The organism is Lachnoanaerobaculum sp. OBRC5-5, from assembly GCF_000296385.1.
In the GTDB taxonomy this organism is placed as follows: domain Bacteria; phylum Bacillota; class Clostridia; order Lachnospirales; family Lachnospiraceae; genus Lachnoanaerobaculum.
In genome coordinates this window covers 1470807-1527159 of record NZ_JH815185.1, presented here as the reverse complement: position 1 = coordinate 1527159, position 56353 = coordinate 1470807, and the positions used below count along the sequence as shown (strand labels likewise).

65 protein-coding genes, 2 pseudogenes and 1 riboswitch (2 of these 68 only partly in view) are annotated in these 56353 nt (G+C 38.6%); of the genes and pseudogenes, 59 read left to right on the top strand and 8 right to left on the bottom strand.

Annotated features, from left to right (window positions below; translation table 11 throughout):
- The 10 genes from sufC to leuS all read left to right on the top strand — a co-directional run.
- Window positions 1-32, top strand: partial view of a Fe-S cluster assembly ATPase SufC gene (gene sufC / locus HMPREF1135_RS07300; RefSeq protein ID WP_007593681.1) — the end only. Its footprint begins 727 nt before the window's first position; only the last 32 of its 759 coding nucleotides appear in the window; its start codon lies beyond the left edge, outside the window; its stop codon occupies window positions 30-32.
- Window positions 32-1438 (top strand): Fe-S cluster assembly protein SufB, encoded by a 1407-nt coding sequence (sufB, locus tag HMPREF1135_RS07295; RefSeq protein ID WP_007593679.1) that lies wholly within the window; start codon window positions 32-34, stop codon window positions 1436-1438. Before sufC ends, sufB begins: the two co-directional genes overlap by 1 nt.
- Complete coding sequence (locus HMPREF1135_RS07290; RefSeq protein WP_007593677.1) at window positions 1438-2493, top strand: SufB/SufD family protein; 1056 nt, start codon at window positions 1438-1440, stop codon at window positions 2491-2493. The genes sufB and HMPREF1135_RS07290 overlap by 1 nt, the downstream gene beginning before the upstream one ends.
- Window positions 2486-3703, top strand: a complete 1218-nt coding sequence (locus HMPREF1135_RS07285; protein ID WP_007593671.1) for an aminotransferase class V-fold PLP-dependent enzyme — start codon at window positions 2486-2488, stop codon at window positions 3701-3703. The genes HMPREF1135_RS07290 and HMPREF1135_RS07285 overlap by 8 nt, the downstream gene beginning before the upstream one ends.
- On the top strand, window positions 3696-4121 hold the full coding sequence (gene sufU / locus HMPREF1135_RS07280; protein WP_007593669.1) for a Fe-S cluster assembly sulfur transfer protein SufU: 426 nt from the start codon (window positions 3696-3698) through the stop codon (window positions 4119-4121). The genes HMPREF1135_RS07285 and sufU overlap by 8 nt, the downstream gene beginning before the upstream one ends.
- 178 nt (window positions 4122-4299) lie before the next feature.
- Window positions 4300-5292: a hypothetical protein gene (locus HMPREF1135_RS07275; protein WP_007593666.1), complete on the top strand. Its 993-nt coding sequence runs from the start codon at window positions 4300-4302 to the stop codon at window positions 5290-5292.
- 15 nt (window positions 5293-5307) lie between these two features.
- The gene (locus tag HMPREF1135_RS07270; protein WP_007593659.1) at window positions 5308-6339 is read left to right on the top strand and encodes a hypothetical protein; all 1032 of its coding nucleotides are present in this window, start codon (window positions 5308-5310) and stop codon (window positions 6337-6339) included.
- Between the two features lie 18 nt (window positions 6340-6357).
- A riboswitch (FMN riboswitch) is annotated at window positions 6358-6479 on the top strand.
- Window positions 6480-6709: 230 nt separating this feature from the next.
- Entirely contained in the window at window positions 6710-7270 is a 561-nt protein-coding gene (locus HMPREF1135_RS07265; protein WP_007593658.1) for a hypothetical protein, read from the top strand.
- A gap of 11 nt (window positions 7271-7281) precedes the next feature.
- Window positions 7282-8670, top strand: a complete 1389-nt coding sequence (locus HMPREF1135_RS07260; protein WP_007593657.1) for a glycine--tRNA ligase — start codon at window positions 7282-7284, stop codon at window positions 8668-8670.
- 96 nt (window positions 8671-8766) lie between these two features.
- Window positions 8767-11181 (top strand): leucine--tRNA ligase, encoded by a 2415-nt coding sequence (gene leuS / locus HMPREF1135_RS07255; RefSeq protein ID WP_007593656.1) that lies wholly within the window; start codon window positions 8767-8769, stop codon window positions 11179-11181.
- A 54-nt stretch (window positions 11182-11235) separates the two neighbouring features.
- Here the strand turns inward: leuS and HMPREF1135_RS07250 are convergent, their stop codons facing one another.
- The 4 genes from HMPREF1135_RS07250 to ychF are packed head-to-tail and all read right to left on the bottom strand — an operon-like array spanning window position 11236 to window position 13770.
- Complete coding sequence (locus HMPREF1135_RS07250; protein ID WP_007593650.1) at window positions 11236-11640, bottom strand: hypothetical protein; 405 nt, start codon at window positions 11638-11640, stop codon at window positions 11236-11238.
- Window positions 11641-11658: 18 nt separating this feature from the next.
- On the bottom strand, window positions 11659-12126 hold the full coding sequence (locus tag HMPREF1135_RS07245) for a hypothetical protein (RefSeq protein WP_007593646.1): 468 nt from the start codon (window positions 12124-12126) through the stop codon (window positions 11659-11661).
- Window positions 12127-12168: 42 nt separating this feature from the next.
- Window positions 12169-12651: a methyltransferase family protein gene (locus HMPREF1135_RS07240; RefSeq protein ID WP_007593644.1), complete on the bottom strand. Its 483-nt coding sequence runs from the start codon at window positions 12649-12651 to the stop codon at window positions 12169-12171.
- 21 nt (window positions 12652-12672) lie between these two features.
- Entirely contained in the window at window positions 12673-13770 is a 1098-nt protein-coding gene (gene ychF / locus HMPREF1135_RS07235) for a redox-regulated ATPase YchF (protein ID WP_007593642.1), read from the bottom strand.
- A gap of 151 nt (window positions 13771-13921) precedes the next feature.
- Here ychF and HMPREF1135_RS07230 point away from each other — a divergent pair, with 151 nt between their 5' ends.
- The 35 genes and pseudogenes from HMPREF1135_RS07230 to HMPREF1135_RS07070 all read left to right on the top strand — a co-directional run bounded on the left by HMPREF1135_RS07230 (window position 13922) and on the right by HMPREF1135_RS07070 (window position 42271).
- Complete coding sequence (locus tag HMPREF1135_RS07230) at window positions 13922-14122, top strand: hypothetical protein (RefSeq protein WP_007593640.1); 201 nt, start codon at window positions 13922-13924, stop codon at window positions 14120-14122.
- A gap of 21 nt (window positions 14123-14143) precedes the next feature.
- Window positions 14144-15577 (top strand): peptide-methionine (S)-S-oxide reductase MsrA, encoded by a 1434-nt coding sequence (gene msrA, locus HMPREF1135_RS07225; RefSeq protein ID WP_007593637.1) that lies wholly within the window; start codon window positions 14144-14146, stop codon window positions 15575-15577.
- 2 nt (window positions 15578-15579) lie between these two features.
- Window positions 15580-15933, top strand: a complete 354-nt coding sequence (locus HMPREF1135_RS07220) for a cupin domain-containing protein (protein WP_007593636.1) — start codon at window positions 15580-15582, stop codon at window positions 15931-15933.
- 369 nt (window positions 15934-16302) lie between these two features.
- Window positions 16303-16614: a single-stranded DNA-binding protein gene (locus HMPREF1135_RS07215; protein WP_007593624.1), complete on the top strand. Its 312-nt coding sequence runs from the start codon at window positions 16303-16305 to the stop codon at window positions 16612-16614.
- Window positions 16615-16616: 2 nt separating this feature from the next.
- On the top strand, window positions 16617-16757 hold the full coding sequence (locus HMPREF1135_RS13740; protein ID WP_007593623.1) for a Maff2 family mobile element protein: 141 nt from the start codon (window positions 16617-16619) through the stop codon (window positions 16755-16757).
- 262 nt (window positions 16758-17019) lie between these two features.
- Window positions 17020-17541, top strand: a complete 522-nt coding sequence (locus HMPREF1135_RS07205) for an AAA family ATPase (RefSeq protein ID WP_003505403.1) — start codon at window positions 17020-17022, stop codon at window positions 17539-17541.
- Between the two features lie 361 nt (window positions 17542-17902).
- The gene (tet(32), locus tag HMPREF1135_RS07200) at window positions 17903-19822 is read left to right on the top strand and encodes a tetracycline resistance ribosomal protection protein Tet(32) (RefSeq protein ID WP_003505402.1); all 1920 of its coding nucleotides are present in this window, start codon (window positions 17903-17905) and stop codon (window positions 19820-19822) included.
- Between the two features lie 81 nt (window positions 19823-19903).
- Window positions 19904-20359: an XRE family transcriptional regulator gene (locus HMPREF1135_RS07195; protein ID WP_003505401.1), complete on the top strand. Its 456-nt coding sequence runs from the start codon at window positions 19904-19906 to the stop codon at window positions 20357-20359.
- A gap of 213 nt (window positions 20360-20572) precedes the next feature.
- Entirely contained in the window at window positions 20573-21340 is a 768-nt protein-coding gene (locus HMPREF1135_RS07190; protein WP_003505400.1) for a class I SAM-dependent methyltransferase, read from the top strand.
- Between the two features lie 204 nt (window positions 21341-21544).
- Window positions 21545-21991 (top strand): RNA polymerase sigma factor, encoded by a 447-nt coding sequence (locus HMPREF1135_RS07185; protein ID WP_003505338.1) that lies wholly within the window; start codon window positions 21545-21547, stop codon window positions 21989-21991.
- A complete protein-coding gene (locus tag HMPREF1135_RS07180) occupies window positions 21981-22184 on the top strand; it encodes a helix-turn-helix domain-containing protein (RefSeq protein ID WP_003505336.1) in 204 nt (67 codons plus the stop codon). Before HMPREF1135_RS07185 ends, HMPREF1135_RS07180 begins: the two co-directional genes overlap by 11 nt.
- A 624-nt stretch (window positions 22185-22808) precedes the next feature.
- Window positions 22809-23207, top strand: coding sequence for a plasmid mobilization protein (locus HMPREF1135_RS07175; RefSeq protein WP_002569238.1), 399 nt, complete (start codon window positions 22809-22811; stop codon window positions 23205-23207).
- Window positions 23179-24801, top strand: coding sequence for a relaxase/mobilization nuclease domain-containing protein (locus HMPREF1135_RS07170; RefSeq protein WP_002569237.1), 1623 nt, complete (start codon window positions 23179-23181; stop codon window positions 24799-24801). The genes HMPREF1135_RS07175 and HMPREF1135_RS07170 overlap by 29 nt, the downstream gene beginning before the upstream one ends.
- Window positions 24802-24986: 185 nt before the next feature.
- On the top strand, window positions 24987-25199 hold the full coding sequence (locus tag HMPREF1135_RS13725; RefSeq protein WP_002569236.1) for a hypothetical protein: 213 nt from the start codon (window positions 24987-24989) through the stop codon (window positions 25197-25199).
- A complete protein-coding gene (locus HMPREF1135_RS07160; RefSeq protein WP_005921277.1) occupies window positions 25189-25938 on the top strand; it encodes a phage replisome organizer N-terminal domain-containing protein in 750 nt (249 codons plus the stop codon). The genes HMPREF1135_RS13725 and HMPREF1135_RS07160 overlap by 11 nt, the downstream gene beginning before the upstream one ends.
- The gene (locus HMPREF1135_RS07155) at window positions 25935-26789 is read left to right on the top strand and encodes an ATP-binding protein (RefSeq protein WP_002569234.1); all 855 of its coding nucleotides are present in this window, start codon (window positions 25935-25937) and stop codon (window positions 26787-26789) included. Before HMPREF1135_RS07160 ends, HMPREF1135_RS07155 begins: the two co-directional genes overlap by 4 nt.
- Window positions 26786-26974 (top strand): transposon-encoded TnpW family protein, encoded by a 189-nt coding sequence (locus HMPREF1135_RS07150; RefSeq protein ID WP_002569233.1) that lies wholly within the window; start codon window positions 26786-26788, stop codon window positions 26972-26974. Before HMPREF1135_RS07155 ends, HMPREF1135_RS07150 begins: the two co-directional genes overlap by 4 nt.
- A gap of 111 nt (window positions 26975-27085) precedes the next feature.
- A complete protein-coding gene (locus tag HMPREF1135_RS07145) occupies window positions 27086-28696 on the top strand; it encodes a recombinase family protein (protein WP_002569232.1) in 1611 nt (536 codons plus the stop codon).
- Between the two features lie 21 nt (window positions 28697-28717).
- On the top strand, window positions 28718-28879 hold the full coding sequence (locus HMPREF1135_RS14535) for a Maff2 family mobile element protein (RefSeq protein ID WP_082749901.1): 162 nt from the start codon (window positions 28718-28720) through the stop codon (window positions 28877-28879).
- Between the two features lie 11 nt (window positions 28880-28890).
- Window positions 28891-29754 carry a VirB6/TrbL-like conjugal transfer protein, CD1112 family gene (locus tag HMPREF1135_RS07140; protein WP_007593587.1) on the top strand — a complete coding sequence of 288 codons (864 nt, stop codon included), beginning with the start codon at window positions 28891-28893 and terminating at the stop codon, window positions 29752-29754.
- Window positions 29755-29772: 18 nt separating this feature from the next.
- Window positions 29773-30036 carry a hypothetical protein gene (locus HMPREF1135_RS07135; RefSeq protein ID WP_007593585.1) on the top strand — a complete coding sequence of 88 codons (264 nt, stop codon included), beginning with the start codon at window positions 29773-29775 and terminating at the stop codon, window positions 30034-30036.
- Between the two features lie 3 nt (window positions 30037-30039).
- Window positions 30040-30426 (top strand): PrgI family protein, encoded by a 387-nt coding sequence (locus HMPREF1135_RS07130; RefSeq protein ID WP_007593583.1) that lies wholly within the window; start codon window positions 30040-30042, stop codon window positions 30424-30426.
- A gap of 52 nt (window positions 30427-30478) precedes the next feature.
- Window positions 30479-30649 (top strand): annotated as a pseudogene (locus tag HMPREF1135_RS13915) (conjugal transfer protein TraE); the annotation flags it as partial.
- A gap of 39 nt (window positions 30650-30688) precedes the next feature.
- Window positions 30689-31195, top strand: coding sequence for a hypothetical protein (locus tag HMPREF1135_RS07125; protein WP_007593581.1), 507 nt, complete (start codon window positions 30689-30691; stop codon window positions 31193-31195).
- A 216-nt stretch (window positions 31196-31411) separates the two neighbouring features.
- Entirely contained in the window at window positions 31412-31612 is a 201-nt protein-coding gene (locus tag HMPREF1135_RS07120; RefSeq protein WP_007593577.1) for a type II toxin-antitoxin system RelB/DinJ family antitoxin, read from the top strand.
- 21 nt (window positions 31613-31633) lie between these two features.
- Window positions 31634-32176 carry a signal peptidase I gene (lepB, locus tag HMPREF1135_RS07115; RefSeq protein ID WP_007593575.1) on the top strand — a complete coding sequence of 181 codons (543 nt, stop codon included), beginning with the start codon at window positions 31634-31636 and terminating at the stop codon, window positions 32174-32176.
- Between the two features lie 229 nt (window positions 32177-32405).
- Window positions 32406-32555, top strand: a complete 150-nt coding sequence (locus HMPREF1135_RS14030; protein WP_007593572.1) for a hypothetical protein — start codon at window positions 32406-32408, stop codon at window positions 32553-32555.
- A gap of 71 nt (window positions 32556-32626) precedes the next feature.
- Entirely contained in the window at window positions 32627-33697 is a 1071-nt protein-coding gene (locus HMPREF1135_RS07110; protein WP_007593570.1) for a hypothetical protein, read from the top strand.
- Window positions 33698-34085: 388 nt separating this feature from the next.
- Window positions 34086-34943, top strand: a complete 858-nt coding sequence (gene lgt / locus HMPREF1135_RS07100; RefSeq protein ID WP_007593562.1) for a prolipoprotein diacylglyceryl transferase — start codon at window positions 34086-34088, stop codon at window positions 34941-34943.
- Complete coding sequence (locus HMPREF1135_RS07095) at window positions 34930-35658, top strand: pseudouridine synthase (RefSeq protein ID WP_007593561.1); 729 nt, start codon at window positions 34930-34932, stop codon at window positions 35656-35658. Before lgt ends, HMPREF1135_RS07095 begins: the two co-directional genes overlap by 14 nt.
- Complete coding sequence (gene ligA, locus HMPREF1135_RS07090) at window positions 35651-37603, top strand: NAD-dependent DNA ligase LigA (RefSeq protein WP_007593560.1); 1953 nt, start codon at window positions 35651-35653, stop codon at window positions 37601-37603. The genes HMPREF1135_RS07095 and ligA overlap by 8 nt, the downstream gene beginning before the upstream one ends.
- Window positions 37604-37651: 48 nt before the next feature.
- Window positions 37652-38587 carry a homoserine O-acetyltransferase MetA gene (gene metA, locus HMPREF1135_RS07085; protein WP_007593559.1) on the top strand — a complete coding sequence of 312 codons (936 nt, stop codon included), beginning with the start codon at window positions 37652-37654 and terminating at the stop codon, window positions 38585-38587.
- 114 nt (window positions 38588-38701) lie between these two features.
- Window positions 38702-39760: a lactonase family protein gene (locus HMPREF1135_RS07080; RefSeq protein WP_007593558.1), complete on the top strand. Its 1059-nt coding sequence runs from the start codon at window positions 38702-38704 to the stop codon at window positions 39758-39760.
- Window positions 39760-40866: a chorismate synthase gene (aroC, locus tag HMPREF1135_RS07075; protein WP_007593557.1), complete on the top strand. Its 1107-nt coding sequence runs from the start codon at window positions 39760-39762 to the stop codon at window positions 40864-40866. Before HMPREF1135_RS07080 ends, aroC begins: the two co-directional genes overlap by 1 nt.
- Before the next feature lie 76 nt (window positions 40867-40942).
- On the top strand, window positions 40943-42271 hold the full coding sequence (locus HMPREF1135_RS07070) for an alpha-amylase family glycosyl hydrolase (RefSeq protein WP_007593556.1): 1329 nt from the start codon (window positions 40943-40945) through the stop codon (window positions 42269-42271).
- 8 nt (window positions 42272-42279) lie between these two features.
- Here HMPREF1135_RS07070 and HMPREF1135_RS07065 read toward each other — a convergent pair whose 3' ends face one another.
- The 3 genes from HMPREF1135_RS07065 to HMPREF1135_RS07055 form a co-directional block, all read right to left on the bottom strand.
- Window positions 42280-42528 (bottom strand): hypothetical protein, encoded by a 249-nt coding sequence (locus HMPREF1135_RS07065; RefSeq protein WP_007593555.1) that lies wholly within the window; start codon window positions 42526-42528, stop codon window positions 42280-42282.
- A gap of 313 nt (window positions 42529-42841) precedes the next feature.
- Window positions 42842-43117, bottom strand: coding sequence for a type II toxin-antitoxin system YafQ family toxin (locus tag HMPREF1135_RS07060; protein ID WP_007593553.1), 276 nt, complete (start codon window positions 43115-43117; stop codon window positions 42842-42844).
- Window positions 43114-43383 (bottom strand): type II toxin-antitoxin system RelB/DinJ family antitoxin, encoded by a 270-nt coding sequence (locus HMPREF1135_RS07055; protein WP_007593551.1) that lies wholly within the window; start codon window positions 43381-43383, stop codon window positions 43114-43116. Before HMPREF1135_RS07055 ends, HMPREF1135_RS07060 begins: the two co-directional genes overlap by 4 nt.
- A gap of 209 nt (window positions 43384-43592) precedes the next feature.
- On the opposite strand from HMPREF1135_RS07055, the gene HMPREF1135_RS07050 reads away from it, so the two are divergent.
- The 6 genes from HMPREF1135_RS07050 to HMPREF1135_RS07025 all read left to right on the top strand — a co-directional run bounded on the left by HMPREF1135_RS07050 (window position 43593) and on the right by HMPREF1135_RS07025 (window position 49115).
- On the top strand, window positions 43593-44501 hold the full coding sequence (locus HMPREF1135_RS07050; RefSeq protein WP_007593549.1) for an alpha/beta hydrolase: 909 nt from the start codon (window positions 43593-43595) through the stop codon (window positions 44499-44501).
- 275 nt (window positions 44502-44776) lie between these two features.
- Window positions 44777-45310, top strand: coding sequence for a helix-turn-helix domain-containing protein (locus tag HMPREF1135_RS07045; RefSeq protein WP_007593546.1), 534 nt, complete (start codon window positions 44777-44779; stop codon window positions 45308-45310).
- Between the two features lie 14 nt (window positions 45311-45324).
- Window positions 45325-46401: an ABC transporter ATP-binding protein gene (locus HMPREF1135_RS07040; RefSeq protein ID WP_007593544.1), complete on the top strand. Its 1077-nt coding sequence runs from the start codon at window positions 45325-45327 to the stop codon at window positions 46399-46401.
- A complete protein-coding gene (locus HMPREF1135_RS07035; protein WP_007593541.1) occupies window positions 46394-47215 on the top strand; it encodes an ABC transporter permease in 822 nt (273 codons plus the stop codon). The genes HMPREF1135_RS07040 and HMPREF1135_RS07035 overlap by 8 nt, the downstream gene beginning before the upstream one ends.
- Complete coding sequence (locus HMPREF1135_RS07030) at window positions 47212-48000, top strand: ABC transporter permease (RefSeq protein ID WP_007593539.1); 789 nt, start codon at window positions 47212-47214, stop codon at window positions 47998-48000. The genes HMPREF1135_RS07035 and HMPREF1135_RS07030 overlap by 4 nt, the downstream gene beginning before the upstream one ends.
- Window positions 48001-48023: 23 nt before the next feature.
- Window positions 48024-49115, top strand: a complete 1092-nt coding sequence (locus HMPREF1135_RS07025; protein WP_007593537.1) for an ABC transporter substrate-binding protein — start codon at window positions 48024-48026, stop codon at window positions 49113-49115.
- A gap of 59 nt (window positions 49116-49174) precedes the next feature.
- Here the strand turns inward: HMPREF1135_RS07025 and HMPREF1135_RS07020 are convergent, their stop codons facing one another.
- On the bottom strand, window positions 49175-49744 hold the full coding sequence (locus tag HMPREF1135_RS07020; RefSeq protein WP_007593535.1) for a nitroreductase family protein: 570 nt from the start codon (window positions 49742-49744) through the stop codon (window positions 49175-49177).
- Window positions 49745-49932: 188 nt separating this feature from the next.
- Here HMPREF1135_RS07020 and HMPREF1135_RS07015 point away from each other — a divergent pair, with 188 nt between their 5' ends.
- From HMPREF1135_RS07015 to HMPREF1135_RS06980, 8 genes and pseudogenes are all read left to right on the top strand, one after another.
- Window positions 49933-50148 (top strand): hypothetical protein, encoded by a 216-nt coding sequence (locus HMPREF1135_RS07015; protein ID WP_007593533.1) that lies wholly within the window; start codon window positions 49933-49935, stop codon window positions 50146-50148.
- Window positions 50149-50170: 22 nt separating this feature from the next.
- Window positions 50171-50419 (top strand): annotated as a pseudogene (locus HMPREF1135_RS14450) (ORF6N domain-containing protein); the annotation flags it as partial.
- A gap of 133 nt (window positions 50420-50552) precedes the next feature.
- Window positions 50553-52331, top strand: a complete 1779-nt coding sequence (locus HMPREF1135_RS07005; protein ID WP_242824845.1) for an FtsX-like permease family protein — start codon at window positions 50553-50555, stop codon at window positions 52329-52331.
- A 9-nt stretch (window positions 52332-52340) separates the two neighbouring features.
- Entirely contained in the window at window positions 52341-53111 is a 771-nt protein-coding gene (locus HMPREF1135_RS07000; protein WP_007593521.1) for an ABC transporter ATP-binding protein, read from the top strand.
- A 508-nt stretch (window positions 53112-53619) separates the two neighbouring features.
- Window positions 53620-54630 (top strand): LacI family DNA-binding transcriptional regulator, encoded by a 1011-nt coding sequence (locus HMPREF1135_RS06995; protein WP_007593520.1) that lies wholly within the window; start codon window positions 53620-53622, stop codon window positions 54628-54630.
- Window positions 54630-55961: an MATE family efflux transporter gene (locus tag HMPREF1135_RS06990; RefSeq protein ID WP_007593519.1), complete on the top strand. Its 1332-nt coding sequence runs from the start codon at window positions 54630-54632 to the stop codon at window positions 55959-55961. The genes HMPREF1135_RS06995 and HMPREF1135_RS06990 overlap by 1 nt, the downstream gene beginning before the upstream one ends.
- A 123-nt stretch (window positions 55962-56084) precedes the next feature.
- Complete coding sequence (locus tag HMPREF1135_RS14135) at window positions 56085-56309, top strand: hypothetical protein (protein WP_242824844.1); 225 nt, start codon at window positions 56085-56087, stop codon at window positions 56307-56309.
- A protein-coding gene (locus HMPREF1135_RS06980) for a hypothetical protein (protein WP_007593518.1) crosses the window boundary here: on the top strand, window positions 56306-56353 show its beginning. Its footprint extends 567 nt past the window's final position; only the first 48 of its 615 coding nucleotides appear in the window; its start codon is at window positions 56306-56308; its stop codon lies off the right edge, out of view. Before HMPREF1135_RS14135 ends, HMPREF1135_RS06980 begins: the two co-directional genes overlap by 4 nt.

Sequence of the window (56353 nt, the reverse complement as noted above, 5' to 3'; positions counted from 1 at the left end):
GATTTGAAAAGTATATTCAGGAGAGCAAATAATGAAGGAAAAGACATATGTAGAAGACATTAACAGAAGTATGTATGACTTCAGAAATGAAGATAAGGACAACTTCAAAATAGCTGCAGGTCTTACACCTGAGTTAGTGTCTCAGATTTCAAAAGAAAAGAACGATCCTGCCTGGATGCAGAATTTCAGATTGCAGGCATTACAGATATATAATCAGATGGAAGTTCCGCCATGGGGTCCTTCTATAGACGGTCTTGATATTGACAATATTGTTACTTATGTAAGACCTAATACACATATGAAGACAAAGTGGTCAGAGGTTCCTGAGGATATCAAGGATACCTTTGAAAAACTCGGTATACCACAGGCTGAAAGAAAATCTTTGGCAGGTGTAGGTGCACAGTATGATTCGGAGCTTGTATACCACAATGTAAGAGATGAAGTTTCACAGATGGGCGTTGTATATACAGATCTTGAGAGTGCAATGCATGGTGAATATGCAGATATGATTCAAAAGCATTTCATGAAGCTTGTAAAGCCGAACGATCACAAGTTTGCGGCGTTACATGGTGCGGTATGGTCAGGCGGTTCATTTGTATATGTACCGAAGGGTGTTCATCTTGATATTCCATTGCAGTCATATTTTAGACTTAATGCAAAGGGTGCAGGACAGTTTGAGCATACACTTATTATCGTAGATGAGGGTGCGGATCTTCACTTTATTGAAGGATGTTCGGCACCAAAATATAATGTAGCCAATCTTCACGCAGGATGTGTGGAGCTTTATGTAGGAAAGAATGCAAGACTCAGATATTCGACTATAGAGAACTGGTCAAAGAATATGTACAATCTCAACACAAAGAGAGCTGTTGTGGAAGAGGGCGGAAGAATTGAATGGGTTTCAGGTTCATTCGGTTCACATGTATCATATCTTTATCCTATGAGTATATTAAAGGGTAGAGGTGCAAGAATGGAATTCACAGGAATTACATTCGCAGGTGCAGGACAAAACCTTGATACAGGTTCAAAGGTAGTACATGCGGCACCTGATACATCTTCATTTATTAATACAAAATCAATTTCAAAGGGTGGCGGTATATCTACATTCAGAAATGCTGTAGTGGTATCTGAAAAAGCAAAGAATGCAAAGGCTGCAGTATCATGTGAGTCCTTGATGCTTGATGATATATCACGCTCGGATACAGTGCCTGCTATGGATATCAGATGTGCGGATGCCGATGTAGGTCATGAGGCAAGAATCGGAAGAATCAGTGATGATGCCGTATTCTATCTGATGAACAGAGGTATCAGTGAAGAGGATGCAAAGGCAATGATCGTAAGCGGATTTGCCGACAATGTATCAAAAGAATTGCCGCTTGAGTATGCGGTAGAGATGAATAATCTCATTCAATTAGAGATGAAAGGAAGTATTGGTTAATGAGAGATATTACTTTAAACAGAATACCGGTTCTTACCTGGAGATGGCTAAAGATGAATGAGACTGCTGTTTTTATACCAAGTGAAACAGGCAGTGCAAATATAAAAGTTTTAAATGAAAATGCAAATAATGAACTTTCAAAAGACATTATCGAAGCTATGAAGGCCCTTCCTACAGGAATGGGAGCAAATATGACAGAGCTTTGTGACTCTGAAAGTGAAGATATTATTATAAATACTCTTGCAGGTGAAAAGTCAAACAGTCATATAAATATATACAGAGATAAGGAAAGTCTTGCAAAAGTAAGAGTTTATATATATGCGGCTGAAGGCAGCGAAGCCAATGTATGGATGGATTACTCTTCAAATGAGGAGAATGCCGGTGCTTTGGCGGTACAGACATTCGTTTTTGCAGAGAAAGATGCAAAAGTGAAATTGTACCAGGTAGGACTTCAGTCAGACAGTGATATTTCACTCAATGATATAGGCGCAAATGTTGAAAAAGATGCTTCATTTGAGCTTGTACAGCTCTTACTTGGTGGAGAGAAGATATTTGCAGGTGCAAGAGCAAGCCTTACAGGTAAAAGAAGTGAGTTTATATCAGATCTTGGCTACTATGGTAAGGCCGAGGAGCAGATAGATCTTAACTATGTGGCGGATCATATAGGAAAGTCAAGTAATTGCAAAATGATAGCCTCAGGAGTACTTAATGACAATTCAAAGAAACTTCTAAGAGGTACTATTGACTTTAAGAGAGGCGCAAAAGATGCAACCGGAGAAGAGTCCGAGGATGTACTTCTCTTAGGTCAGAATATCCATAATCAGAGTATACCTGTAATACTCTGTGCCGAGGAAGATGTAGTGGGAACACATGGCGCTTCCATAGGAAACCTTGATGAGGAAATGCTTTTCTATCTCACATCAAGAGGTATGGACAAGGAAAGTGTTACAAAGATGGTGGCAAGAGCCAGAATAGATGCTATCAGCAAGAAGCTTGAAAATGCCGGACTTGAAGAAAAGGTAAATCTTTATCTTGGAGGCAGTGAAGATGAGTAAGAGTATATACAGAAATGATTTTCCGCTTTTAGCATCCGATGATGTTATATATATGGACAATGCGGCTACATCACAAAGACCACAGGCGGTGTTGGATGCAATAAATGATTTTTATAAGCATCACAATGCAAACCCTTTAAGAGGAGTGTATAAACTCAGTGTGGAAGCTACGCAGGACTATGAGAATGCCAGAAGCAAAGTGGCGAAGTTTATAGGTGCGGCAGGAAGTGAAGAGATAATCTTTACCAGAAATGCATCAGAGAGTTTAAACCTTGTGGCATACAGCTACGGTCTAAACAATATAAAGGCCGGTGATGAGATAGTTGTAAGTATACTTGAGCATCATTCAAATATGCTTCCATGGCAGATGGTGGCAAGGGCTACAGGAGCTAAACTTGTATTCCTTGATTGTGAGGAAGACGGAGAGATTACAAAGGCTGAGATAGACTCTAAAATAAATGAAAATACAAAACTGGTAGCTTGTACACAGATATCAAATGTACTTGGAATACCTACACCTATAGAGTATATCATTGAAAAAGCTCATAGTGTGGGAGCTGTAGTTGTTGTTGACGGTGCACAGAGCATACCTCATAAGAAAATAGATGTAAGAGAACTGGATGCGGACTTCTTTGCATTCTCAGGTCATAAGCTTTGCGGACCAATGGGTATCGGTGTACTCTATGGTAAGAAGGCATTACTTGATGCCATGCCTCCGTTCCTTAGCGGTGGAGAGATGATAGAGTATGTTACCAAAGAAAAAGCCACATTTGCGCCACTACCTCATAAATTTGAGGCCGGTACAGTAAATGCGGAGGGTGCAGTTGGGCTTGCGGCAGCTATCGACTATATAGAGAGCATAGGATATGAGAAGATAGAGAGTATCGAAAGAGAGCTGAGTGAGTACGCTATGGAGGTTCTTTCAAAGAACAAGTATGTCAGAATACTTGGTTCAAAGGATCCTTCTAAGCACAGCGGTATAATAAACTTTATACTTGAGGGAGTGCATCCGCATGATGTATCAACGATACTTGATTCAAAGGGTATTGCGGTAAGAGCCGGACATCACTGTGCACAGCCGCTTTTACAACATTTAAAAATAAATTCAACCACAAGAGCAAGTCTTTCTTTCTATAACACAAAGGAAGAGATAGATGCACTCTCAGCTGCTCTTTTAGAGATAAGAAAGGAGATGGGATACGATGAGTGAGAACAGAGCCTTTTATAATGAAATTCTGACAGAGCATAATTTAAGACCTTATCATAAACATGATCTTGCAGATGCCAATCTTATACTGGACGGTGTCAATCCAAGCTGTGGTGATCATATCACTTTAAAGCTTAAAGTAAACGATGAAGGCATCATAGAAGACGGAGCTTTCGTAGGAGACGGATGTGCCATATCACAGGCTTCAGCAGATATAATGCTTGATATGGTAATAGGTCTTGAAAAGGATGAAGCTATCAGACTCTCAGATATGTTTTTCCGTATGATAAAGGGAGAAGCAACTGAGGAAGAGATAGAGGAACTTGATGAGGCTGGAGCCCTTAGAGATATCTCCCATATGCCTGCAAGAGTAAAATGTGCAGTACTTGGCTGGCATACAATGGAAGAGTTGTTGAAATAATAAATAATGAATGAAAACAGGGATGAAAAGTCCCTGTTTTTTTGTATGGGAAAAGACTGTTTAAGGCAAATTTTACAACTATAAAAATAAAATTACAATAATTATTTTTAGTTTACATTATCTATATATAAAGTATAATAAAGTTAGATGTGTTTGAGCTTGTTTTATCGGAGGAAGAATGAAAAGAGATATACAGATATCATTATTATTGATATTTTCGCTTTGTATAGTAATTTATATAACAAACTGGAATGATTCTAAAGAAAACAGAAAATATAGAGAGCTCCAAGAGAAGATAAGAGTATATGACCTTAAGAATGCAGAGGAACTACCGAATTATATAACTTGGGGTATAAAAAATAAATTTTGTGCAAGTGGGATAGGTAGAGATCAAAAGTCTTATTATACAATACAAGATACCAATAATAATAATAATGAAGAGTCAAAAGTGACATATATGCTCACAGTACCTACAAAATATGCAGTTGAAGTAAATCTTGAGATGGTATCTAAAAGAGAATCTGATTCGACTATCGGTAAGACGGGAAGCATAGTTATAGAAAGAGAAATGGTAGAATTTGCCGCATCGGTATTTGATTTGGAAACAGGAGAACTATTAAATACAATATATATAGACAGAATACTCAAATTGCATAATTTGAATGTTATGCCGTTTGATTGTACAGGTTTTGTAACATGCAACTATAATGGGAAGCCATGCTTGGCTTTTGACGCTGAAGCCATGGACGGTTATGATAATTCAAAAAGTACAATATATATAGATCTTGAATCATCTGAACTTTTTGAAGAAAAATATTATAATCTAAAAGAAAATATTGAAAGTAAAAATAAGAATAATTTAGACTTCTTGAAAAAAATTGACGGTTTTACAGAAAAAAATAAAAGATACTCGGATCTATATGACAGCGATGAAAGATATTCAGTAGAGAACTTCGGTTTTTGGGAAGGATATAGAAAAATACATCTGATGGATGTTTCTAATACTATAGAAAATAATGAAAAAATAAATTATATGTTTCCTGATTTGAAGGAGAACTATAAGAAAATAAGTAATGAATATAATAATAGTTTTTCATTAGATATAGTACTTAGTGGAAATCCAAGCGATGATGAAATTTTAAATATAATTGAGTCAGATATTTCAAAGTGAAAGAGGGTTACATAATTGGATAAAAGGAAAGTTTATTTTATCATTTTTTTGATTATTATAATAGTATGTCCTTGGTTTAACGGTAAATTGGTCGAATCATACAGTTCGTATTATGTTGATAGTAAAGACAGTGGATATGTATTCTGTGAGTCAAATAAAGAAGACAGTAGCAGTTATGTCATACAATCATATGACGACGAATATGATGACGGATATATAGTAAGTATTGATACTGATAATAACTACACATTTGATATTCATACGAAAGTAGGAGTAAAAATAATTAGAAAGCAAACAGGTAATGATGCGGCGGATACATATTATATTGAAAATAACGGATTTATAAAATTTACTATAGATGTATATAATATAAAAACAGGTAGAAAAATAAGAACAATAGATATGAAAAATAAATTTGAAAGATTGGGTTTAGATAATATTCAACCGGATTCAGACCAAGAATTTTTTATAACGAAGTTCAATGGTAAAAACTTTGTTTGCTTTATGGTAAAAAATTCTGAATTCAGTGGAGACAGATACGACGATCGTGGCAGAAAATTTTATTTATGCCTTGATGATATGAGTTTTTATGACGGAGAGCTTCCGAATGAAGTAGAATACTCAGATTCAAGTGAAAGTATAGAAGAATATATACCAATCAAAAAGCTATTACCTAAAAATCTAATTACTTTAAATATAGCTGTAAAAAACATGTTTAGAATAAATGATTCAATTTACGATAATAAAATTAGAATAATTACATCGGTGAGGAGTTTGCCATATAATAACGAAAAATTGTATACAATATTTCCTGAACTGAAAGATGAGGTAGCTTATCTTAAAAGAAAAAATATTTTTGCAAACATTATATTTGTATTTCCCAAAGATATTAAGGCTGAGGAAATACTGGAACTGATGAGCCCTGAAGGACATAAGCTTGTGTTTGACGGTATTATAGTAAAAGCGGAAGATTCTTATGACGGTTTGAGCCATCAAGTGCATAGTATGGAAGAGTTAAGGAAGTATATAAAACCGGATAAAGAGTAGATGATAAATGTATAAAAATAAAATATTATGTCAAATGAAGAAAAAATACACACTTTACCGGCGGTAAAGACTGCGATCCTATGGCATGATCCGGTGAGATTCCGGAGCCGACAGTACAGTCTGGATGAAAGAAGATTTTGATACGGTTAATTTTTTAGATAAAAATTAATTATAAAAAGCTCCGACTACGTTTAAATCGGAGCTTTTTATATCGAACAAAAATACAATAAAAAATCTCTCCTACCTTGAAAATAAGCCGTTTTTGTGGCATACTTGTTTCTAGTGTCTTAATAAAATTTGAATATTCTGACATAGTTTAATTGTTATACTGCTTTTTGGGCGGATAAATTTATATAGAAGAGGAGTGCTCATGAAAAAGGGATATTTGGCGGCTGCAGCATTGCTGTTATTTTTGACAGGCTGTGGTGGAAACAAGTCATATTCATACCATCCTGATCAAAGCTCTATATTTATATCCGGGGACGGCACACTAAAGTCCGCCTTGGTTGAAGAAATAGATACGGAAGCGAAGAGCGATGAGCTTGAAAGCTTTGCCAATGCAGAGATAGAAGACTTTAATAAGTTAAATGCGGATAATCAGGTAAAACTTGAAGATGCCGCAATAAAAAAGAATGTGGCAAAACTGGTATTTTCATACAGCTCATTTGAATGTATGAAAGAGTTTGCAAAGTTTACTCAAGACAACAGCTTTGATTTGAATTCTGTAGAGGTATACAAGCTTAGCGATATTGATGTGTCAAAGATGGATTCAATAGAGATACCTGACGGAATCAAAGGCAATTATATTGCGCTAATAGACGGTAAGGCCGATGTGTATACAGAGGGAAAAATCACCTATGTATCAAATGATATCGAGTTTGATGATAATACTGCCAAGGTAGATGGCTTTAATTATATTATATTTAAATAAAGGAGAAATTCATGGAATATAGCATGGAAAAAATCATAGCACTGGCTAAATCAAGAGGATTTGTATATCCGGGTTCAGAGATATACGGCGGTCTTGCAAATACCTGGGACTATGGTAACTTGGGTGTTGAATTAAAGAATAATGTTAAAGCTGCCTGGTGGCAGAAGTTTATAAAGGAGTCACCATACAATGTAGGTGTTGACTGTGCCATTTTGATGAATCCACAGACATGGATAGCATCAGGACATTTGGGAAGCTTTTCAGATCCTCTTATGGACTGTAAGGAATGCCATGAGAGATTTAGAGCGGATAAGATCATTGAGGACTATATGCAGGAAAATAATGTTACTATAGACGGTAGCGTGGATGCATGGTCAAATGATGAGATGAAAAAATATATTGACGAGCATGAGATAGCTTGTCCGACCTGTGGTAAGCATAATTTTACAGATATCCGTCAGTTTAACCTTATGTTTAAGACTTTCCAGGGTGTAACAGAGGATGCTAAAAATGTAGTTTATTTAAGACCGGAGACAGCACAGGGCATTTTTGTAAACTTTAAGAATGTACAAAGAACCTCAAGAAAGAAAGTACCTTTCGGTATAGGACAGATTGGTAAGTCATTTAGAAATGAGATTACTCCGGGTAACTTCACATTCAGAACAAGAGAGTTTGAGCAGATGGAGCTTGAGTTTTTCTGTAAGCCGGGTACAGACCTTGAGTGGTTTGAGTATTGGAGAGGCTTCTGTAGAGATTGGCTTATAGCTCTCGGTATCAAAGAGGATCAGATGAGACTTAGAGATCATGACAAAGAGGAACTTAGTTTCTATTCAAATGCTACAACAGATATTGAATTCCTCTTCCCGTTCGGCTGGGGCGAACTTTGGGGAATCGCAGACAGAACAGATTATGACCTTGGTCGTCATCAGGAAGTTTCAGGACAGGATCTTACATATTTTGATGATGAGACAAGTGAGAGATACACTCCATATGTAGTAGAGCCTTCACTTGGTGCAGACAGAGTTACTTTAGCATTCCTTTGTGCGGCATATGATGAGGAGACTCTTGAGGGTGGTGATACCAGAACGGTTCTTCACTTCCACCCTGCACTTGCTCCTGTTAAGATCGGTATTTTACCGCTTTCAAAGAAGCTTAATGAGGGTGCTCTTAAGATATCCGAAGAATTATCAAAGTATTACAATGTGGAGTTTGATGACAGAGGAAATATAGGTAAGAGATATCGTAGACAGGATGAAATAGGTACACCGTTCTGTATTACATATGACTTTGACTCTGAGAATGACAATGCTGTAACTGTAAGAGACAGAGACAGTATGGAGCAGGTAAGAATTCCGATAGCGGAGCTTAAGGCTTACTTTGAGGATAAATTCAGATTCTAATTTATAAAATTTAACTTATTTTGAGTAGAGCTTTAACTTCACTTTTGTGGAGGGAAGCTCTAATCAACTTTAAACCGGTAGCGAAAGGAAGAGATTATGGCACATTATAATCATAGTGCAATAGAGAAGAAATGGAAGAAAAACTGGGAAGCAAATCCTGTAAATATTGATGATGGAAAAAAGCCAAAGTACTATTGCTTGGATATGTTTCCATACCCTTCAGGTTCAGGACTTCATGTAGGACATTGGAGAGGATATGTAATATCTGATGTATGGAGCAGATATCAGGTGCTAAAGGGACATTATGTAATTCATCCTATGGGTTGGGATGCATTCGGTCTTCCTGCAGAGAACTACGCAATAAAGATGGGAGTTCATCCTGCAAAGTCTACAGCAGAAAATGTAGCTAATATCAAAAGACAGATAAATGAAATCGCGGCACTTTATGATTGGGACAGAGAAGTAAATACCACAGATCCTAACTTTTATAAGTGGACACAGTGGATATTTGTTCAGATGTTCAAAAAAGGTCTTGCATATGAGAAGGAATTCCCTATCAACTGGTGTCCTTCATGTAAGACAGGTCTTGCAAATGAAGAGGTTGTAGACGGAAAATGCGAGAGATGCGGAACACCTGTTACAAAGAAGAATCTTCGTCAGTGGATGTTAAAGATAACAGCATATGCAGACAGACTTCTTAATGACCTTGACAAGCTTGACTGGCCTGAGAAGGTTAAAAAGATGCAGTCGGACTGGATAGGAAAGAGCTATGGTGCCGAAGTAAACTTTAAGGTGGATGGACAGGACAAAAATATTGTGGTTTATACTACAAGACCTGATACTCTTTACGGTGCTACTTTTATGGTACTTTCACCTGAGCATGAGCTTGCAAAATCTCTGGCTACAGATGAGACAAGAGAGGCGGTAGAGAAGTATATCTTTGACAGTTCTATGAAGTCAAATGTAGACAGAATGCAGTCAAAGGAAAAGACAGGTGTATTTACAGGTTCTTATGCAATCAATCCTTTAAACGGCGCAAAGACACCTATTTGGCTTTCAGACTATGTTTTGGCTGACTATGGTACAGGTGCTATTATGTGTGTGCCTGCACATGATGACAGAGACTTTGAGTTTGCAAAGAAGTTTGATCTTCCTATAGTTCAGGTTATAGCAAAAGACGGTAAAGAGATTGAAAATATGACAGAAGCCTACACAGATGCTGTAGGTACTATGATAAACTCAGGTGACTGGAACGGTATGGAGAGTGCGAAGTTAAAGCTTGAAGCACCACAGATGATAGAAGAAAAGGGATATGGTAAGAAGACTACCAACTACAAGCTTCGTGACTGGGTATTCTCAAGACAGCGTTACTGGGGAGAGCCTATTCCGATAATACATTGCCCGCATTGTGGAAATGTACCTGTGCCTGAGAATCAGCTTCCTTTAAGACTTCCTGAGGTAGAGAGCTATCAGCCTACCGGAACAGGAGAATCACCGCTTGCGGCTATTGACGAGTGGGTAAATACGACATGCCCTGTATGTGGTGCAGCTGCAAAGCGTGAGACAAATACTATGCCGCAGTGGGCAGGATCAAGCTGGTATTTCCTTAGATATGTGGATCCGCACAATGATAAGGAGCTTGTAAGCAAAGAGATGGCAGATAAATACCTCCCTGTAGATATGTATATCGGTGGCGTTGAGCATGCCGTACTTCACCTTCTTTATTCAAGGTTTTATACCAAGTTCTTAAATGATATAGGTGTGGTTGATTTTGATGAGCCTTTCACAAAGCTTTTCAATCAGGGTATGATAAACGGTAGTGACGGACAGAAGATGAGCAAGAGTAAGGGAAATGTGGTTTCACCTGATGATCTGGTTCGTGATTATGGATGTGATGCTCTTAGAATGTATGAGCTTTTCGTAGGACCGCCTGAGCTTGATGCTGACTGGGATGACAGAGGTATCGAAGGTGTATCAAGATTTTTAAATAAGTTCTATAAGCTTGTAATGGACAATAAGGATAAGAATGTAGAGGCTGACAGAGAGCTCTTAAGAGTTCGTGCAAATCTTATCTCCGATATTGAGCAGAGATTTAATTCTTTCAGCTTAAATACAGTTATCGCAGGCTTTATGGAGTACAATAATAAGCTTAATGAGCTTAGCAAAAAGAACGGTGTGGATAAGGAAACACTTAAGGCATTTACTATATTACTTGCACCATTTGCACCTCATATAGGTGAGGAGCTTTGGGAGGAGCTTGGTGGAGAAGGCTCGGTATTCCATGCAGAGTGGCCTACATTTGATGAAAGCCATAAGGAAGTGGATACAATAGAGGTTCCTGTTCAGATAAACGGAAAGACAAAGCTTGTTATTGAGCTTGATGCCAATGTAAGCAAGGAAGATGCTATAGAGGCAGGTAAGAAAGCTTTATCTGAAGCCGGAAAGCTTGAAGGAACAATAAGAAAAGAAATTTATGTTCCAAAGAAGATTATAAATATAGTGGTTGGATAAATCAAAAAATCTTGGAATCGGCATTTGCCGGCTCCAAGATTTTTTATTAAATAATTACCAATTAAACATTTCAATTGCTTTTATAATATCAGCAGATGTAGAAGGGTTTTCTTTAATCTCATTTATCAGTGATAAGAAGTCATTATGGAAAGTGCAGCTTGCATCATTATAGCAACGATGAATCATCCATATATTATGAAATGTAGGATTTTTCTTTACCGATTCAATAAGTGCCTCTTCATAGCCCTTTTTATAAAATTTTTCTACAAAGTGGACCAATTCTCCGGGAGATCCGAAGTCGACACTCGGGTTTTGTGATATTATCTCCAAGATAGGTTTTACAAATTGGAACGGATCGGGATACTCAAGCATTGCATCTATTATTTCACTATCAATATAATACTCTTCATCAGGTATTGCCGCTTCCTTTAGTGCAGTGATTATATCTTCTTTATTCATAATTCTTACATTTACAAATTATTGTAATCCCTTTTTAAAGAAATTTTTGAACTCGGACACTTCTGCAGATGATTGAGTGATTGAAACTGAGTGTCTTGCACCTGCGGTTATACCGGGTTCGTATGTCATAGGAACAAATTGTAAAGAAACTTCAGGATTTCCTACAAAACAAAAACCTAGAGATGTTTTTGTGAAGCTCTCATTTGCTTTATTAAATACCATTGCATCCCCATACTCTGTAAGTTCTGCATTTACAGGAATAACTACAACTTCGCCTTCCTTGTATCCTACAATAAAGTTACTATGTCTTGTAACCTGAACTATAACAGCATTGGTACAGTTTTCCATATGGCAATAAATAAGCTTGTAATCATCACCGTTTGCAACACTGCTGTTAAATATTTCTCTCATTCTGGCTTTATTTTTTCGATTTTCCTCGTCAGTTGCCCCCATAAAAGCCTTTTTAAATAAATCCATTAGCGCCATAATAATCTCCATTCCGTCATCACAGGTGATGGCATAAATATATTAATGTCTAAACCAGGGTATGACCCTGTTGACATGTTTACAATACTCTATATATTCCGATCCGAATTTATCAAGCAACCACTTTTCTTCAGTCTGCTTCATCAGTACAGTTAAGAATATATATAAAACTACCGGAATTATAAGTAAGTACACATTATGTGCAGTTACCAGAATGCCTGTACACACACATAAAAATGCGAGGTATATAGGGTTTCTGACAATGGAATATATTCCGATTGTTACCAAATGTCCGCTGCTTATCTCTTTACTGATTCTTTGAATGAGTACAGCATATATCCACAATGCAACTCCGATAAAAATGAGCATAAAGCCTATACGCATTGCTTCAGATTTTAAACCGGGAAGATCTCCACCATTTAGAAATCCTTTCTTTTTTAAGAAAAGTCCAAAGGCGGTTAGAAGTAAACAACTGACGGCATAAATAGGACCGACACCAAAAACAGGTAATGTATTTTTTTTCATATAAGCCCCCTTTATATAAATTTATACATTAAATCTAAAGAGTATTACATCTCCATCCTGTACTACATATTCTTTACCTTCTATACGAACAAGCCCCTTTTCCTTGGCGGCAGATGTAGAGCCACAGTCAAGAAGATCCTGATAGTTGATAACCTCAGCTTTGATAAATCCACGCTCAAAGTCTGAGTGGATCTTTCCGGCCGCTCCCGGAGCTTTTGTGCCTTTCTTTATAGTCCAGGCTCTACACTCATCCTCACCGGCTGTAAGATAGCTTAAAAGTCCAAGTAGATCATAGCTGGCTGCAATAAGCTTATCAAGACCTGACACTGAGATACCGAGCGCATCAAGATATTCTGCCTTTTCCTCATCATCCAGCTGTGAAATTTCTTCTTCAATGGCTGCACATACAACAAATACCTTCGCATTTGACTTTGCGGCATATTCTTTTACCTTAGCTACATACTCATTTGAAGCACCGTCATCAGCAAGGTCATCCTCAGCCACATTTGCAGCAAAGATAACAGGCATATATGTGATAAGTCCAAGTGATTTTACAAATGCGACATCCTCTTCATCAGAAGATGTGTAGCTGCTTGCCATATTGTCGCTTTCAAGTATGTCCTTGAGCTCCAAAAGGATATCAAGCTCATGCTTTAGAGCTTTGTCATTCATTGCAGCTTTCTTAGTCTTTGCAATTCTTCGCTCCAAAATCTCAATATCGGAGAATATAAGCTCTAAGTTGATAGTTTCGATATCTCTTATCGGATCAACACTTCCCTCTACATGGATGATATTTGAATCATCAAAGCATCTTACAACATGGATGATGGCATCACATTCACGGATATTTGATAAAAACTGGTTTCCAAGACCTTCACCCTTGCTGGCACCCTTTACAAGACCTGCGATATCTACAAAGTCTATAAGTGCCGGTGTTACCTTTTTTGTATTATATAATTTGCCAAGTTCTTTTAATCTGTCATCCGGCACCGCTACAACACCTACATTAGGGTCAATAGTAGCAAAAGGATAGTTTGCGGCAGTAGCGCCTGCCTTTGTCAATGAGTTAAATAATGTACTCTTACCTACATTCGGTAGGCCAACGATTCCTAGTTTCATATAAAAAACCTTCTTTAAAATATTTTTGTATTGAATAATTATATTCGCAATAAAACCTGAATAAATATCAGGGTTAACCTGTTATATTTTAACATATAGGTATATAATTTAAAAGAGTAAAGCAAGGAGCTTTTGCAGAAAGGATGACCGGATGAAATTGCCGTATGGAGCAAATGAAGATGATTTTGAAAAATATAAAAAAATAGTTTCAGAATTTACAAATAATGACAAGAATTTAGATGAATCTACATTAGAAATAATGAATATAGCATATTCTACCGGGGGTGATTATTCGGATGAAATACTACTTGAGTATGTAAAAGCTTATTTTAATATGAACAGTACAAATTAGAATTTACCGAGGTAACATAGAATGAAAAAGATGAGAGCAATAGTGGAAAAAGGGCGCTCAGGTGTTCCAAGACTGTTGTTTTTGATTTTGATGACCATTTTTCTTCTGACTGGTTGTTTGGTAAATACTGCCGGTTCAGTGCAAGAGGTCGAGAGCTATCATCAGATCGATCAAGATATGGCAAAGCAGATGATGACCCGGGATGACGGGCATGTGATTGTAGATGCCCGCAGGCAAGATGAATACGATGCAGGCCATATTCCTGGCGCAATTCTAATTCCGAATGAGAGCATTGAAGCGGAGCGGCCGGAAGAACTCCCGGATCTGGATCAGATCATCCTGATTTACTGCCGAAGCGGGAACAGATCCAAGCAAGCAGCGCAAAAGCTTGCGAACATGGGATATACCAACATCTACGAATTCGGCGGGATCAACACCTGGTCCGGAGAGATCGTGACAGGAGAAACTACTATGGAGATACCGGAGGATATAAAAACAATCTATCTTGCAGGCGGCTGCTTCTGGGGAACGCAGAAGTTCTTTGATCAGTTTGTCGGCGTAATCCGAACAGAAGCAGGTTATGCAAACGGACCTGACGAAGCTCCGACCTATCAGGACGTCTGTAACAGCAGCGGGCATGCCGAGACAGTGCGGGTCGACTATGACCCTGCTGTAATTTCTCTGACTGATTTGCTGAATTACTATTTCATGGTGATCGATCCGCTCTCTGTAAACAAACAGGGCAATGATCGAGGCATCCAGTACCGGACGGGGATCTATTATACGGAAGAAGACCAGCTTCCGGAGATCGAAGCGGTTTATCGGGCGGAGGAAGAGAAAGCCGGAGCCAGGCTTGCTGTTGAACTGCTTCCGTTGGAAAACTTCTTCCCCACAGAAGAGTATCACCAGAAGTATCTGGACAAGAATCCCGGCGGCTACTGCCATATCCCGCGCAGTTACTTTGATCTTCAGCAAAACAGCGCAGAAGAATCTGCAGAAGAACTTCGGGTGCGGATCGGCGATTTGGCCTTTGAGGTCACACAGCACGCCGCCACGGAGTACGCCTTCACCGGCGAGTATGACGACTTCTTTGAAAAGGGCCTTTATGTCGACATTGTCAGCGGCGAACCGCTCTTTACATCCATGGACAAGTATAGTATAATTCCGGGTGTGGCTGGCCGGCGTTCACCAGGCCGATCGCGGAAGATGCTGTCACTGAGGCCGTGGACACTTCACATGGTATGGTCCGGACGGAAGTGCGCAGCAGCGGCGCGGATTCCCATCTGGGTCACGTGTTCAACGATGGTCCCCGCGAGTCCGGCGGGCTGCGTTATTGCATCAACTCGGCAGCTCTTAGATTCATTCCCTACGATGAACTGGAAGAACAAGGGTATGGGGAGTATCGGAAGCTCTTTGAGTAAGAATAATCAAAAATCAATACAAGGGGGCATATAGCAATGGAAGAAAAAAGAATCTATGAAATGGACATGGTAAAACAAGAAGACAAAAAAGCTGCAAAGAAAACACCTTTTTACCAAACAGAATCTACAGGAGGGTCGGTGTGGGTGATTAAACCGGGACAAACCCTGCAGAAGCACCGTCACCACAATTCTGATGATATCTGGATCATTTTACAGGGAGAAGGAATATTCTATCCCGAACCGGATAAAGAGATTCCCTTAAAAAAAGGACAGGTTATCGTTTCTCCTAAAGGTGCATGTCACGGCGCAATGAACACAGGAACAGAGGATATAGTTTTTGTGAGTATCGTTGCACCGGTTCCGGCAGATTATGATCCTATAGGCGAATGAAATACATTTTTTTGAATGTGTTTTGATAAATTCAAGTTTGTTGAACTGAAAAATTGAATACTAAATGCGTAAGACGATAGAAAAGAAAAAAATCTATCGTCTTTTTTCATGCCTATTTTCAATTTATATTGCGATCAATAAATAGGGGAAACTCACTAATTAGCGAACTAGTATTTCAAGTACCTTTCACTAATATATACACGACAAAATGCTAATTCCCTTAAATATGTTAAAGACAATAAAGGAGATAAGATGATAAGGATCAGAAGTCCCACTAAGAAAAAACTAAATAGTAAGAGTATCAGCGATTGGAAAAGTAATACTTCTGGTCGCTTTTTTTATTGAAATGAAAAGGAGAAATTTAAAAAGATGAAACAAGAAATGATTAACATCAACGCCAACTTATTGGCGGAACCTACTTTCTCAAACTTTGAAAAAGACGGAGAAACGGTAGAAGTTGCAAATTTTACGCTTGTAAAAAAGTACGGTAAGGGTAAGGAGTATATCAACTGTGCAGCTTATGGAGAAAAGACAGAAATAGCAAAAGCCTTTGAGAAAGGCGATTTGATTCATATCTTCGGCTACTTTAAGAAGCGTGAAAAAGAGGGAAAGACTTACAAAAACTTTGTAGTGAAGTCATATAACAAGATTGAAAAGAAGGAAGAAAACGAGGAGGAATAAATATGGATTTTTTTGTTCAGGCAGTCAATGTATTACAGATTTTGGTTATGGCAGTAGGAGCCGGACTTGGAGCCTGGGGAGTCATTAACCTTATGGAGGGATATGGAAATGATAATCCAGGAGCAAATGCTCATGTACGGTAAGGAAGCAAGCAACCGAAAACAAGAGATAGACCGCCAGCACTACACTATTCCGAACCAAAGACCAAAAGATAAGCATTGTGGGAAAATCTAAACTTTTGGATTTTCCTACAATGCCGACTACGGCGGAATCCCTCCCACTCCTTATATCTTTCTTTCCGTATACATTGAATTTGTATTTAGTAAATGCTATAATGTCCCTATTCAAATTATAAATGTGTTGAATTAGTTACATGTACATATTTTTTGTGCCGGAGGAAGTGAAATGAAACAAAAAATTTATCTCATTACAGGCTTAATGGCTTCTGGAAAATCTACAGTTTCCGATTTACTGGCAAAATCAATAGAAAAATGCGTCCATCTTCGTGGTGATGTGTTCCGAAAAATGATTATTTCAGGCAGAGAAAATATGTCAGCTACCCCATCAGCGGAAGCAGTCCGCCAGCTGTACCTTCGATACAAATTGACTGCTGATGCGGCAAGGTCATACTTTGACAACGGCTTTTCTGTAGTGATCCAAGATAACTACTACGGTGATGAATTAAACCGAATGATAAATTATCTGCATAAATACCCTGTTGAGGTTGTCGTTCTTTGTCCAGATGTGGAAACAATAAAAGAAAGGGAACGATACAGGGAGAAAACAGGCTATTCCGGCTTTACGGTTGAAACCTTATACGATACATTTATGCAGACAACACCACGGATCGGCTTTTGGCTGGACAATTCCAATCAAACACCACAGCAGACAGCAGAAACCATTCTGAACACCAGGAAGCCGGTATGATTGTTACATATAAGGGGAAGAAAAATTTCTTTTAAGTACTTTCTTTCCTAAAACTGATGTGATATAATAGCTTCATTCCAGAAAAGGAGTAAAAAATATGCGGCAAGGTATTCTTAAATAAAACTATAATCAAATAGTGGGAACAAAGAATTATGATAGCTCCTTTTGTGGGGGCTTGGTTTTTTGTACCCAATTTAAGAATACTTTTGCCTTATCAATTTTGACATATTCAAAAAACAGCAATCACAAATAGGTGTATGCTGTATATGTGTATGTCCGCAAATTAGAATCCCCAGTGGTAAAAGTATTTTACTGCTGGGGATTTTTATGCCCTTTGGGGCTGTAAAGGGAGGACAATCACATGAAAATAATCAATATCGGCATTCTGGCCCATGTAGACGCAGGAAAAACTACATTGACAGAAAGTCTGCTATACACCAGTGGAGCGATTGCGGAACAGGGAAACGTGGATAAAGGGACCACAAGAACAGACACTATGATTTTGGAACGGCAACGGGGAATTACCATTCAGACAGCGGTTACTTCTTTTTATTGGAATGATTATAAAATCAATATCGTGGACACTCCCGGTCATATGGATTTTTTAACCGAAGCATACCGCTCTTTATCTGTCCTTGACGGAGCTGTTTTAGTCATTTCAGCAAAAGACGGCGTACAGGCACAAACCCGTATATTATTCCATGCGCTTCAGAAAATGGACATTCCGACAATTATCTTTATAAATAAGATAGACCAAAATGGGATCGACCTGCAGTGTGTTTACCAAAGCATTAAAGATAAACTTACCAGTGATATGATTGTCATGCAGGAGGTTTCCCTGTCGCCAAAGATAACCATGACCGATATTTCTGATTTAGACAAATGGGATATGATTATTTCCGGAAGCGATGAACTATTAGAACGATATGTTGCAGAGGATTCTTTGGATATACAGGAATTACAATATGAAAAGTGCAAAAGAACCAGATGCTGCTCTTTGTTTCCTGTTTATCATGGGAGTGCAAAAGACAATTTAGGAACAGAAAAACTGATTGAAGCGATTATAGAAACTTTCATTACAGAAACGGACGATATTCAGTCTGAATTATGTGGATATGTTTTTAAGGTTGAGTATACAGAGCGGAAAAAACGGCTTTCTTATTTACGCCTGTATCATGGGACGCTCCATTTACGGGATACCCTGCTGCTGTCAAAAAAGGAAAAAATAAAGATTACAGAAATGTGTATTCCGTCAAATGGTGAAATCGTCCCGGCTGACCATGCCTGTCCGGGAGAAATTGTTATTTTAGCTGATGATACTTTGAAACTGAACGATATCCTGGGAAATGAAAAACTCCTGCCTCACAAAACACGGATTGATAATCCCATGCCATTACTTCGGACAACGGTAGAGCCGCAAAAGCCGGAGCAAAGGGAAGCCCTGTTAAATGCCCTCGCAGAGATTGCTGATACAGACCCTCTTTTGCATTTTGACATTGATACTGTTACCCATGAGATTATGTTATCTTTTTTGGGAAAAGTACAGTTAGAAGTTATTTGTTCGCTATTAGAAGAAAAATATCATGTGGGCGTGGCTATGAAAGAGCCTTCGGTTATTTATCTGGAAAGACCGCAAAAAAAAGCGAGCTGCACGATTCATATTGAAGTGCCGCCGAATCCGTTTTGGGCATCTATTGGTTTGACTGTAACACCGCTTCCTGTTGGAAGCGGAACACAATATAAAAGCGAGGTATCTCTCGGCTATTTAAACCAAAGTTTTCAAAATGCCGTCATGGAGGGTGTGCGTTATGGAATGGAGCAGGGCTTATATGGCTGGGGAGTGACAGACTGCCAAATTTGTTTTGATTATGGAGTTTATTACAGCCCGGTCAGCACCCCCGCTGATTTTCGTTTTCTTGCGCCTGTCGTGTTGGAGCAGGCATTGAAAAAAGCAGGGACACAACTGTTGGAACCATACCTTTCCTTTACCCTTTTTGCACCGCAGGAATATCTTTCACGGGCTTATAATGATGCACCAAAGTATTGCGCAATCATTGAATCAACCAGACTTGAAAAAGATGAAGTTATTTTTAAGGGTGAAATCCCTGCCCGTTGTATCGGTGAATATAGGAATGATCTGAATTTTTATACAAATGGAAGAAGTGTCTGCATTACAGAATTAAAAGGGTATCAGGAAACTTCCGGCGAGCCTGTATTTCAGCCACGCCGCCCGAACAGCCGTTTAGACAAGATCCGGCATATGTTTCAGAAGATAATGTAACGTCTTGCGCAATGCAAGCGTTCATTGCTGGCTATTCCGAAATATCATTGATAAAATCAGCATCAGAGAGGAGGAACCATTTTGAACCAGAAACAGACGGATATTACAACAGGAAAGCAAATACGTCATCTGCGAACACAATCGGGAATGACACAGGAAGAACTGGCTGGGGAATTGAATGTTACCCGGCAGGCGCTATCGAATTGGGAGAGAGATGTTAATGAACCCGATTTAAATACGTTGAAAAAAATTTGTTTTCTTTTTGGAGTCCACATGGACGATTTTGCGAAGGAGGTAATAACAAAAATGGAAACATGTGAAAAAAAAGAGAAACGACAATTTAATAAGTATGATATGGCAATTGGACTTTTTTATGGTGTCGGGATATTTCTTGGCATTGGTATTTTCTTTGTTGGCGGTTTTATGACAATGTCGGGTGCAGGGTGGGGAGCATCACTATTTGGCGGTGGCTGTTTTTCTCTTGTATTTGGCTTGATATGCCATGCAGTTATTACATTGAGAAGAAATGACAAATGATGACATATCCTGCTTTCTAGACTTTTCGGTCATATCGCGTAAAAAAGCCGCTGCTTTTGGCTTTCCAATAGCGGCGGCAAAGGGAAATATCCTTTGAATACCTTACAGAAGAAAAGTTTTGCAGCATTATAAAAATAAAAGCCTATACCATTTTGGAAAGAAAAGATACATAATAGTCAAGACGGCAACAATCAGAAGTTATGGAGGGTAACAATGGAATATAGTAAGGAAGATTTAATGGAAGCAAAAAGGCAAATTTTGGGAGTGGGAGAGAACATGGGAACAGAGGAAAGTAAAAAAATCTGGGAGAAAAACGCACAATTTTGGGATAATGCAATGGGTGACAAATCTAATGAATTTCACAGAGAGGTAGTGCGTCCCAAAGTAACGGAACTTCTATCTCCTAATCCTGCGGATTACATTTTGGATATTGCGTGTGGCAATGGAAATTATTCTTCGTATCTTGCACAAAGAGGCGCTTCGATTGTCGCTTTTGATTACAGCAAAAAAATGATAGAATTGGCTAAAAGACGGCAATCACAATATGCAAAACAAATTGAATTTTGTGTAGCGGATGCGACCAATAGAGAAAGTATATTAGAATTAAAAAGAAATCGAGCCTTTACGAAAGCAGTTTCTAATATGGCAATTATGGATATTACGGATATTGAACCACTTCTTATGGCTGTTTATGAACTGTTGGAGGAAAGCGGAATTTTTGTCTTTGCAACGCAACACCCTTGTTTTATCACGTTGACTGAAAAATATATGACACCGCACAGTTACTATGGTATAGCGATTGAAGGGCAACCGGAGGAGCAGATTTATTATCATCGTTCCATACAAGATATTTTTAACCTTTGTTTTAGAGCTGGATTTGTCATTGATGGATTTTATGAAGAATGTTTCAAAAACAACAAAGAAATTCCTATGGTAATGATAGTAAGGCTTAAAAAGGTAAAACGTGATAGCTTAAAATAAATTCAAGTTTGCCGGATAAATAGCAAACCTGGCCGAGCCAGTCAACGGTCAAGATGAACGGGCTTCGCCCGCCGTTGACAGCCCCGCCCGGTTTTGCAGTTAGGCAGTCAAGGAGCGACAGCCTAAAGTGCTGCCGCCCCTTACTATCATAAAAAGCAACTACTAACCAGCCACAGCCCTTTTGGGAGGAAAGGGGGATTTTCCATGACCTGTACAGAAGAATATCGGGAACATATCGAGTACACTTTCCATGCCTTTTGCAAAGTCGTTATCCGAAATGCAACGATCAACGCAGCGAGGACACGGAGCAGGAAGCACAAAAGAGAAATATCCCTTGAATACCTCACAGACGAAAAGCACTACCCTTTAGGCACGACAGATGAATATTTCCAAGCCCCGGAGCCGGACGAGGAATACATACTTACCCTTTGCGGCGATACGGTCATTTTCAGCAGCGGCTTACTTGCGGAAGCCCTGTCACGGCTGGACGAACGGGAGCGGGAAATGATTTACCTGTCCTTTTTCAAGCGTATTCCACAGCACGAAATTGGCAGACAGTACGGGCGCAGCCGCAGCACAGCGGGCTACCATATCCGAAAAGTCCTACGGCAGCTCCAAGCGGAAATGGAGGGAATGGCATATGAGAAATAATAGGCTTCTCCCCTATGAAACAATCGTCCAAGCCACCAGCGGGGAGCCGGAAGCGGTGGGAACTGTATTGCAGTATTACCGCCGCCGCATACAATGTGCCGCCCGTGTGAATGGACGGGTAGACCAAGATACAGAGGACTACATCACCCAGACGCTTCTCACAGCTATTTTCAAGTTCCGCTTTGGGAGATAGCCCTACCGCCTACAACTGAATAACCGCCGCTTCGCCGGCAACCAGAAAGCAGTAAATCTATTCAACAGATTTGCTGCTTTTTTTCGTTCCTGTTTGGCATTTTTGAAAATCCCCAGTATGAAAAAACAAAAGGGAAAATTGCCGCCGCAGTTGGCAAAATCCCTTACTTATCCGTGGAGGGTATCAAAGAAAAAAATACTGCCATTGTCCGCCTTTTTCGGCTTGCGTGGTGTTGTAGGGAATAAGGGGAAATTCTAAAAATCTCCGTCCATTTTGCTTTGCGTGGTGTTGTAGGTAGTGAAAGGAAAATTTTCAAGATATGCCGGAATAGCGGGTAGCAAAGCCCTTTTGAAACGTCTTGTTAGCGGAAAGTACGGAAGCCGGGGAACGCCGGAGTTTTTCAGAGCAAGATTCTACCGCAGTACCAAAATTCGCTTATCGCTCATTTTGCCCCTGCGGGAATCTTGTTGGGGAGTGCCTTCCCCAAACCCTGCTTATGCGGCTTACGCCGCTGGAAAATCCCTCAAAATAATTTTTCGGATTTTTCAAAAACAGTTCCGCTTTACACCCTGTTTTTCTCCTATTAGTGAGAGGACACCACGCACAGCCGAAGGAGGTTTTACCATGCGAAAACGATATAACACGCCGCACCGCAGCCGGGTAGTCAAGACACGCATGACCGAGGAAGAATACGCCGAGTTTGCGGAAAGGCTTTCTGCTTACAACATGAGCCAAGCCGAGTTTATCCGGCAAGCCATAACCGGGGCAGCCATACGCCCCATCATAACCGTTTCCCCCGTCAATGACGAGTTGCTTGCCGCTGTCGGGAAGCTGACCGCCGAATACGGCAGGATCGGCGGCAACTTAAACCAGATAGCCCGGACGCTGAACGAGTGGCACAGCCCCTACCCGCAGCTTGCCGGGGAGGTACGGGCGGCGGTTTCCGACCTTGCTGCCCTAAAGTTTGAAGTCTTGCAGAAAGTGGGTGACGCTGTTGGCAACATTCAAACATATCAGCTCTAAAAATGCGGACTATGGCGCAGCGGAAGCCTATCTCACATTTGAGCATGACGAGTTTACCATGAAGCCCACCCTTGATGAAAACGGGCGGCTGATACCGAGGGAGGATTACCGCATTTCTTCCCTCAACTGTGGGGGCGAGGATTTCGCTGTTGCCTGTATGCGGGCTAATCTCCGCTATGAGAAAAACCAAAAACGGGAAGATGTGAAAAGCCACCACTATATCATCAGCTTTGACCCACGGGACGGGACAGACAACGGCTTGACCGTAGACCGGGCGCAGGAGCTGGGCGAGCAGTTCTGTAAAGAGCATTTCCCCGGACACCAAGCCTTAGTCTGCACCCACCCGGACGGGCATAACCACAGCGGCAATATCCATGTGCATATCGTCATCAACTCCCTGCGGATTTATGAAGTCCCGCTTCTGCCCTACATGGACAGACCAGCCGACACACGGGAGGGCTGCAAGCACCGCTGCACCAACGCCGCTATGGAATATTTCAAGAGTGAAGTCATGGAGATGTGCCACCGGGAGGGGCTTTACCAAATCGACCTCCTAAGCGGCAGCAAGGAACGGATAACCGAACGGGAATACTGGGCGGCAAAGAAAGGACAGCTTGCCCTTGATAAAGAGAACGCTGTCAGAGAAGCCGCAGGACAGCCGACCAAGCCCACCAAGTTTGAAACGGACAAGGCGAAGCTGCGCCGGACGATACGGCAGGCACTTTCCCAAGCTGGCAGCTTTGACGAATTTTCTTCCCTTTTGCTGCGGGAGGGTGTGACCGTCAAGGAGAGCCGGGGGCGGCTTTCCTACCTCACGCCGGACAGGACAAAGCCTATCACAGCCCGGAAGCTGGGGGACGATTTTGACAAGGCTGCTGTCCTTGTCCTGCTTACGCAGAACGCCCACAGAGCCGCCGAACAGAGCAAAGCCATACTCGAATACCCTGCCGCGGTTAAAAAGCTGTCACAAGGGGAAAAAACCACAAAAACCACCCCGGCAGACAACACCTTGCAGCGCATGGTTGACCGGGAAGCCAAGCGAGCCGAGGGCAAGGGCGTGGGCTATGACCGCTGGGCGGCAAAGCACAACCTAAAGCAAATGGCAGCTACCGTTACCGCCTATCAGCAGTACGGCTTTTCTTCCCCGGAGGAACTGGACGAAGCCTGTTCTGCCGCCTATACCGCCATGCGGGAAAGCCTTACAGAGCTGAAGCAGATGGAAAAGACGCTGAACGGGAAAAAGGAGCTGCAACGGCAGGTGCTTGCCTATTCCAAGACCCGCCCTGTCCGGGACGGGCTGAAACAGCAGAAAAACGCCAAAGCAAAAGCAGCCTACCGTCAGAAGTACGAAAGCGACTTTATCATAGCAGACGCAGCCGCCCGCTATTTCAGGGAAAACGGCATTTCCAAGCTGCCGAGCTATAAAGCCCTGCAAGCAGAGATTGAAACCCTTATCCAAGAGAAAAACAGCGGCTACAACGATTACCGGGCAAAACGGGAGGAATACCGCCGCTTACAGACTGTCAAGGGCAATATCGACCAGATTTTACACCGGGAGCGCAAGCCTGTGAAAAGGCAGGAACAGGAACGATAAAAACCGCCCCAAAATGTACCCGAACCTATACAGAACAAGGGGGCTGCCCCGTACCCTATCCGCAAATACCAAAGGATTTTTTAACGGGCTTATAGGGCAGAAAAAACCCGAAAATGATACCGAGATGATACAGAATTACCGCCGATACCGCCACACCAGCGGAAACGGCAGAAAGGAGCGCACCCATGCCAAGAATGAGCAAGAAACGGCGGCTGGAATGGTCTTTTTTCCTGCGGCAAGTGAAAGTCGGGAATTCCACCTGCGATCGTATCACATACAATGACCTCTGCCGGGGCTGTACCCATAGCTGCAAGCAGAGCTTCCGGGCGGTTATCATACTCTGCCCCCACTACTACTCCAAACGCCGGAAAAAGGAGGACAGGGACAATGGCAGATAACCGCAAGTATTACTACCTCAAGCTGAAAGAGAACTTTTTTGACAGCGACTCCATTGTGCTGCTGGAAGATATGAAAGACGGGATTTTATACTCCAATATCCTCTTGAAGCTGTACTTAAAATCGCTGAAAAACGGCGGGAAATTGCAGCTTGACGAGCATATCCCCTACACAGCGCAGATGATAGCGACACTGACCCGCCACCAGATAGGGACGGTTGAGAGGGCTTTAGAGATTTTCCGGCAGTTGGGGCTTGTGGAGCAGCTTGACAGCGGGGCTTTCTATATGACCGACATTGAGCTGATGATAGGACAGTCCTCTACCGAAGCCGAGCGGAAACGGGCTGCAAGACTGGAAAACAAGGCACTTTTACCGCCCCGGACAAAAGGCGGACATTTGTCCGACATTCGTCCACCAGAGATAGAGATAGAGTTAGAGAAAGAGATAGAGATAGAAAAAGAGAGAGAGGGAGAAACGGGACACCCCACCCCCGCCGCTTATGGCAGATACAACAATGTGATACTGACCGATACAGAGCTTTCCGGGCTAAAAACAGAGTTGCCCGACAAGTGGGAGTATTATATTGACCGGCTTTCCTGCCATATCGCTTCCACCGGGAAACAGTACCACAGCCATGCAGCCACCATTTACAAGTGGGCGCAGGAGGACGCTGCCAAAGGCAAGGCTGCCCCGAAACAGGGCATACCCGATTATTCATGCAAGGAGGGCGAGAGCTTATGAAAAACGGAATTGAAGCTATGATTACGGACATTACAGCCACTACCGCCGAAGCGGAGGACTACACAGGCGAGGACGGGCTTTTATACTGCGGTAAGTGCCATACGCCCAAAGAAGCCTATTTTGCAGAGGGAAAGACTTGTTTCGGGCGTGACCGCCACCCGGCAGAGTGCGACTGCCAGCGGGCAGCCCGTGAAAAGCAGCAAGCCGCCGAAAGCCGACAGAAGCACCTTGAAAAAGTGGAGGACTTGAAACGCCGGGGCTTTACCGACCCTGCTATGCGGAACTGGACATTTGAGCATGACAACGGCAGAAACCCGCAGACCGAAACCGCCCGCTTTTATGTGGAGAGCTGGGAAACCATGCAGGCTGAAAATATCGGCTACCTGTTTTGGGGCGGCGTGGGGACGGGAAAAAGCTACCTTGCCGCCTGTATCGCCAACGCCCTTATGGAAAAAGAGGTTGCCGTCTGCATGACAAACTTTGCAACGATACTGGGTGACCTTGCCGCCAGCTTTGAGGGCAGGAACGAATATATTTCCCGCCTTTGCAGCTACCCTCTGCTGATACTTGATGATTTCGGTATGGAGCGAGGAACAGAATACGGGCTGGAACAGGTTTACAGCGTGATTGACAGCCGTTACCGAAGCGGCAAGCCGCTGATCGCCACGACCAACCTCACGCTGGAGGAATTGCAGCACCCGCAGGACACGCCCCACGCCCGTATCTATGACAGGCTGACTTCCATGTGCGCCCCCGTCCGCTTCACGGGCAGCAACTTCCGAAAGGAAACCGCACAGGAAAAGCTGGAACGCTTAAAGCAACTGATGAAGCAGCGAAAGGAGAGCCTATGACAGAAACGAAACAGACAAGCACCACCAAAACAGACCGCCGCCCGGACTGTGTGACGGAAATCCGCATGGGCAACTCCGTCCTTACCGTTTCCGGCTTCTTCAAGCAGGGCGCAACCGACACCGCAGCCGACAAGATGATGAAAGTGCTGGAAGCGGAAGCTGCTACACAAAAAACGGCGATTTGACCGACCATAAAGAAGCAGATTTGACGCTTTTGCCGCTATACAGACAGCCGCCCCATGTGGTACAATCAAGGTACGGAATAGTGGGGCTGGCTGTCGGAAACGGAGGATTTTATGTTAAGACAGACCAACCAACAACCAATTACCGCCCTTTACCCAAGACTATCCCATGAGGACGAGCTGCAAGGCGAAAGCAATTCCATTTCCAATCAGAAGCGTATCCTTGAAACCTATGCAAAGCAGAACGGCTTTTCCAATCTGCGCTGGTACACGGACGACGGTTATTCTGGTGCGAACTTTCAAAGACCCGGTTTTCAAGCCATGCTTGCGGACATTGAAGCCGGAAAAGTCGGGACAGTTATCGTAAAGGATATGTCGAGGTTAGGGCGAAACTACCTGCAAGTGGGAATGTACACGGAAATGATTTTCCCACAGAAAGGTGTCCGCTTCATCGCTATCAATGACGGAGTGGACAGCGCACAGGGCGACAATGACTTTGCCCCGCTGCGGAATATCTTTAACGAATGGCTGGTGAGAGATACGAGCAAGAAAATCAAAGCAGTAAAACGCTCAAAAGGCATGAATGGCAAGCCCATCACAAGCAAGCCTGTGTATGGCTACCTCATGGACGAGGATGAAAATTTCATTATTGACGAGGAAGCTGCACCCGTAGTCAAGCAGATATACAACCTCTGTCTTGCCGGGAATGGTCCGACCAAGATAGCCCGTATGCTCACAGAGCAGCAAATCCCCACGCCGGGAACGCTTGAATACCGCAGGACGGGCAGCACCCGCCGCTACCACCCCGGCTATGAGTGCAAGTGGGCGACCAATACCGTAGTGCATATCCTTGAAAACCGGGAATACACAGGCTGTCTGGTAAATTTCAAGACAGAAAAACTTTCTTACAAAGTCAAGCACAGTGTAGAAAATCCCCCGGAAAAGCAAGTGATTTTCGAGAACCACCACGAGCCTATCATAGACACCCAAACATGGGAACGGGTGCAGGAGCTTCGCAAACAGCGCAAACGCCCAAACCGCTATGATGAAGTGGGTTTGTTCTCCGGCATACTGTTCTGTGCGGACTGCGGCAGCGTGATGTATCAGCAGCGATACCAGACGGACAAGCGCAAGCAGGACTGTTATATCTGCGGCAACTACAAGAAACGCACCCATGACTGTACGGCGCACTTTATCCGCACCGACCTCTTGACCGCTGGTGTACTCTCCAATCTGCGGAAAGTGACCAGCTATGCGGCAAAGCATGAAGCCCGGTTTATGAAACTCTTGATTGAGCAGAACGAGGACGGGGGCAAACGCAGGAACGCCGCCAAGAAAAAGGAACTGGAAGCCTCCGAGAAACGCATAGCCGAGTTATCCGCTATCTTCAAGCGGCTGTATGAGGACAGCGTGACCGGGCGCATATCAGACGAGCGTTTCACAGAGCTGTCGGCAGACTATGAAGCAGAGCAACGGGAGCTGAAAGAAAGAGCCGCTGCTATTCAAGCGGAGCTTTCCAAAGCACAGGAAGCCACCGTGAACGCAGAAAAGTTTATGAATGTTGTCCGGCGGCATACCAGCTTTGAAGAACTTACCCCTACTCTGCTGCGGGAGTTTGTAGAGAAAATCGTTGTGCATGAGTGCAGCTATGACGAGAACAAGACCCGCAGACAGGACATTGAGATTTATTATTCTTTTGTTGGCAAGGTGGACTTGCCCGAATAACCGCCCGACCTATCCGACACAATGCGCAAGTGCCGGATAGGAACGGCAAAATTTTTTACACTTCTATTACTTCTTTATCGCACATCAGTAAAATCCCAAGGCATTAAGCAGCTTATGGCAGGGGGAGGCATTGCCCTTATCGGATTAAAACTAATTCCGCTTCTTGCCAATGTGATTAAGTAAAAGGAGAGAGTATGTTTGAGATATTAGACAAGATAGAAGAGTTTTTCAGAGAGCTTCTACTGGGCAGTATCCAAGCAAACTTAGAGTCTATGTTCCTTGATCTAAACGATAAAGTTGGGTCAGTGGCAACAGATGTAGGACAAACGCCAATGGGCTGGAATAGTGATGTGTTTCAATTCATCAAAAGCATTAACGATACCGTCATTATTCCGATAGCCGGGCTAATCATAACAGCAATCCTATGTATTGAACTTATCAACATGATTATGCAGAAAAATAATATGCAGGATACCGATACTTTTGAGTTTTTCAAATACATTATCAAGATGTGGATTGCTGTTTGGTTAGTGTCTCATTCCTTTGAGTTTTCCATGGCAGTCTTTGATGTGGCTCAAAACATGGTCAATAAGGCGGCAGGAGTCATCAATACAACTGCTGTTGTATCAGGAGATGAAATTATCGCTATGGTGGATTCCATAAAAGGAAAAACCTTAGGAGAGCTTATAACAATTCTTTTTGAAATCTCCTTAATCAAAGTTGCCATGCAAGCAATCTCTATATTAGTCATGGTGATTGTTTACGGAAGAATGTTTGAAATCTATGTTTATGCTTCTGTCTCGGCAATTCCCTTTGCCACTATGGGAAATAAGGAATGGGGACAGATTGGAACGAACTACATTAAAGGCTTGTTTGCCTTAGGACTACAAGGACTTTTTATCATGGTTTGCCTTGGAATATACGCAGTACTGGTAAAAACAATAGAAATCACGGATATGCACAAAAGCACGATGATGATTCTTTGCTATGCAGTTTTACTTGGACTCATGATGCTAAAGAGTGGATCACTAGCAAAGAGTGTACTAAATGCACATTAGGGAAAGAGAGGGAAGAAGATGAACAAAAGAAAAACTGGAATTTTAGTAGGAACAATGGTTTTGGCAAGTTTGGCAGTTATCAAATGGCTTAGCCTAAATCAAAGACTGGAAGATTTAGAGGAGGTGAATGAGAGTCTAATTGCTTCTCAAAATAATCTCCAGCTAACGCAGGAAAGACAGAATAGAAGGACGGAAGGAGATATTGCAAGAATTCAGGAAGAAATTGGAACAGTATATGAGCATATGGAAGAATTATCCAAGGAAAGAGAAGAGAGGATCTAAGCCATGGCGTATGTACCGATTCCAAAGGATTTAAAGAGAGTGAAAACAAAAGTTGCCTTTAATCTTACGAAAAGACAGCTTATCGGCTTTTCCATTGCAGGATTGTTGGGCTTTTCAGCTTATATCTTTGTACGGAAACTGGTGCCAAATGATATTGCCGTCCTGTTTTTGATTACCGCTACCCTTCCAGTATTTTTTATTACGCTTTTTGAAAAAGATGGCTTGGTTTTCGAACAGTATTTTAAGCTCATATATCTTCATAAGTTTTATCAACCGGGGAAAAGAGTGAGAAAGGAGGTTTACCTTGCAGAACAAAAGAAGATTGCAAACAATCATTTTAAAGAAAAACAAAAGGGCATTAAAAAGAAGGCTACAGGAGAAAGACCATAGTAAGCTGACAGTTTCTAAAGCAAGCAAAGGAGTTTTAACGTCGGTTCTTGGAAAAGAGCTAAAGCGTTACACCGTAGAAGATACATTGCCCTATATCAGACTTCTAAAAAATGGCATTTGCCAGCTTGATGAAAGGCATTTTAGTAAGACTGTTTCCTTTCAGGATATTAACTACCAGCTTGCCTTAGATGAGGACAGAGACTTGATTTTTAATCAGTTTAGCAAGATATGGTTAAATTAGAACTTTACAAGGAGGAATTTTATGGATGTAATACAAGCGTTTCTTGACGGTGTTGCTATAGCGGCTATTTTTAACGGGGCGGTAGCTACCTTGGTACTCATTAATCCAAGATTCTTTTTTAATTCTTATCCAAAGGCCATACAAAAGGCCGCACCCGAACAAATGACAAAACAGGAGAAGAAGATAAACAGGATATTAACCGTTTTCATTGTTGGAATTTGTTTTGCCTATTCGACAGCAAGCGTTTTACACAAAGGGATTACCGGTTTTTGGAATGTGTTTTGGACGGGATATATTCAGTGGAGCATATTAAACTTAGGTGATTTTTTCTTGTTAGACTTTCTGTTGTTTCAGGGAAAGTATAAAAACAAAATTGTCATCCCAGGAACAGAAGGGCACAAGGATTATGAATTTAATAACTGGATGAAACATTTGGCAGTTGTTGAACATTTTCTAGTGATTCCTTTCTTATTTATTCCGGTTGTATCGGCAATTCAGGCTTTGTTTATTGGTTTTTTAGGAAGATAAGCAAGGAGCTTTTGTGGAAAGGATGACCGGATGAAATTGCCGTATGGAGCAAATGAAGATGATTTTGTAACTTTTTTAAGAGCACAAAAATATTTTATGTTAAAATGGTTTTGCTATATTGCAGTATAATGCATCACATTGAAGGATATATGATTTACAATGTGTGACATATATAAAAATTCATGATACTATACCATATATAAAGAGGTAATGAATATGGCTACAACAAATATTAATATAAGAGTAGATTCAGAATTGAAGCAATCAGCTGAAGAGTTGTTTAATGATTTAGGTTTAAATATGTCATCAGCTATTACGATATTTTTAAAAAGTGTTGTCAGTTATGACGGAATACCGTTTGAGTTAAAGAGAAATGCTCTAAATACAAAAACCAAAATTGAACTTAGCGAATATTAGAAACTTATATTGGAGGAGAATATGATAAATAAAAAATTAAAATTTGGTGTCGTAAAAGAAATTTTCAGTTGGGCATCTGTACTTGTTGTTGCTGCTGTAATAGCAACTGTCTTAAATCTTGTTATTATAGCAAATTCAAGAGTGCCGACTCCTTCTATGGAGAATACTATAATGACAGGTGACAGAATTATCGGATCCAGACTCACTTATCTTTTTAATGAGCCAAAGCGTGGAGATATTATAATATTTAAGTTTCCAGATAATGAGAAGAAGTACTATGTAAAAAGAATTATCGGCGAGCCGGGAGATATTGTGGATATTAAGAACGGAGAAGTGTATTTGAACAATTCCGAAACTCCTCTTGAAGAAAATTATATAAAAGAGCCTATGATTCCGGAAGCGGATATGCATTTTGAAGTTCCTGAAGGAGCTTATTTTTGTTTAGGTGATAACCGGAACGCCTCCGAAGACTCCAGAAGATGGGTTCATTCATATGTATACAAGGAAAAAATAATTGCAAAAGTAATATTCAGATATTTTCCGGGATTTAAAATGTTAAAATAATTACCCTGAAGTTTTTAGATATACTGAACCGTTAAAGGTGCTTCATATATAAAAGGAATTGTCAAAAAGAACAGGGATAAGTCAAGCTGATATAAGCAGACTGGAAAACGGATTGTAAAAAGCTAAGGGCAATATCGTACAAGTATATGAAGCTTAATATCAAAGATGAGTGTCATATTGATGATATGTTATATATACCATATAATTAAATAAAAAGGATAAGTGGAAAATGAGAACATTTGATGATATGTTGAATAAGCAGCTTAAAGATATAAATTTCAAAAAAGAATACGAAAACATACAACCAGAAATAGATGTTATAAGGGCTATTGTTGACACCGGAACATCGCAAGATCTTACACAAAAAGAACAGGAATAAATTAAGCTGATATAAGTAAATTGGAAAACGGTACAAGAAATCCAACGGTAAATTTGAAGGAGAACCTATCCATGAACAGCATACCAACAGAAAAATTATATAATCCCATATACGATTCTCTTTCCATATCTGAGAAACAAGAATTATTAAATAATCTTGCTGGTACCTATGATTTGGAAATGCTTTGTTTTAAAGAATTTGCAGCTTTTAATAAATCTACATATACAGCAGAGTTTCGCTCAAAAGATGGTATAGAATTTATATTTGTTCCCGGTGAGAGTGTTAAGCTGGGAATTGACTTTAAAGATAGAAAGCCTTCTGAGATTTTTAATGAAGAAAATTTATATTATCTCGCATACTCATTTATAGATGAGGATGAAGATGAAACAGACAGCCAAGATTATATTACTAGGATAAAAGAAAAGCTTTACGACAATGAATTTGTATCAACGATAGAAGACTATCTGAATAACAATTTCAGTAAGGAGGAGACTGTTTTAATACATCCTATGTTAGTCCAAAAGGACTATAGTGAAACTTGCTGGAAAAATATTTTGGATGAGGAACTTAAAGAAAACAAAGAATGGCAAACAATGATTGAAAATGCCGAAAAGAAGGGCATATCTGAAATAACAGTTCATAAGAGTATGTGTTTGTATAAAGAAAATGAAAGTTGGCATGGTAAAGTTTATAGAGAAACTACATTTAAGGAACTTTTACAGGATATAACAGATAATGATTATTTTCTTCCGACAAAAAGAGAGTGGGAGTATTTGGCAGGTAAGGGCTGTAGAAGCATATTTCCTTGGGGCAACAATATGGATTTTTCTATGAAGCTTAGACATATAGAGTTTATGGATGATGACGAAGAGTATGCCTTGGAGAAAGAAAATTTCTTTGGACTTTATATAGCAGATGATCCGTATTGCAGAGAGATTGTATATGATGATGGAGTGTTTTCATATAAAGGTGGAGATGGAGGCCGAAATATATGTGGAGGAATGGGGCCTGTATGGGGATATTTCCCGATTTCACCATACTTTGAAAATAAAGATGAAGAGATGGGGGAGTATATAAATGGGGGCTATGACTTTTTTAGAAGAGTTATAAGGATTGTGAAAGGTAGGAATATCAATTTATGAAGACAATTATAAAAGAGTTATTGTACTTATTTTTGATATTAATTGTACAAATGTTGGTTTTTATGTATTTTATAAAACGAGGGTGGACTCTAAAAGAACTGGTATCCAATGATGCCTTTATAATATTTTGGAGAGCTTATGTGGTATGCAGGATATTTGTTCATATAATAAAAATAAAATATGGTAAAAATAAGAAGGATAAGAAAGTATAATAGCTATTAAAATCACATCATATAAAAGCAAACACTCTATGTAAAAACATAGGGTGCTTTTTGTAAAGCCTTAAATCGAAACTATTTCATTAACAAATTTTATACTAATTTTCGCAGTGCTATATCTTCTCCGATATGCTATACTATGAAGATATAAAAATACTTAGGAGGTTATGATGGACGTTGCTTTTCCACATTTAGGGATTTATATAAAACATTTGGTAAATCATATTGATGTATTCGGATTTAGGATTGCATTTTATGGAATAATAATAGGACTTGGAATGCTTGCAGGAATAAATATTGCCTGTGCGGATGCAAAGAGAAGAGGACAAAATCCTGATCTTTATCTGGACTTTGCCATGTATGCAATAGTGCTTTCGATAATAGGTGCGAGAATCTACTATGTAGTATTTGAATGGGATATGTATAAAGACGACCTGCTTCAAATATTCAATCTTCGTGGTGGCGGACTTGCAATATACGGCGGTGTAATAGCTGCTGTGATTACATTGACAGTTTATTGCAAAGTAAAAAAACAGTCGTTTTTTTCAATGGCTGATACCGGAGTATTGGGACTTATACTGGGACAGGCAATAGGAAGATGGGGAAATTTTTTTAATGCCGAGGCATTTGGAGGATATACGGATTCACTTTTTGCACTGAGATATAAACTGGATATAGTAGGTGCCGGAATGTTAAATGAAGATGTATTAAGCCATGCTATGGAGATTGACGGAGTAAAGTATATTCAGGTTCATCCTACATTCCTTTATGAGAGCTGTTGGAATTTGATTGTACTTGCTTTCATGTTGTGGTACAGAAAGAGAAAGAAATTTGACGGAGAGGTCTTTTTTATCTATCTTGGCGGATACGGTCTTGGAAGAATGATAATAGAAAGTCTTAGAACAGACAGCTTGCTTTTGCCAAATACCAATATCGCCGTATCACAATTATTGGCAGGACTTTGTTTTGTGGTTTCTATAGGGTGTATAACAGTTGGAAGAAAGAGAGTAAAGAATGCGACTAAATAAGTTTCTGGCAAGTATAGGTGTCTGCTCCAGAAGAGAAGCGGACAAAGCTATAGAAGCCGGCAGAGTTATGATAAACGGACAGGTGATAGAGCTTGGAGCCACAGTGGGTGATGATGACCTTGTAAGCTTTGACGGCAGATATATAGGTATGGGCAAGGATGTAGAGAAGATAAAGCCTATAATAATAGCTTTTAATAAGCCTGAAGGCTTGGTATGTACCACCTCCGATAATGACGGTGCAATGAATGTGGTGGACTATATCGGAATGAAGGAGAGAATATATCCTGTCGGAAGACTTGATAAGGATTCCAGCGGATTATTGCTTTTGACAAACCAGGGCAGTCTTACAAACTCTCTTCTTAGAGCCGCAAATTATCACGAAAAAGAATATATAGTAAAGGTAAATAAGGATATAGATGATGCCTTTATCAATAAAATGGCAAACGGTATATATCTGTATGAGTTAAAAACCAAGACAAGAAAATGCAAGGTAAAAAAGTTGAATAAAAACACTTTCAGTATCGTTTTGACTCAAGGGTTAAACAGACAGATAAGACGAATGTGCCTTGCCTGCGGTGTGAAGGTTCAAAAGCTGAACAGAGTAAGAATAGTAAATATAAAGCTTGACGGACTTGCCCTAGGTGATTACAGAAACCTAAGTGATGAGGAAGTAAAGAAATTATATAAGGAACTTGGGATAAGGGAAAATGGATAAGAAAAAGAGAATTAAGGAACTGGTTGAAATACTTAATAAGGCCGCAAAAAGCTACTACGTGGATGCGGTTGAGATAATGCCTAATATAGAATATGATAAACTCTATGATGAGCTTTTAGAATTAGAAAAAGAAACAAATGTGGTTTTATCTAATTCGCCCACTCAGAATGTAGGATATGAAATAGCAGGTGAACTTCCAAAGAAAGCCCATGAAAGCCCTATGCTTTCACTGGATAAGACTAAAAGTGTGGAAGATCTTAGAGAATGGCTTGGTGATAACAAGGCATTACTCTCATGGAAGATGGACGGACTTACTATAGTATTGACCTACAGAGACGGTGAACTGGTGGAAGCCGTCACAAGAGGTAACGGAACTATAGGAGAGGTTATTACAAATAATGCCAAAAATTTCCAAAATATACCTCTAAAGATAGAATTTAAGGGTGAATTGATACTTAGAGGTGAGGCAATTATAAAATATTCCGACTTTAAGAGAATTAATGATGCTATAGAGGATGCAACTGCCAAGTATAAGAATCCGAGAAATCTTTGCTCAGGTTCTGTAAGACAGCTTAATCCTGCCATTACAAAGTCAAGGATGGTATATTGCAATATTTTCAATGTGGTAAAAGCCGACGGCATAGATTTTGAAAACTCAAAGGCAAAGCAGTTTGAATGGGCAAAAAATGAAGGCTTTGATGTAGTGGAATATAAATTTACAGACAGCAAAAGCATTGCAGATGATATAGCCGAGTTTGAGTCAAAGATAGAGAGCAATGATATTCCTTCAGACGGATTGGTACTTTTACTTGATGATATCGCACTTGGAGAAAGACTTGGAAGTACTTCAAAATTCCCAAGAAATGCTATAGCATTTAAATGGAGTGATGAAAGACAGGTAACAAAACTTAAATATATAGAGTGGAGTCCGTCAAGAACAGGACTTATAAATCCGGTGGCTGTATTTGAACCTGTAGAACTTGAGGGAACTACAGTTTCAAGAGCCAGCCTTCACAATGTAAGTATATTTGAAGATTTGATGCTTGGAGTCGGTGATGAAATATCTGTATATAAGGCCAATATGATAATTCCGCAGGTATATGAGAATCTAACAAAATCAAATACTGAAAAAGTTCCGGATACCTGTCCGGCATGTGGAAGCCATGCAAGTATAAAACAGGACAATGAGTCCAAGGTACTTTTATGTACAAACCCTGACTGTCAGATAAAGCATATAAAACAGTATGCTCTTATGGCATCCAGAGATGCATTAAATATCGACGGACTTTCAGAGTCCACATTGGAGAAATTCCTCTCAAAGGGCTTTATAAAAAATGACAGTGATATATTTAAGCTGGATAGATATAAAGATGAGATTGTAAATATGGAGGGCTTTGGAAAGAGAAGCTATGAGAAGCTTATGGCGGCACTTGAAGAAGCAAAACATACAAATGTGGCAAGATTTTTATATTCACTTGGAATAAACGGAATAGGAAGTGCCAATGCCAAGATGATTGCAAAGTATTTTGACAATGATATTGACAAAATTATTACCGCCGGGAAAGATGAACTGCTTGAAATAGAGGGAATCGGTGAAGTACTGGCAAATTCGATAGTTGATTTTTTTAAGGATTCCAAGAATATAGAAAATGTAAAGAGCCTTAGAGAAGTCCTTATATTTGAAGCGGAAGAGTCTGCGGGAAGTGATTCGTTTGCCGGAAAAGTATTTGTTATCACAGGCTCGCTGGAACATTTTACAAACAGAAATGAGTTGAAAGAACTTATAGAAAAGAATGGAGGAAAGGTATCAGGAAGTGTATCAAGTAAGACAAACTTCTTGATAAATAATGATACCGCATCAAATTCTTCTAAAAATAAAAAAGCTAAAGAACTTGGAGTTGAGATAATCTCGGAGGAGGATTTTTTAAAACTTTTAGAAGAATAAATAATATGTTTATTTGTAGACAGCTTTGTCTACAGGAAAAGAGGTATTATGCCAATAAAAATACAAAAAGGACTGCCGGCAAAAGAGATACTTGAATCTGAGAATATATTTGTAATGGATGAGGATAGGGCTATTTCTCAGGATATCAGACCATTGCAGATTTTGATATTAAACTTGATGCCTATAAAAGAAGATACAGAGACTCAGATTCTTAGGGCATTATCAAATAGCCCATTGCAGGTAGACTGTTCATTTTTGATGATGAAAAGTCATCAGTCAAAGAATACAAGCCAAAGTCATATAAATAAATTTTATACCTTTTTTGAAGATATAAAAAATGATAAATATGATGGTATGATAATAACAGGTGCCCCTGTAGAACTTATGGATTTTGAAGAGGTAAATTATTGGAGTGAGCTTTGTGAAATAATGGAATGGTCAAAGACTCATGTAACATCTACTCTGCATATTTGTTGGGCGGCACAGGCAGGGCTTTACTATCATTTTGGAATACCCAAATATGAGAGAAAAGAAAAGCTGGCAGGAGTGTTCGTACACGAGATTTTAAAGAAAAAAGTGCCATTAGTCAGAAGTATGGATGATTTTGTAAACTGCCCACATTCAAGGAATACGGAAGTTAAATTGGAAGATGTATTAAAACATCCTGAGCTTCAGGTTTTGGCCAAGTCTGACGAAGCGGGAGTACTCCTTGTGCTTAATGAGTATGGCAGCGGATCTCAAGTTTTTATACAGGGACATCCCGAGTATGACAGAATGACTCTCAGTAATGAGTACCACAGAGATGTTGCAAAGGGTTTGAATCCTGCATTGCCGAAGAACTATTTCAGTGACAATGATCCTTTTTCAAGACCTGTGTTGAGCTGGAGAAATTTTTCCAATACATTATACGGAAACTGGCTGAATTTCTATGTATATCAGAACACACCGTATGAGCTTTCCAACAATTTTGATTGGGTAATTTAAAACTCAAAAGGTGTCAAAATATTTTTTGATTAGAACATTATTTTGAGTAAATAAGTTCAAAAAATATGGATTTTATGATAGAATTGAGCTATATAAGTTTAAAGGAGTATGTTTATGAGCGGAAAGTATGTTGCCTATGTGGGATCTTATTCATATACAGGAAAAGCAAAGGGAATTACAATATATGATGTGGATACAAAGAAGGGCTGTTTTGTCAAAAAAGATGAAGTGGATGTAGACAACTCTTCCTATGTCATCAAATCAAGAGACCAGAAGACATTGTATTCAATTGCCGATGAAGGAATCGTTTCATTCAGAATTTTGCCTGACGGAGGGCTTGAAAGATTAAACTCTGTAAAGATAAACGGAATGAGAGGTTGTCATCTTTCAACAGATATAAAAGATAAATTTATATTCGTATCCGGATATCATGACGGGAAAATTACGGTTTTGAAGCTTCACAAGGACGGAAGTGTGGGAGAGATAGTGGATGAGGTTTATCACAAAGGACTTGGCTCCATAGCTGAAAGAAATTTCAGACCTCATGTAAGCTGTACAAGAACAACTCCTGACGGACATTTTGTTATGGCTGCCGACCTTGGAATAGATCAGGTGAAAATATATCATTTTGACAATAAAGATGAGAGACTCTCCCTTGTCGATATGATTCCGTGCGATATAAATTCCGCACCGAGATTTTTTGAATTTTCGAGGGACGGAAAGTTTCTATACCTGATGTATGAGATGAAAAATGTGGTGGATGTATTTACCTATGAAGCTAAGCCGGGTTGCAGAATGCCTCAGATTGAGAAGATTCAAACAGTGCCTACAACAGGAAGCAATAAGCTCTCGGAACTTACAGCCGCAACCACACTGACACTTAATGCCGATGAGAAATTCCTATTTACAACAAATGCCGGTGACAATTCGGTATGTTTGTATGAAAGAGATGCCGAGACCGGACTTTTAAAAGAGAAGATGTGTCTTCCAATAAGCGGTGAGTATCCGAAGGATGTGGCGATTTTCCCTGACAATCATCATATTGCATCCATAAATCATGAGAGCGGAAGTATTACATTCTTTAAGATAGATTATTCAACAGGTCTGATTGTGATGTGCTCAAATATTATAAGAGTTAATCAGCCTAATTGCTGTGTCATAGTGGAGGTATAATGGCAGGTTCAAGTTTTGGAAAAAGCTTTGTAGTTACAACTTTTGGAGAGTCACATGGAGTAGCTTTGGGTGCTATAGTGGACGGCGTGCCGGCAGGTATAGAACTAAGTGAAGAGGATATCCAAAAGTTTCTGGACAGAAGAAAACCGGGACAGAGTACTGTTACCACATCCAGAAATGAAAACGACAAATGTCGTATTTATTCCGGAGTGTTTGGCGGTAAAACAACAGGTACACCTATTATGGTGATGCTTGAAAATCAGTCTCAAAGGTCACAGGACTACGATGAACTGGCTATTACTTACAGACCCGGACATGCCGATTTCTCATTTGATTCAAAGTTCGGCTTCAGAGATTACCGCGGCGGCGGAAGAAGCTCAGGTAGAGAAACAATAGGCAGAGTAATAGGGGGTGCCATAGCTATAAAGGCACTTGAAATGCTGGGTATCAAGGTACAGGCATTCACTCAAAGTATAGGAAATGTATATGCCGAAAACTTTAACCTTGAAGAGTGCAGTGAAAATGATGTATATATGCCTGATAATGAAGCTGCCGACAAGGCGGTGGAGCTTATAAAAAGAGCCAAGGAAGAGAAAGATTCTTTGGGCGGTATCATAGGATGTATAGCAACAGGTGTAATGCCGGGACTTGGAGAACCGGTATTTGATAAGCTTGATGCAAGGCTCTCAGCAGCTGTCATGAGTATAGGTGCTATAAAAGGAGTGGAGTTTGGTGCAGGTTTTCATGTAAGTACTATGAAAGGATCACAAAATAATGACTCTTTCTTTGTAGATGAGGATGATACCGGACTTCATATCAGAAAAAAGACAAATATGTCAGGAGGTATACTTGGGGGAATAAGTGACGGTTCACCTATAATTATCAATGCGGCGGTAAAGCCTACACCATCTATTGCAAGAGAGCAGGAAACTGTGAATGCGATAAATGAAGAGGTGGAACTTGAGATAAAGGGCAGACATGACCCGGTTATAGTTCCAAGAGCTGTAGTGGTGGTAGAGAGCATGGTTGCAATTACCTTGTTTGATATGGTACTTGAGAATATGAAATCCAAAATGGATAATGTTTTGAAGGTTTACAAAAATTAAATATAAATATGAGTATAGGGGCTTTTAATTCACGATTGATTTGTGGATTTAAAAGCCTTGTTTTTAAGGAGATACTATGAAGTGGTATGACAGTGCGGTGTTTTATCATATTTATCCTATCGGAATGACAGGAGCACCGAAAACAAATTCGTTTGAAATAAATGAGCATAGATTAAATAAGCTTTTGCCTTGGATAGGTCATATAAAGAGGCTTGGATGCAATGCGATATATATCGGGCCGCTATTTGAGTCTGTAGGCCATGGTTATGAGACTGTAGACTATAAAAAGCTTGATTCAAGACTTGGGGACAATGAGGACTTAAAAGCCTTTATAAATACCTGTCATGAAAATGATATAAAAGTTATAGTGGATGGTGTATTCAATCATGTAGGCAGAGAATTCTTTGCATTTAAGGATGTAAAAGAGAAAAGAGAAAACAGTGCATACAAGGAATGGTTTAAAAATCTGCATTTTGATTGGAATAATGATTATAATGACGGATTATATTATGACAGCTGGGACGGACACGGTACTCTTGTAAATCTCAATCATCAAAATCCGGCAGTAAGAGAGTATATGCTGGATGTGGCAAGATTTTGGATAAGTGAGTTTGATATAGACGGAATAAGGCTTGATGCTGCAGATGTACTTGACTTTACCTTTATGAGTGAGCTGAGGTCTGTGACGGATTCTTGCAAGCAGGATTTTTGGCTTATGGGTGAAGTGATTCACGGAGATTACACCAGATGGGTAAATGAAAATATGCTTCAGTCGGTAACCAATTATTGGTTGCACAAGGCTCTTTATTCAGGACACAATGATCATAACTACTTTGAGATAGCACATACCGTAAAGCGTTGTACAGATATGGGAATGCATATCGCCAATGCTTTTTATAACTTTGTTGACAATCATGATGTGGCAAGAATTTATACAAAGCTAAATAATAAGAATCATTTTGCACCTGTACATGTGCTTTTATATACATTGCCCGGAAAGCCGTCCATATACTACGGCTCGGAGTTTGCTATTGAGGGCGAGAAGAAACCTTATGCAGATGATATACTTAGACCTGAGCTAAACTTTGAGGATTATAAGACTGCATTAGAATCAAATAAAAATACCAAACTGATTGCAGCCTTGGGAAATATGAGAATTTCAAATCCATGGGTTGGAGAGGCAGGCTATAGAGAGCTTTTGCTTACAAACAGACAGTATGCATTTTTAAGAGAGTATGGAGATAAAAGACTTGTTGCCATAGTAAATAATGATGACATTAATGCAGATGTTCATTTAAATATCAGCGGTGAATTTACAGAAATCTTCTCAGGAGAAAAAAGGAATTTCGACGGGAATATGCATGTAAATATCCCCGGAAATTCCGGACAGGTATGGATAGGGTAAAACCTATCCTATTTCTTTAATTTAAGATAATCAACCACTATCAATCCTATATCCAAAACAGACAAAAGAGAAAGTATTATCTGTGTTGTAATATATGCCGGCATAAATGCCGAATCACTGTAGTTGTTATCTGCATAATTATAAAGGAATATACGTGGTGCAATTTTATCCGCATTAAATATCAATATCAACAGTACAAGCAGAATTGCAACCTTGTAAGCTATATAGGTTATGCTGTTATCATCGTTTCTATTCATAATGAACCTCCTGAAGTGCGCGGTTAAGTAGGTATTACTAACATAAATATATATTATTTGAAGTTAAAGTTCAATAGTACACATATTTTATATATTATAGCACTAACAATAGGTAAAAGACCAAAATAATCTAAAAAAAGGTCTGATATTGTTCTAAGCTTGGTCGTATTATTGTCGTTGTTATTATCTACATTATCAGTAGGCTGATGCAAATTATTATCAGTATTTGAATTGTCTGAGTTTTCTTCATTATTTAAATTTTTATTAGATAAATTTTTCCCATTTCCATACTCCTCCTCTTATATATCTGTCACTAGAACAATTCAGAATGACTTCCCACCCTATTTAACATCAGTACAAGTATCTCTTCACGAATTTCATATATAAGTAACCAATCCGGTTCTATATGACATTCTCCGGTATCTTTATAATTACCTGTAAGCTCGTGATCTCTATACTTTGCCGGCAATTGGTTTCCGTTTGCCAAAATCTCAATTATCTCAAACAGTTTATCGATATTCTTATTTTGCTTTTTTGCAAGTTTCAAATCTCTTTTAAACTGAGTAGTAAATTTTATAGTGTACTTCATACATCCAAAGCATCTCTTAGTTCTTTAATGCTGTTATATCCTTTGACAGAATCGTCATTAAAGAGCTTGCGTCCTTCTTCAATAGCAGCCTTTGTATCTTTGTTAGGTGTGTCAAGCTTCAGCTCAAACGGGATGCCGTTTTCTCTGACTGCCGTTCTCAAAAACATATTTATAGCTGTTGTCATATTGAGACCAAGTTGGTTGAAAATTTCTTCAGCCTGATCCTTTATATTTTTATCTGTTCTTATATTTAGATTTGTAGTCATACATCTACCTCCAATATCTAAAATATAGTTTAAAATTCGTGCAATGTCAATACACTGTAATAATAATGAACAGTTTATATAAGCCATATTTATAAGCATATATTTTATATTGAAAACAGAATAAAAAACTTGATAGATACAATTGAAATGTTTATACTGTTAGCGATTAATTTTGAGTTTTGTATTTATAGAAAGGTGATATATATTAGATGAAGAAAATAATAATTGCGATTGCAATAATAATTGTACTTGTTGCAATCGGATTGTATTGCAGATTTATTCTTGGTCTTGCATCACAGATAGCCGCACCGAATGTATCCACACTTGATAAAGAGATATCTTGGGAAAAGGAACATGGACTTTGGGGAAATTATGACTCATATGAAAAAGAGGAGTATACAGTAAAAGGATATAAAGACTATGAGTTGCATGTTACTTTGGTAAAAAATCCTGTAGAGACCGATAAATATGTGATTATAAGCCACGGTTTTAAGTCAAACAGATATGGTGCCGTAAAATATGTGGATACTTATATGGACCTTGGATTTAACTGTATCATTTATGATTTAAGAGACCATGGCGAGAATACAAAAACAGCAGTGAGCCTTGGACAATTTGAGTCTGAAGATCTTGAAAAGCTTATTGAGGACAGCTATAGCAGATATGGAAATATTAAGCTTGGGCTTCACGGTGAGTCTATGGGTTCCGCAACTTCTCTGACGGTACTTGCAAAAAAGCCGAAGGTGGATTTTGTGGTGGCGGACTGCGGTTTTTCAAATCTTTATGATTTGATTTATAAAGCTTATGATCTTGCTAAGGCTCCCTTTGTCTTGCCGAGTGTAAATATAGCCATGAAGCTAAGATACGGATATGATATGAAAAAGACTTCACCAAAGGATGCACTTGTGGGAAATGAAGTACCTATATGCTTTATACACGGTGAGGCGGATACCTTTATTTTGCCTGAGAATTCGCAGGTAAATAAGGCCGCTACAGCAGGGTATTCAGAGCTTCATTTGGTACCTGATGCCGCACATGCAAGGTCTAGAGAAGTTTTGGGTGAAGCTGAGTACAGAAGCATAATAAGTAATTTTTTAAACAATATAGATTTTAATTAATAAAATTACCTCGGAAAGCATAATGTTTTCTGAGGTTTTTTATTACTAATTACGTCTATAAAAACTTTAAAAATATTATTCTGTAAGTTTAATGGCAGTTTACCATAGTCATTATAGATTTTGCTTAAAATATTGGGATAAATTAACATTAAAGACAGAAAAATAAATAAAAATAAAGTCCTTGACAGCGGTTTCAGATAATGTATAATATTCTTTGTTTAATAACACTAAACTTTTTACTTAGAAATAGTGTGCAACACAAAGAAAGGCTTTTTATGGAGATCGGTTCAAAACTAAAAAGACTCAGAGTGCTTGCGGGACTTACACAAGAAGAGCTTGCTGATAGAGCGGAATTGTCCAAAGGATTTATTTCGCAGCTGGAGAATGATCTGACTTCACCGTCTATAGCAACTCTTCTTGATATTTTGCAATGCCTTGGAGTGGAAATAAAGGACTTCTTTGATGAAGAAACCGAAACGCAGGTGGTTTTTACAGAAGAAGATTACTTTATTAAAGAGGATAAAGAACTTAATAATACCATCGAATGGATAATACCGAATGCACAAAAAAATATGATGGAGCCTATACTTCAGACTATTGAACCGGGAGGTATGACATATCCTGACAATCCACATGACGGAGAGGAGTTCGGATATATTCTTTCCGGAACTGTGGAGATACATAGGGGAAATGATGTGTATTTGGCAAAAAAAGGAGAGGCTTTTTATTTTACATCTGATAAAAAGCATTATATCAGCTCAAAGCGAGGTGCAAGACTTATTTGGGTCAGCACACCGCCTAATTTTTAAAAATTGGAGGAAGTATGTCAACATCCCTTATTGATTTGGAGCATATCTCAAAGAGTTTTGACGGAGAGATTGTTTTGGATGATTTAAACTTATCAATTAAAGAAAATTCATTTGTAACTTTACTCGGTCCTTCGGGTTGCGGTAAGACGACCACCCTTAGAATAATAGGTGGATTTGCACAGGCAGATACCGGAAGAGTAATTTTTGACGGCAAGGATATATCAAATCTGCCGCCGAATAAAAGAAATTTAAATACGGTATTTCAAAAGTATGCATTATTTCCTCATATGAACATTGCGGAGAATATAGCCTTCGGTTTGAAGATAAAAAATAAATCAAAGGCATATATTGACGATAAGATAAAATATGCGCTTAAGCTGGTAAATCTCTCCGGATATGAAAACAGAAATATAAATTTACTCTCAGGCGGACAGCAGCAAAGAATTGCAATTGCAAGAGCTATAGTAAATGAGCCGAAGGTACTCTTACTTGATGAGCCGCTTGGTGCACTTGATTTAAAACTTCGTCAGGATATGCAATATGAGCTTATCAGACTTAAGAATGAGCTGGGTATCACTTTCGTCTATGTTACACATGATCAGGAAGAGGCACTTACAATGTCCGATACCATCGTGGTTATGAATCAGGGATATATACAGCAGATGGGTACTCCTGAGCAGATATATAATGAGCCTGAAAATGCCTTTGTAGCGGACTTTATAGGCGAATCAAATATAATCGGCGGAACCATGGTACAGGATAAGCTTGTAGATATATTCGGAGCAAAATTTGCCTGCGTGGATGTGGGATTCGGTACCAATAAGCCTGTTGACGTTGTAATAAGACCTGAGGATATTGACCTTGTAGAACCTGAAAAGGGAACTTTGGTAGGCAGAGTTACTCATTTGATATTTAAGGGAGTGCATTATGAGATGGAAGTTACTACTCCGAACGGATATGAGTGGCTGGTACATTCTACAGATATGTTCCCGGTAGGCAAGGAAGTCGGCATCAGTGTGGATCCTTTTGATATACAGATAATGAACAAGCCTGAGTCTGAGGATGAGGAGGCTGTGGGTGTAAATGAATAAGGATTTAAGAAAAGTACTTGCATTCCCATATATTCTTTGGATGATAGGTTTTACAATAATACCTCTTTCACTGATTTTTATATATGGATTGACTGATAGGAGCGGAAGCTTTACAGCGGCAAATGTGCTTTCAATATTTGCAAAAGACCATTTTAAGGCACTTGTATTATCCATAATATTATCAATTGTAAGTACGGCTATTTGCCTTGTAATGGCATTTCCGCTGGCACTTACTTTGAAAAGCAAAAAGCTTAATAAAGGAAGCCTTATAGTATTTATATTTATTTTACCTATGTGGATGAACTTCCTGCTTAGAACTCTAGCATGGCTTTCACTTTTGGAGAAAAACGGAATAATAAATACGATTTTAAACTTCTTGCATCTGCCTAGTTTAAATATCATCAATACACCGGCAGCCATTATACTCGGTATGGTTTACAACTATCTGCCTTTTATGGTACTGCCTATATATAATGTACTTGAAAAGATAGATGACAATACAATAAATGCCGCAAGAGATCTTGGTGCAAATACAATGCAGACACTTACAAAGGTAATAATACCTCTTAGTATTCCGGGTATTGTCAGCGGCATAACAATGGTATTTGTGCCGGCACTGACAACATTTGTTATCAGCAATATCCTTGGCGGAAGCAAGGTGCTTTTGATAGGAAATGTAATAGAGCAGGAATTTACAAAGGGAAGCAATTGGAATCTCGGTTCCGGACTTTCACTGGTAATGATGATCTTTATACTTATCAGTATGGCATTTATTGCCAAGTATGATAAAGACGGGGAGGGCATGAGCGTTTGATTTATTCAAAGATAAGAAAAGTACTGGGAGATTTTTACCTGGTATTTATATTGATTTTTTTATATGCCCCGATAGCAACCCTTATGATACTGAGTTTTAATGCTTCAAAGTCAAGGAACAGATGGGGTGGATTTACTTTTGACTGGTATGGAGAGCTTTTTAAAAGCGCCACAATAATGTCTGCCTTCAGAAACACATTGGTTATCGCATTTTTATCGGCACTTATTGCAACCATTATAGGAACTGTGGCGGCATTAGGTATCAACAATATGAGAAAGGTACCTAAGACAGTGGTAATGGCTGTCAACAATATTCCTATGCTGAATGCGGATATTGTAACAGGTATCTCTTTGATGCTTGGATTTATAGCTTTTGGAATAAGCCTTGGATTTAAGACTATTCTTATAAGTCATATTACATTTAATATTCCGTATGTAATACTGTCTGTAATGCCGAAGCTTAAGCAGACTGAGAGAGTTACATACGAGGCGGCACTGGATCTAGGTGCTACACCTGTTACGGCATTTTTTAAGGTGGTATTTCCGGATATATTCCCGGGAGTAATATCGGGATTTTTACTTGCCTTTACCATGTCACTGGATGATTTTATAATAACACATTTTACAAAGGGTGCAGGTATAAACACTATATCAACTCTGGTATATTCAGAGGTTAGAAGAGGTATAAAGCCGAGTCTGTACGCCCTTTCTACAATCATTTTTGCTACCGTTTTGATACTGCTGATAGTATCAAATATTGCACAGAATAAAATAAAGAAAAAATAAATAGAAGATAAGAGGAAATAAACGTGAAAAAGAAATTTGTAAGTATAATGACATTAATGAGCCTACTTTCTGTGGCTGTATTATCAGGATGCGGAAAAAGCGATGCAGGTGCCAAGGCAGGCAGTGCAGGCGAGCTTTATGTATACAACTGGGGTGAGTATATTGACGAGAGTGTTGTAGAGGAGTTTGAAAAAGAGACCGGTATCAAGGTTGTTTATGATATGTTTGAGACCAATGAGGAAATGTATCCGGTACTTGAGGCAGGCGGTGTGGTATATGACGTAGTATGCCCTTCAGATTATATGATTGAGAAGATGATACAAAATGATATGCTTGTGGAAATCGACTTTAACAATGTGCCGAATGTAAAGAATATCGACCCTAAATATATGGAGATGTCAAAGGCTTTCGACCCTGAGAACAAGTACTCGGTACCGTATACATGGGGAACTGTGGGTATACTTTATAACACTTCCATGGTAAAGGACGATATAACAAGCTGGGGAGACCTTTGGAATCCCAAGTATCAGGGAAATATCCTTATGCAGGACTCTGTAAGAGACGCTTTTATGGTCGGTGAGAAGCTGCTCGGATATTCTATGAACACTACCGACAAGTCGGAACTTGAAAAGGTAAAGGATAAACTTATAGAGCAAAAGCCTCTTGTTCAGGCTTATGTTGTGGATCAGGTTAGAGATAAGATGATCGGCGGTGAGGCTGCTATAGGAGTTATCTATTCAGGTGAGATGCTCTATGTTCAAAATGAGGTTGCAAAGGCCGGCGGAGACTTTGAACTTAAGTATGTGATACCTAAAGAGGGTACAAATGTATGGATTGATTCATGGGTAATTCCGAAGAATGCAAAGAATAAGGAAAATGCGGAGAAGTGGATAGACTTCTTAAACAGACCTGAGATTGCAAAGAAAAACTTTGAATATATTACATACCCTACACCTAACAAGGCTGCATATGATTTACTTGATAAGGATTTGCAGGACAATACGGCGCTCTTCCCGACAGATGATATGTTAAAGAACAGCGAAGTATTTAAGTATCTCGGAGATGAGGGCGACAGCCTTTACAATGACCTTTGGAAAGAAGTTAAAGGGAACTAAAAAAGTATCCCACAGACTTAGTGTAGTCTGTGGGATATTTTTTATGGGTATAGAAATTTTTAAACAAATCTTACCCTATCAGCGATATTTTCTTTTTCCTTAGGACCAGGTTCTGTAACAATTCCTCCAAAAGGCATTTGTGCGATTAATTTCCATGACTTAGGAATTTCAAACATTTCTTGTACAAGGCTGTCGATTACAGGATTATAGTGCTGTAAGTTTGCACCGATTCCAAGCTCCCTAAGAGCTGTCCAGATATTTATTTGCAACATACCGTTTGCTTGATTAGCCCAAACAGGAAAGTTATCTGCATATGTCGGGAACTTTTTTTGCAGTGTTGCTACAACTTCTTCATCATAAAAATAAAGTATTGTACCTGCTGCAGCCTTAAATCCGTCGATTTTTTCACGAGGAACCTTGCCCTCAAAAGTATCAAATATTTTATCCCAAAGCTCATCCTGTCTCTTATCCATAACGACAAGTACACGAGCACTTTTCATATTAAAGGCATCAGGTACCAGTTCGGTGATCTCTTCAATGATCTTTTTTACTTCATCATTTGATACCGGAAGTGTTTTGTTTAGATTATAGTAAGTCCTTCTTTGTTTTAAATTATCTATAAGTTTCATAAAATCTCCAATCTATTCCTATATAATAAATATGTATGTAATATGGAATGTCTGATTATTATAGTCTATTTTTTAATTATTTTAAAGTAAGATACTTTTAATATATAAAACCGGTTTTTTATTTTCGGTTTGTGATACAATATAGTTGTTACCATATATGTTGTTTGCATGGAATAAAGGAGGGAAGTATGGAGTTTATAAAAAGGCATAGAAGGTTTCTTATAAATACACTTATCTATATCATTGCTTTTGTTGTAATTGTTATTCCTATGGATATATGGATATATAAGGGATTAAACCTTTATAGGCTGGGAAAAAGTGCCGTTTATGTTTTTGGAATATGGTTCGGCGTATCTGCAATAATTGCCGCTATAAATTATTATGAAAATAAGGATAATAAATGAAGGCGAAGATTTTATGTTTTAACTGACAACTCAAGAAGTTGAGGAACTTTCAAGGTGCAAAAATTTCACCTTGAACAGAGGCACCGGACGATGGAGTAATATTAAGTACAATCCTCATGCTTTTACCGAGCAGGGAATCTATATGCTGATGACAGTTCTCAAAGGAGAGCTTGCGGTCAAGCAGAGTAAAGCTTTGATTCGTACATTTAAGAGAATGAAAGATTACATCGTAAAAAATCAATGGTTGATTGGGAAAAGAGAGTTTTTGCAGAAGAAGAGGAATTATGCTATACACATTAATATTAAAAAATATGAAATCAAAGTATAAAGATTATATATTCTATTTGGTAAGTTCGGTGATAGCAGTAGCAGGATATATCATTATATCAAGTTATTTGAATGCTATGAGAGAAGTTGTAAAAATAGAAAATATTAAAATTATGAACAATGAGATTAGCACACTCAAATGGATTTCTTATGTGTTCCTGTTTATTTCGTTATGCTTTATTATTTATACATTTTTAAACTACACAAAAAAGAAAAGCAGAGATTATGCTATTTTTATTATTTTAGGACAGAAAAAATCAAATTTATTCAAATGTATAATAATTGAACTTCTTGCCACATATATTGTATCCATGATTTTGGGGAGCATGATTGGGGCGTCTTTTTACCATGGAAGTATATACCTTTTTAAAAAAGTGTTTTTATATGAATTTCCGATGGTTATATATCCAATAAAAAGCTATATTTTCATTTATATGATATATTTTGCTTTATATTTTATATCTGCTCTTTGTATTTATATTAAGATAAGAAAAATGAAATTAAATGATTTGCTTATAGAGGAACAAAGAGCAGATACATTAGCTAAAAAAGGCTGGTATAGATTTGTATTTGGAATTATTTTGTCGATACTTTCTTTGTATGTTATTTTAATTCAACAAGGAGGTGTAATTTTACGAACATTTTATTCCATATTGTTAATTTCTATAGGGCTATATTTTATTTTTGTATCTATGGCATTTCCTATACTACAATTATTAAGAGGAGAAACAAAGTTATATTATAAAAATTTTTTATTTATAAATAATTTTGTCTTTAGATTCAATAAATTTAATAAGATTATATATTTTTCATTATTAAGTGGAATAATCCTACTTGTTTTCATAGGAGTAAATATTTATAATGCCATATATGCAAATACAGTAGAAAGCTATCAAATGATGTACCCAAATGACTTTGTTATAGAGAGCTATTCTGTGCCAAATACCTTGATTGAAAGCCTGAAAAATTCAAAAATTCCTATGGATATATCTGCACTGGAGGTTTCGGAAATAAAAAATAACCAAAATATAGGGGATATAAGATGTGTAGATATTGAACGCTATAATACCTTTCGCAATAAAAATTGGACTCTAAAGAGTGGAGAGATAATAGGGATTGATTTGAGATTGGAGGAAGATTTTGAGGCGTTAAATGGAGAGAGTTTTATATCGATTTACACTATAAATGGACAACAATTTGACTATAGTATTAAAAGCAGATATTGGGAAAATATATTTGGAGTATTTGAAAACTATGGAAATGAATATATGTTTTTGATGAATCACAGAGACTATGAGGATATCAGCAGATATGGACAGAATAAACATATTATATTTGTAAATGCAAAAGAGCATGGAGATCAAAATCGTATTAAACAAGTACTGAATGATTACGAACAACAAGATGAAATGAAAGTAAGAATATATGAAAAGGATAAATATGTAGAAATAAATAGAAATGTAATACTTTGTATGCTTATTGTCTTTGTATTGGTAGCCATTGTACTCACTATCTTTAAGAATAGTGCAATCTATATAAATACATTTAGCCAGATAGATTATTTGTCGGAAAAATACAAGGCGTATTATATTATGGGCATGAACAAGAAGACTATTGCTAATACTGCCACAAGAGAACTTCAATTGCCTTTTATGATTCCTGTGATATTAGCATGTATATTATCCATGATGTATCTTTATATACTATCCGGTGTTGGTGTCAATATGGTAGAGGAGAGAATTCAGATTTGCACTTTTTTTGCAATATTTATAGTTGGATATTTAACATTGGAATATATTTACTATAAAATACTTAAAAAACAATTTATTTCTTATATTTTAAGGCGATTAGGATAGGTGGGATATATGAACGAAGTTATAAAGGCTGTTGATTTAACCAAAATATATAATAAGGAAGATAAGAAGAAAAAGGAAAAAATATCTGTTAATTTAAATCAAGTCTTAAATGGTGTCAGTTTAGAGGTATATCATGGGGACTTTATTAGCATTATGGGAAAATCAGGTTGTGGAAAAACTACTTTATTAAAAATACTTGGAGGGATTGAAGAGGCAACTACCGGAAGAGCAATTGTTGGAGATATTAATTTAAGTAGTTGTTCTGATGAAATATTATCGGATGTTAGACAAAAAATAGTGGGATTTGTGTTTCAAGAATTTTATCTGGTAGATAGTCTGACTTTAAAAGAGAATATTCTATTACCTTTATATATAAGTAATAAGCCATATAGAGAGATTGAATCATTAATATTAGAAAATGCAAAAAGGTTTGAGATTGAGAAAATTTTAGACAAATATCCAACAGAAGTATCAGGTGGTGAAAAACAAAGAACTGCAATATGTAGGGCAATTATAAACGAACCTAAGATAATATTAGCAGATGAACCTACCGGGAATTTAGATAGTATTAATTCTGAAATTGTAATAAAATATTTTGAAAGATTAAACTTAGAAGAAAATCGTACTATTTTAATGGTAACACATGATCCGACAATAGCAAGTTATAGTAAAAAAGTGTTATTAATGAAAGATGGGGCTATAGTAAAACAAATTGAAAAAGAAAATGGAGAAGATAAAAAAAATTTTATACAGAGAATTGTAGAGATAATGGACTATTGATGATATTGTAATTTAATATTACTTTGGTGATGAATAAGCCGGGGATGTAGTTAAATTTGATGAAATAGATTTACAGTGAAAAATTAGTTGAGATATCAGATTATCTAGGTTAGTTAATTATTTATACTTTGAAGGGGCTATAAAAACACAGTAAAGTTTTTATAGCCTATTTTTATTTATATAAGTTGAATAAAAGTTGAAATATAAAGTGCAATAAAAATTCCCATCAATATACTAAAAAAATTACAAAAATAAGATATAAATTTTGTGATAGGTTATGCGTTTAACCGTTGTGAAAGTTAAATTCCTATTGTACAATGAATTTACTGAAAGGGGAATATATCCTTTTGGGCAATGTAGAAATGATGCACCGGTGTAATGTATCATTGATATTTAATTAAAATCAGAAATGGTAGAGCAAACCTCTTTATTATACAATACATTAGCAAAGTAGTAATAAGGCTAACATCACAACACACCGGATAATAATGGGAAAAGAAGGGATTATATGGCACAAAACAGAGTTAGGATTGTTGATGTTGCAGATGCGCTGGGGCTTAGTACAGCGACAGTTTCAAATGTGATCCATGGTAAAACCGGTAAGATTTCGGATGAAACGGTAAAAAGGGTTCAACAGGAGCTTGAAAAGACCGGATATATTCCTAATATGGCAGGAATTTTGCTTGCAAGAAATAATTCAAGAATTATCGGAGTGGTAGTCAATGACCATCCCAAATATGAGGGCAGAGTTTTAGAGGACGGATTTGTAATGTCGTCATTAAACGCACTTTCTCACGAGGTAAATAAAAAAGGATATTTCCTTATGATAAAAACAACGACAGATATCAATGAAGTAATAGTGTTTGCTTCAATGTGGAATATGGACGGGCTGATTCTGATGGGATTTTGTGAAGAGAATTATGAAAGACTGCGAAATCAGATGAGGATATCTTTTGTTGTATATGATGGCTATTTTGATAAATGCTCAAAATTTGTTAATCTTGTGATTGATCATTATGATGGAGGTTATAAGGCAGGGGAATATTTTAAGAAGCTTGGACATAAAAAAGCATTATGTATTTCAGATAATTATATATGTATGGACAAGGAGCGTATTGATGGATTTTGCAAAGCCTTTGAACCCGGTGAAACTGTAATCTGGAAAATACCTAATACAAAGAAAGGGAGAGTACAATTTTATAAGGATAAGTTTTTGGAACTTTCAAAGCTTGATATTACGGGAGTTTTTGCAGTATCTGATTATTATGCACTGGACTTTATGCAATTTTTACAGGCTAGAGGTATTCGGATTCCGAAAAATTTGCAAATAATCGGGATGGATGACAGTATGGCAAGCAGGGAAAGCGTTCCGGCATTGACTACAATTCATCAGGACGCATATTTAAGGGCAAAGGCTGCAATCAAATGTATTGAAGATATGCGTGACGGGAAGGAATATGATACAAGAATAGTTCTTCCGGTGAAACTTATAAAAAGAGAAAGTACAAGGGAATTATAATGTCAGAGTTTAGTAAATCATTATGTAAAATAGCTGTTCCTGTTACATTGCAGAGTATGTTGCAGGCATCATTTTCAATTATTGACCAGATAATGATCGGTCAGCTGGGGGAAATAAATATATCGGCAGTTGGACTGTATGGCAATTTTTCTTTAATTTTTCATGTGGTAACAGGTACGGTGGGAACTGTTGCAGGAATATTAATAGCACAGTTTATCGGAGCAAAGGATATGAAAGAAGCATGGAGCAGCTTTGATATAAGCATGGTCTGTGCAGTGATAATATCTGCATTATTTTTGTTTGCATCAGGAGTTTTTCCGACACATATTCTTGGGCTGTATACAAAGGATGCAGGTATTATAAATATGGGTGCCGTGTATTTTCGCATTGTAGCATTTTCATATATTCCGATGGCAATCAGTATCATTTTATCCACATGGCTGCGCTGTAAGGAGCATGCTGTCATACCGTTTTTAGCAAGCCTGTTAGCTGTAGGTATAAATACAGGACTTAATTATATACTTATATTTGGGAAAGCCGGATTTTTACCTATGGGAATAAAAGGTGCGGCAATTGCAACCCTTGTTTCTCAGTTATTTAACCTTATATTTATTCTTATCGGATTTATTATTTGTATTAAAAAAGATGGGGATAAGCCGATATTGTCATTACATTTTAAAAGGATCAGCATACCGGATTATTTTATAATGGTTATACCTATTCTTGTAAGTGAGTTTCTCTGGAGTCTGGGGCAGAATGTGGAAACCGGAGTGTATGGGCATCTTGATACGGCAAATCTTGCAGCATATATGCTTACGGCTCCGATTCAGGGACTGGTTATGGGTGCTTTAAGCGGTTTGTCGGCTGCGGCAGGTGTTATGGTCGGAAAGAGGCTTGGAAAGAAAGAGTATGAGGAGGCATATAGGGAATCAGGGAAAATTATGATTGCGGGGTTAATAGGTGCAGTCTTTATATCATCAATTCTTATATTGTTGGCAGGAGTCTATACAGGATTTTATCAGGTGGATTATAATGTAAAAGAGCTTGGGAAAATTCTTCTTGTAATATTTGCCCTATATGCTCCGGTAAAGGTTGAAAATATGATCCTTGGAGGAGGCATTATAAGAAGTGGAGGAAACACAAAAATTATAATGATTATTGACATTATAGGAACATGGTGTATAGGAATTCCTCTTTGTACGCTTGCAGCATACATATTTAAATGGGGAATTGTGGGTGTATATACATTGCTTACTACAGAAGAGATATTTAGACTTGTTGTATCACTTGTTATTTTTAAGAAACGCACATGGATGATAAGTTTATCATAAAGATATCTATTATATACAATTGATGAGTTTAGTAATCAGTGGGGCTGTGAAATAAGTCCCTAAAAGAAATAGGACCATTTGATCATTCGAAAGGTCCTATATTTGTGGTAAAATTAACTTGCAATGAAAAATTTACACACTAATTATTGTAATTCAAAACAAGGATATTTACCACTGTTTCTTTCAGATTGTTTGGATCTGCCGGATCCTGTTTTAACATTTGACAGATTGATGGGAGGAATCGATTTAAACAAGTATCTGACGGATATTCCGAAGTACACAACCGGACGATTCAGATATAATCCGGTCAACATGTTAAAAACAGTACTTTTCGGATTTATGGTTTGAAGCAAACGCAAACAAGTATACCAGGGTATGGAAGAAGGGTATGT

What these genes read in the sequence shown, in the direction of transcription:
- sufB (WP_007593679.1), top strand. Translation starts at nt 32, where the DNA reads ATGAAGGAAAAGACATATGTAGAAGACATTAACAGAAGTATGTATGAC.
- HMPREF1135_RS07290 (WP_007593677.1), top strand. Translation starts at nt 1,438, where the DNA reads ATGAGAGATATTACTTTAAACAGAATACCGGTTCTTACCTGGAGATGG.
- HMPREF1135_RS07285 (WP_007593671.1), top strand. Translation starts at nt 2,486, where the DNA reads ATGAGTAAGAGTATATACAGAAATGATTTTCCGCTTTTAGCATCCGAT.
- sufU (WP_007593669.1), top strand. Translation starts at nt 3,696, where the DNA reads ATGAGTGAGAACAGAGCCTTTTATAATGAAATTCTGACAGAGCATAAT.
- HMPREF1135_RS07275 (WP_007593666.1), top strand. Translation starts at nt 4,300, where the DNA reads ATGAAAAGAGATATACAGATATCATTATTATTGATATTTTCGCTTTGT.
- HMPREF1135_RS07265 (WP_007593658.1), top strand. Translation starts at nt 6,710, where the DNA reads ATGAAAAAGGGATATTTGGCGGCTGCAGCATTGCTGTTATTTTTGACA.
- HMPREF1135_RS07260 (WP_007593657.1), top strand. Translation starts at nt 7,282, where the DNA reads ATGGAATATAGCATGGAAAAAATCATAGCACTGGCTAAATCAAGAGGA.
- leuS (WP_007593656.1), top strand. Translation starts at nt 8,767, where the DNA reads ATGGCACATTATAATCATAGTGCAATAGAGAAGAAATGGAAGAAAAAC.
- HMPREF1135_RS07250 (WP_007593650.1), bottom strand. Translation starts at nt 11,640, where the DNA reads ATGAATAAAGAAGATATAATCACTGCACTAAAGGAAGCGGCAATACCT.
- HMPREF1135_RS07245 (WP_007593646.1), bottom strand. Translation starts at nt 12,126, where the DNA reads ATGGCGCTAATGGATTTATTTAAAAAGGCTTTTATGGGGGCAACTGAC.
- HMPREF1135_RS07240 (WP_007593644.1), bottom strand. Translation starts at nt 12,651, where the DNA reads ATGAAAAAAAATACATTACCTGTTTTTGGTGTCGGTCCTATTTATGCC.
- ychF (WP_007593642.1), bottom strand. Translation starts at nt 13,770, where the DNA reads ATGAAACTAGGAATCGTTGGCCTACCGAATGTAGGTAAGAGTACATTA.
- HMPREF1135_RS07230 (WP_007593640.1), top strand. Translation starts at nt 13,922, where the DNA reads ATGAAATTGCCGTATGGAGCAAATGAAGATGATTTTGAAAAATATAAA.
- msrA (WP_007593637.1), top strand. Translation starts at nt 14,144, where the DNA reads ATGAAAAAGATGAGAGCAATAGTGGAAAAAGGGCGCTCAGGTGTTCCA.
- HMPREF1135_RS07220 (WP_007593636.1), top strand. Translation starts at nt 15,580, where the DNA reads ATGGAAGAAAAAAGAATCTATGAAATGGACATGGTAAAACAAGAAGAC.
- HMPREF1135_RS07215 (WP_007593624.1), top strand. Translation starts at nt 16,303, where the DNA reads ATGAAACAAGAAATGATTAACATCAACGCCAACTTATTGGCGGAACCT.
- HMPREF1135_RS13740 (WP_007593623.1), top strand. Translation starts at nt 16,617, where the DNA reads ATGGATTTTTTTGTTCAGGCAGTCAATGTATTACAGATTTTGGTTATG.
- HMPREF1135_RS07205 (WP_003505403.1), top strand. Translation starts at nt 17,020, where the DNA reads ATGAAACAAAAAATTTATCTCATTACAGGCTTAATGGCTTCTGGAAAA.
- HMPREF1135_RS07190 (WP_003505400.1), top strand. Translation starts at nt 20,573, where the DNA reads ATGGAATATAGTAAGGAAGATTTAATGGAAGCAAAAAGGCAAATTTTG.
- HMPREF1135_RS07185 (WP_003505338.1), top strand. Translation starts at nt 21,545, where the DNA reads ATGACCTGTACAGAAGAATATCGGGAACATATCGAGTACACTTTCCAT.
- HMPREF1135_RS07180 (WP_003505336.1), top strand. Translation starts at nt 21,981, where the DNA reads ATGAGAAATAATAGGCTTCTCCCCTATGAAACAATCGTCCAAGCCACC.
- HMPREF1135_RS07175 (WP_002569238.1), top strand. Translation starts at nt 22,809, where the DNA reads ATGCGAAAACGATATAACACGCCGCACCGCAGCCGGGTAGTCAAGACA.
- HMPREF1135_RS13725 (WP_002569236.1), top strand. Translation starts at nt 24,987, where the DNA reads ATGCCAAGAATGAGCAAGAAACGGCGGCTGGAATGGTCTTTTTTCCTG.
- HMPREF1135_RS07160 (WP_005921277.1), top strand. Translation starts at nt 25,189, where the DNA reads ATGGCAGATAACCGCAAGTATTACTACCTCAAGCTGAAAGAGAACTTT.
- HMPREF1135_RS07155 (WP_002569234.1), top strand. Translation starts at nt 25,935, where the DNA reads ATGAAAAACGGAATTGAAGCTATGATTACGGACATTACAGCCACTACC.
- HMPREF1135_RS07150 (WP_002569233.1), top strand. Translation starts at nt 26,786, where the DNA reads ATGACAGAAACGAAACAGACAAGCACCACCAAAACAGACCGCCGCCCG.
- HMPREF1135_RS07145 (WP_002569232.1), top strand. Translation starts at nt 27,086, where the DNA reads ATGTTAAGACAGACCAACCAACAACCAATTACCGCCCTTTACCCAAGA.
- HMPREF1135_RS14535 (WP_082749901.1), top strand. Translation starts at nt 28,718, where the DNA reads ATGCGCAAGTGCCGGATAGGAACGGCAAAATTTTTTACACTTCTATTA.
- HMPREF1135_RS07140 (WP_007593587.1), top strand. Translation starts at nt 28,891, where the DNA reads ATGTTTGAGATATTAGACAAGATAGAAGAGTTTTTCAGAGAGCTTCTA.
- HMPREF1135_RS07135 (WP_007593585.1), top strand. Translation starts at nt 29,773, where the DNA reads ATGAACAAAAGAAAAACTGGAATTTTAGTAGGAACAATGGTTTTGGCA.
- HMPREF1135_RS07130 (WP_007593583.1), top strand. Translation starts at nt 30,040, where the DNA reads ATGGCGTATGTACCGATTCCAAAGGATTTAAAGAGAGTGAAAACAAAA.
- HMPREF1135_RS07125 (WP_007593581.1), top strand. Translation starts at nt 30,689, where the DNA reads ATGGATGTAATACAAGCGTTTCTTGACGGTGTTGCTATAGCGGCTATT.
- HMPREF1135_RS07120 (WP_007593577.1), top strand. Translation starts at nt 31,412, where the DNA reads ATGGCTACAACAAATATTAATATAAGAGTAGATTCAGAATTGAAGCAA.
- lepB (WP_007593575.1), top strand. Translation starts at nt 31,634, where the DNA reads ATGATAAATAAAAAATTAAAATTTGGTGTCGTAAAAGAAATTTTCAGT.
- HMPREF1135_RS14030 (WP_007593572.1), top strand. Translation starts at nt 32,406, where the DNA reads ATGAGAACATTTGATGATATGTTGAATAAGCAGCTTAAAGATATAAAT.
- HMPREF1135_RS07110 (WP_007593570.1), top strand. Translation starts at nt 32,627, where the DNA reads ATGAACAGCATACCAACAGAAAAATTATATAATCCCATATACGATTCT.
- lgt (WP_007593562.1), top strand. Translation starts at nt 34,086, where the DNA reads ATGGACGTTGCTTTTCCACATTTAGGGATTTATATAAAACATTTGGTA.
- HMPREF1135_RS07095 (WP_007593561.1), top strand. Translation starts at nt 34,930, where the DNA reads ATGCGACTAAATAAGTTTCTGGCAAGTATAGGTGTCTGCTCCAGAAGA.
- ligA (WP_007593560.1), top strand. Translation starts at nt 35,651, where the DNA reads ATGGATAAGAAAAAGAGAATTAAGGAACTGGTTGAAATACTTAATAAG.
- metA (WP_007593559.1), top strand. Translation starts at nt 37,652, where the DNA reads ATGCCAATAAAAATACAAAAAGGACTGCCGGCAAAAGAGATACTTGAA.
- HMPREF1135_RS07080 (WP_007593558.1), top strand. Translation starts at nt 38,702, where the DNA reads ATGAGCGGAAAGTATGTTGCCTATGTGGGATCTTATTCATATACAGGA.
- aroC (WP_007593557.1), top strand. Translation starts at nt 39,760, where the DNA reads ATGGCAGGTTCAAGTTTTGGAAAAAGCTTTGTAGTTACAACTTTTGGA.
- HMPREF1135_RS07070 (WP_007593556.1), top strand. Translation starts at nt 40,943, where the DNA reads ATGAAGTGGTATGACAGTGCGGTGTTTTATCATATTTATCCTATCGGA.
- HMPREF1135_RS07065 (WP_007593555.1), bottom strand. Translation starts at nt 42,528, where the DNA reads ATGAATAGAAACGATGATAACAGCATAACCTATATAGCTTACAAGGTT.
- HMPREF1135_RS07060 (WP_007593553.1), bottom strand. Translation starts at nt 43,117, where the DNA reads ATGAAGTACACTATAAAATTTACTACTCAGTTTAAAAGAGATTTGAAA.
- HMPREF1135_RS07055 (WP_007593551.1), bottom strand. Translation starts at nt 43,383, where the DNA reads ATGACTACAAATCTAAATATAAGAACAGATAAAAATATAAAGGATCAG.
- HMPREF1135_RS07050 (WP_007593549.1), top strand. Translation starts at nt 43,593, where the DNA reads ATGAAGAAAATAATAATTGCGATTGCAATAATAATTGTACTTGTTGCA.
- HMPREF1135_RS07045 (WP_007593546.1), top strand. Translation starts at nt 44,777, where the DNA reads ATGGAGATCGGTTCAAAACTAAAAAGACTCAGAGTGCTTGCGGGACTT.
- HMPREF1135_RS07040 (WP_007593544.1), top strand. Translation starts at nt 45,325, where the DNA reads ATGTCAACATCCCTTATTGATTTGGAGCATATCTCAAAGAGTTTTGAC.
- HMPREF1135_RS07035 (WP_007593541.1), top strand. Translation starts at nt 46,394, where the DNA reads ATGAATAAGGATTTAAGAAAAGTACTTGCATTCCCATATATTCTTTGG.
- HMPREF1135_RS07020 (WP_007593535.1), bottom strand. Translation starts at nt 49,744, where the DNA reads ATGAAACTTATAGATAATTTAAAACAAAGAAGGACTTACTATAATCTA.
- HMPREF1135_RS07015 (WP_007593533.1), top strand. Translation starts at nt 49,933, where the DNA reads ATGGAGTTTATAAAAAGGCATAGAAGGTTTCTTATAAATACACTTATC.
- HMPREF1135_RS07005 (WP_242824845.1), top strand. Translation starts at nt 50,553, where the DNA reads ATGAGAGAAGTTGTAAAAATAGAAAATATTAAAATTATGAACAATGAG.
- HMPREF1135_RS07000 (WP_007593521.1), top strand. Translation starts at nt 52,341, where the DNA reads ATGAACGAAGTTATAAAGGCTGTTGATTTAACCAAAATATATAATAAG.
- HMPREF1135_RS06995 (WP_007593520.1), top strand. Translation starts at nt 53,620, where the DNA reads ATGGCACAAAACAGAGTTAGGATTGTTGATGTTGCAGATGCGCTGGGG.
- HMPREF1135_RS06990 (WP_007593519.1), top strand. Translation starts at nt 54,630, where the DNA reads ATGTCAGAGTTTAGTAAATCATTATGTAAAATAGCTGTTCCTGTTACA.
- HMPREF1135_RS14135 (WP_242824844.1), top strand. Translation starts at nt 56,085, where the DNA reads ATGAAAAATTTACACACTAATTATTGTAATTCAAAACAAGGATATTTA.